We start from the raw sequence: 57671 nt of genomic DNA, 5'->3' as shown, positions 1-57671 counted from the left end.
GCCCAACTGACGTTGTTTGCTTCGTCGAAGCGGGCTTTCAGTTCGACCAATGCCGTGACGTGCTTGCCATTCTCCGCGGCCGCGATCAGGGCCCGGGTCACCGGCGAATCGCCGCTGGTCCGATAAAGCGTTTGCTTAATGGCCAGCACGTTCGGATCGAGCGCCGCGCGGCTGACGAATTCGACCACCGGCTCGAACGAATCGAAGGGGTGGTGGACCAGCATGTCCTGCCGGCGGATCGCCGCGAAAATATCCTCATTACCGCGACGGCCGCGCGGCGGGCGAGGCGTGAACGGCAAATCACGCAAATGCTCATGCCCCGGCACCCGCGCCAGTTCCGTCATGGCGGTCAAATCGAGTGGCCCGGGAATGCGGTATAACTCGCTGTACGAATCGGCCGTGGCGTCCCCTTCCTTGATCTCCTCGGGCTCGACGATCATGCGAATCAGGGCTTCGCTGACGTCGGCCGCCACTTCCAAGCGCACCGCTTGGCCACGCTGCCGTTCGCGCAAGCGTTTCTCGATCAGCCGCAACATGTCGTCCGACTCTTGCTCGAGCAACTCCACGTCGCTGTCGCGCGTGATGCGAAATGTCGTGCTCGACAACACGTCGAAACCGCCGAACAATTCAGGCAGCCGCGCCGAGATCGCATCCTCAAGCAGCGTGAATTGCAGATCATCCCCCTGCCCCAACGCCACCAGCCGCGGCAAGACTTGCGGCAATTGCACCACGGCGAACAGATGCGCCGGCCCCAGTCCGGTCCGCCGGTCCAATAGCGCCGCCAGGTAGAGTGCACGATTGTGGTAGCGCGGGCTGGGATGGGCCGGATCGACCGCCATCGGCGTCAGCACGGGAAAGGCACGTTCGGCGAAAAAGCGGTCGACCACGGCGCGCTGGTCGCCGTTCAGCTCTTCGTTCTTCAGCAGACGAAAACCGTGTTCGGCAAGCGCCGGGCGGACGGATTCGTTCCAGCAACGGTACTGCGCTGCGACCAGCTCTTGCGTACGGACCGCGATCCGCTGCAACTGCGAAATTGGCCGCAAGCCGTCCGGCGAGTAATCCTGCGGCGCCAGGTCGCCAAACGCCTGCTCGCGCAGCCCGGCCACGCGAATCATGAAGAATTCGTCCAAGTTCGAGCTGAAGATCGACAGGAACTTGACCCGTTCAAACAGCGGGTTCGTTTCGTCCTCGGCTTCTTCCAGGACGCGCGCGTTGAACTCCAACCAGCTCAATTCGCGGTTGATGAAATGCTCGGCCAGAAAAGATTGTTCGCTCACATTTTCCTCGGTCGTCTGGCCCTGGCAGGTCCTTCAAGTAATCCTAGTTTTTCTGCCGCCGTCGTCGCGATAATCCGCGACTGCCAAGGCGATCCCGGTGCCAAACTGCCTGCTTAAACGGCACAGTCGGCCTCCCACGGCCCACCTATCTTACCGCCCGCCCCGCGATAGGTATATTGACACTTCCTGCTCTCGCCGCCGCTCAATCGATTCCTGCCGATAATTGAACCGCAACATGCCACTGGACTCTTCCTCGCCTGACGATTGGCCCTCGCGCGTTTCCCTCTGCGCGGGTATGGCCTGCCTGCTGGAAGCGACCGCGCCGAAGCCGGGCAATGTCCATCGCGGCGCCGATTTCGAGGGGCTCACGTATCTGGATTTCGCGACTAGCGCCCTGATGATCGGACCCTCGATTGCGAGCGCGGCCGCTGGGGGACGATTGGGGCGTTCGGTACGTGATTGTATCGCAGCGACCCGCACCGCCGTGGCCACGAATACAAACCTAGGAGCCGTGCTGCTGTTGGTGCCGCTAGCCATGGTGCCACGCGACGCTTCACTCGCCGCGGGCGTGTCACGAGTGCTCGCCGACCTTGACGCCAATGACGCGCAGCTCGTGTACGACGCAATTCGGCTGGCGCAGCCCGGCGGCATGGGGCACGTCGACGAGGCCGACGTCAGCGGCCCAGCCCCGGACAACCTTCGGCACGCGATGCAATTGGCGGCCGACCGCGACCTGATCGCGCGACAATACACGACCGACTTTGCCGACGTCTTCGATCTCGTGGTGCCAGCGCTGCGAGTTGGAGTCGAGGCCCGCTGGCCGCTGGCCGACACGATCGTTCACGCGCACCTGGTCACGATGAGCCGGCATCCCGACAGCCTGATCGCACGAAAGTGCGGCCTATCGACTGCGGAGCAAGCCACGCGCATGGCCCAGCGTATCCTCGAAATTGGCCGCCCTGGCGACCAGGCGTATCACGAGGCGGCTTCCGATTTCGATTTCTGGTTGCGCGCGGACGGGCATCGCCGGAATCCTGGCACCACGGCTGACCTGATCACGGCGGGTTTGTTCGTCGCGCTACGCGAGGCCATAATCGAACTGCCGCTGCGATTTTACGCGGCCTGAACGACTTCCCTCAGAAAACCGGTACCGATCGAGTGGCCGAAAAGTATCACGTGCGGATCGCCAAAGAAGCGCTCGTCTTTAGCGCCGCGCATTTCATCACGTTCGCCGGCAATATCTGCGAGCGTCTGCACGGGCACAACTATAAGGTCGCGGCCGAAGTTCACGGCCCGCTCGACGAAAACCAATACGTCGTCGACTTTATCGCAGTGCGTGATGCGCTGCGTGGAATCGTCGACGAACTCGACCATCACATGCTTTTGCCCATCGATCATCCGCAGATCAGGGTTTCGGCCGGCGAGCGAAACGTCGAGGTGACGTTTGAGGACCGCCGCTGGAGCTTCCCGCGCGAAGATTGCGTCCTACTGCCGGTGGCCAATACGACGGCCGAATTATTGGCGCGCTACATTGGCCACCGTCTGCAAGAGGACCTCGCACGACGGACCGGCGTCCGCCCCGACCGACTGCTAGTGGCGGTCGATGAGTGCGAAGGGCAATGGGGCGTATGGGAATGTGACGGCAAGTAGAAAGCCTGCCAATACTGACCTCTCGACGAAAGATCCATTCAGTACTGTCCTGGCAATCGAGGACCATCAATGCTCGACCGAAGACACTTTCTCGGCGCTGTTGGCACCGGACTGTTAGGTGCATCGCTGGCTCGCGCGACTGAGCCTACTGCGAATGCCGCCGCAAAGAAAAAGCTGGCCATCGTTACGACCGAGTGGCGCTATCATTCGCACGCCTGGCACATGGGCGAGCGGTTTCTGGTGGGCTATCCTCACAACGGCGCCTGGCATCAGCCTCCGTTCGAAGTTGTGTCGGCCTATGTCGACCAATTTCCGGAAAACGACCTCAGCCGGAAACGCGCCGCGGAGTTCGGCTTCAAGATTTATCCCTCGGTGGCCGAAGCATTGCGGGCCGGACGCAAGCAATTGGCCGTTGACGCGGTGCTCGTCATCGGTGAGCACGGCAATTATCCCGATAACGAACTCGGGCAGAAGAAATATCCGCGTTACGAGTTCTTCAAGCAGGCTACCGATGTATTTCGTGCCGACGGCCGCGCGGTGCCGATGTTTAACGACAAGCATCTGTCGTGGAAATGGGAGTGGGCCAAGGAAATGGTCGACACCTCCCGCGCGCTCAATTTCCCCTTCATGGCTGGCTCCTCTCTCCCGGTGACATGGCGCATGCCGTCGATCGATATGCCGTACGGTGCCGAGGTGGAAGAAGTAATGTGCCTGGCGATCGGCGCGGTGGATAGCTACGACTTTCACGCGCTGGAGGTCATTCAGTGCATGGCCGAGCGCCGTCGCGGCGGCGAGACAGGCGTGGTCACCATGCAAGCCCTGCGCGGTGACGCGGTGTGGAAAGCGCTCGACGCAGGCGGTTGGAGCGCCGGCGGTTGGGATCCGGAGCTCTTTGCTGCCTGCCTCACTCGAACACAGACATTGGCCCAGCCCGAGTCGTTTAGCGATCGCTACCCGACCCCGGCCCAGATTCGCGAGTGGGTCAAAGAACCCGTTTGCTACCGATTCGAGTACGCCGATGGGTTGAAGGCGACGATGCTTTTGATGAACGGGCTGGTCAACGATTTCACGTTCGCGGCCCGCTTGAAAGGTCAGTCCGAGCCGCTGTCGACGCTGTTCTACCTGCCCCCGACGCCCAACGTCACATACTCGGCCGAACTGATGTCCAAGGCCGAGCAGACTTTCGTCACCGGCAAACCGCCCTACCCCCTCGAGCGCACGCTGCTCACGTCAGGCTTGGTTGCGGCCGGCATGCTATCGTTGGGTACAGGGCAGAAGCGGATCGAGACGCCACACCTGAATGTCCGCTACCAGACCCCGCGCGAGTCTACCTTCGCGCAAAGTTGACCTAACACACGCCGCGCTCATGACGACCGACTACAACGCCATCTCGCGCGAGTACCAGCTCTCGAAGCTGCAGCCCTGGCGAGCCCACATCGAGGCGTATTCGTTGTTAGGACTGGTCGGCGACCTGACGGGGCAATCCGTTCTGGACGTCGCCTGCGGCGAAGGATTCTACACCCGGCTGTTACATGGCCAGGGGGCGGCGACGGCCGTTGGCGTAGATCTCTCGCAGGGAATGATCGAGCTTGCCCGCGAACAGGAAGCGGCCCGCCCGCTGGGCATCCGGTACGAAGTGGCCGACGCCACGAACATGAATCTCGGCACGCAGTTCGACGTGGTGTCGGCGGCCTACCTGCTGAACTACGCGCACAACCGGACGGATTTGGCCGCGATGTGCCGAGGGATCGCCCACGCACTGCGGCCAGGCGGGCGATTCGTGACGGTCAACTCCAGCCCGCTGCTCGATTTTTGCCAAGCCCCCTCATTCCGAAAATACGGCTTCGAAACAAAAATCGCCGAAGGTCCGACGGAAGGGGCGCCGATCACCTGGACCTTTCATCTGGCGAACGGCTCGTTCTCGATCGAGAACTATTTCCTCGATCGGCAAGCTCACGAAGAGGCACTCTCAGCAGCCGGCTTTCGCGAAATTCGCTGGCACCCGTCACGGCTCGAACCGGCCGGACTCGAACGCTTCGGCTCCGACCTGTGGGAAGACTTCCTGTCGCACCCCCCGATTGCGCTCATCGAGTGCGTCAAGTAGCCGCGTCGGAACATTTCGGCAAACAAGTGCTCATGCTCACAAATTCGCTAATGTATTCCTTTTTTGCTTGCTATCTCTGCCGCACCATCACTAAACTGCCGGTGGAAACAGAAGCACCTAAGGGGTTGGGCGTACGCCCTCTCCGCGGCAAATGAAGTGGCACGCAGGCAATGGCTCACTCGCGCGCTAATACGCTCGCGTCTGTACAGCTGACGCGGCGCCCTCCGAAGACACTTTCGGGCGCCGGCGCGGCTTATTGCTTTCTTTCGCGACCTTTTCTATCGCGACGCTTTCTTCCGCGGCCGTGGTGCCATTCGCACCACACTCGTCCGACGCGTTTCTGCCAAGGCTTCGTCATTCATTCGTCATCTGTCCGTGCCTTGGTAACGATCGTCGTGACGTGCGATCCGCAATATGGGAACAAATGCGGCCCCCATGCAAATTCGCTGCGCTGCATCTCGATCCTGCCAGGGGAACGCTACTGATCCTGAACACGTCTAAGTGCCAAGCACGCATGACGGGTCGATGACAGTAGCTCTCATTCCTCGTTCTTTTCGGCGACCCCTCGTGCGATTCTAGTCGTGGCCCGTCCCCCCTGGACGGCAGCCATCATTGTTCGTCTGTGCATCGCTCTGTGGGCTGGCGTGCTTCATTCATAAAAAGCCACGTCTGCAGAACTTCTTGCGTCGCGTCTAAATTCTCATCCGTTTCATTTTCATTCTGTGGGGTCAAGCTAATGTTTGCTACAAAATCAACCAAGTCGGCGCTAGCGGCGCCTCGTGCCATCGAATTACTTTCCGCGGTTCTGTGCGCCGCGATTTCCGCTGCGGCCGTAATACTCGTCGCCGCCCCGGCGCGGGCCGACTTCATCTTCGACCCAGGGTCGTTCAGCGGGGGGAGTGTTTCAATCACCGGCAGTACGGGGATCATCGGCCGGCCCGGCAATACCATCATCGTGGCCAATGGCGAAACCGGACTGTTCTTTTTCAATGGCCCCAGCCATCCCATCGACGTCGCCATTGCCGCGTTGCAGCGCAATGTGGGCGGCATTCTCGACTTCACGCTCCCGGTATCTCCGGGCGCCGTGACCGTCGTCAATGGAAACACCGACGGCATCCTCGGCGGCTGGGCCACGAATAATCAAACCGACTGGGTTACCGTCAACGGCCCCAGTCCCGGTCTCCTCACTCCCTTGACGAACTACTCAAACGATACCTGGGCTGTCGGCAATCAAACCACGGTGACAACCGCCGACGTCGTGCCCGCCGATGCCACGACAACCACGCTGCGGTTCAATGCGGCCGGAGCAATGCCGGTCACGCTCGCCGATACGGCAGGACAAACCAATACGCTTACCTCGGGCGGAATCCTCATCAGTCCGAACGTTGGCGCCGCCGATACTGCGATCGTCGCAGCGGTCGGCGGGGCGTCCCTTACGTCGGGCAATGGGCAGGACGTGATCGTGCATCAGGGCAATACGCTTGGCAACTTCACGCTCGGGGCCACGATCGTCGACAATGGTGCCACCGCCGTCGGGCTGACCAAGGCCGGTGACGGAACGATGATCTTGCCCCCGACCGTCGCCAACACTTACACCGGTCCCACGAGTATCGTTGCCGGCACGCTGGTCGTCAGTTCGTTGGCGAACGGCGGCAGCCCTAGCGCCATCGGTCAATCGAGCAATGCCGCCAGTAATTTTTGGCTGAATCGTGGCGCGCTCAACTACGTGGGTAGCGGGGCCACGACCGACCGGTTGTTCACCCTAGGCTCGATCGGTACCCTCGCATCGTCAGGCGCCGGGCCGATCGCTTTTACCAACAGTGGCCCGCTGGCTTTCACATTCAACGGCGCCTCGGACGATCTCGTGCTGGCCGGCACCAACACAGGCAACAATGCGTTTGCGCCGCTCTATACCGACTCGGCTTCGAGCGGACCAAATCCGCTCGTCGCCCATAACATGCTGGAAAAGGACGGTGCCGGCACCTGGAGCGTGACCAACGCCAACACTTTCTCAGGCGGTACCACGATCAACGGCGGCACGCTGCTGGCCGAAAATCACACGGGTTCCGCCTTCGGGTCCGGCCCTGTCACGGTCAACGCCGGCGGAACGCTCGGCGGCGACGGCGCCGTCACGGGCGCCATTAGCTTCATCGGTGGCATATTGTCGCCGGGTAATGGCATCGGCACGTTGACGCTCGGCGCAACGACGTTCGACGCTGCCGCGCAGCTAACCTATCAACTCGGCGCGCCGAACATCGTCGGCGGCGGAATCAACGATCTGACCGAGGTGCATGGTAATCTCATGCTCAACGGCCAGTTGATCATTCCTGTCTCCGATGGAATGGGAATCGGCACGTATCGCTTGTTCGACTACACCGGCACGCTCACGAACGATGGCTTCTCGATCGGTCATTTGCCGCTAGGCGTGACGGGCTTTCTGGATTTCTCAGTCCCGCACCAGGTAAATCTGGATATCACGGCCGTGCCCGAGCCATCGACCTGGCTACTCGGCGCGTTGGGCGCGCTTCTTTGCATTATCCCGCGCCGGCCGAGGTGCATGCTGCCCATGCGGTTGCGATTCCTGGTCGGGATCTCGGCGTTGATTACCGTCGCGATTGGGGGCATAGCGAGCGCGGCCCCGGTAAGCATGGCTGTCATGGGAGACAGCATCAACCTGCTCACGCCCACGTACGACACGTCCTGGGTCGTGCAATTGCAAAACGCCGGCGCCATCACGGCTCATGATTACGCCTTCGACGGGGCCACCTCGACCGACGTCGTTAACTCGCAACTAGCACCGGTCGTATCACTCGCCCAGCAAGGCCAGATCACGGATTCGGTCCTAGTCGTGGGAACCAACGACATTGGTCCTTATGGTCCAAACGCCGCCTATCTGTTTCTCGATGGGGGCGATCCGACGCCGATCATCAACACCGCCGTCGCGAATATCGAGCATGCCATCTCGTCAATCGCTGCGGCCAATCCGAACGTTCATCAGGTGATCGCCAATCTGCCTGACATGACCGTCACGCCACTCATCCAAGAGTTAGAGCAGGGCTATAACCTTGGCCCCGCGGTCGTTCAGAAAGCAATCGACATCACAAATTCGATCAACTCGCAAATCGAGCAATTCGCACTGGATCGGCACATTCCCGTGATCGACCTGTTCAAAGCCTCGGAAGTACTCACGCCGCTCTACCCGTGGAACTTCGGCGGACACACATTTGATACGGCTTACGCCGGCAACGGCTTCGACATCCTCACGCAACCAGAAGGCATCATCTCAAATGCGATCTCGATTGCGTTCAACGACGCCTACGGGCAGCACTTGCCCATTTTCAGCGACCAGCAAATCGTGCAAACGGCCGGCTTCACGCCCGACAGTGGAACGACCTACTACGATGCGGCGCAGTTCGTGATCACGCCCGAGCCGTCGGCGCTCGTGCTCTTGGCGATCGGTGCGTTGGCCCTGATGGGCCGAAGGCGCAATAATTGCTAAGACATGACGATTGCCCACCGCTCGGTGAATAATTCCTGAAGCCGGTCTCAATGCCCCGGTATTGAAGCCGGGATGTGCTGCAAAACATGACTCTCGGTGCCGCTAGCTACTCGTCGAAAGCGGCGCCGAGAGTCGCGCAATTTCACAGCGGCGTATCGTCCGAGGCCGCCTCGATCTCATTCAGCGCCCGGTCGATCGTATGCTCGACAGCTTTGTAGTCCGGCACCTCGCGTGCTTCAATCTGATCCTGCAGAGCTTCGAAGCTCTCACGCAGCGCCCGCCGCGCCGTGCTGATCATCTCCCAGTCGGAACGGGGCAGATTGCTGTCGCGGGCGATCTTGCCAATGTGCTCAAGGACGATCTCGGCTTCGTCGAGCGGCCGGCGAGCCTCGTCCGGCTTCCCCTGCTCGATCGCGGACTTGATGCGGCTGTCGTACTCGCGCAATCGCTTCACGACAGCGGCATAGTCGGCCGGTAATTCCATGTCGGCTTCCGTGATTCCGTCATGGGCGTGCGTCTGCTGCCCATGACCGTGCTTGTGGTCGTGCAGGTGCGCCGTCGCCTTGTGCGTCTCAGGTGTTTGGACCGTCTGAGGAGAGTTTCGGTCACATCCACAGATCGTGACAATCAGGCACAGAAAGTACATTCGCATTGTCGAGGTAGCATCCCGGTCAAAGGTGTTCACAACGATGCACCACCAGGTCGCATCATGAAAAGTCCGTCGCGCCACATTGCACATAGGTGAGCCGCCACGCCACGGCTTGGTTCTACACAAAGTATAGACCGCGTTGCCGGGCATTCCACCGATTGATCCACCCGGCGTATTTGTTTGAAATGTGACCGCATCACCGCCTGCTGCGCAGGGGAACTGCAAAGTCTCGAATCTGCGCCTCGTCTTGTGTAGCCCGCCTCTGCGAGGCCGGGACCTGATCGTGGTACTCCTGGGTCGCAGGTCCCGGCTACCGACTTTGGAGTTCTCCTGGTCTGCTGCGGCAGACGTTTGGCGGCGCGCGCCGCGACTGATAGACTGGCAGCCAAAGCGTTTTCGTCCGCCCGCGCACCAGGATTCGCACCACCAGGAAATTCAGCATGCCCAGCCCTGCCCTTGCCCGTTTTGTACTTTTGTCGCTTGCGAGCATCGCCCTGTCGACGCTGTCGGGTGCAATCGCCGGCGCCGCTGATAACGCAAAGGATTCCGAAAAGATGCTTGTATTTGTCGGCACGTACACGAGCGGCCCAGACGAGGGTGTCTTCACCTGCGAACTCGATACCACGACCGGCGCACTCAAGAAGCTCTCCGCCAGCGGAAACGTCAAGGGGGCGTCGTTCGTGGCGCTGCATCCCAATCACAAGTTCTTGTACGCCGTCAGCGAAGTTGCCGACTACAAGGACAGCAACAGCGGCGCAGTCGCCTCGTTCGCGCTCGATCCCACTAACGGCAAGCTCACACCACTGAACCATCAATCGTCGACGAGCGCCGGCCCCTGCCACCTGGTCGTCGATCGACAGGGCAAGAACGTGCTGGTCGCCAACTACGGCGGAGGAACGGCTGCCGCGCTGCCGATCCAGGCGGATGGAAAGCTGGCGCCGGCCTCGAGCACCGTTCGTCACACCGGATCGAGCGTCGATAAGAGCCGGCAAGAAGGACCGCATCCACACTCGATTAACCTCGACGCGGCGAACCGCTTTGCCTTCGTCGCCGACCTGGGAACTGACAAGGTGATGGTTTATCGCTTTGATCCAGCGAAGGGAACGCTCACTCCCAATGATCCGCCGGCCGTTGATTTGCCTCCCGGTTCCGGGCCTAGGCACTTTGCCTTTCACCCTAGTGGCAACTTCGCCTACGTCATTAACGAATTGGCGTCGACGATCACCCCCTTTACCTACGACGGCGAGCGCGGCGTGCTGAAAACCCTGTCCCCGAAGGCCACGGTCAGCACCCTGCCCCCGGAGTTCAAGGGTGAAAACACCACGGCGGAAGTACGCGTCCACCCGTCAGGCAAATTCGTTTACGGTTCAAATCGTGGGCATGACAGCATTGCGATCTTCGCCGTCGATCCCGCCACCGGCGGCCTGTCGCCCGTCGGACATCAAGCCACTGGCGGCAAGACGCCCCGCAATTTCAACATCGATCCTGATGGCCGCTTCCTGCTGGCCGCCAATCAAGACTCGAACACGATCACGGTCTTTCGCATCGATCCGAACACCGGCAAGTTGGAACCAACGCCCCACTCGATCGACATTCCCAAGCCAGTCTGTATCCGCTTCTTGAAGAAAGGATGAATGCAGCTAGATCGACGATGAACTTCCAACATCAGCTTGACTGACATGTTTTGGAATTCATCATTCATCGTTCTGCATTCATCATTTCAGGTGATGCCATGTGCCGCTGGTTGTGCTACACCGGCTCGCCCGTATTCGCGGACACATTGCTATTCAAGCCGCAGTACTCATTGGTCGAGCAGAGCCAGCACGCGCAGCGCTCGATCTACACCATAAACGGCGACGGATTCGGACTCGGCTGGTATGGCAGCCGCCCCTGGCCGGGTGTTTATCATGACACGCAGCCCGCCTGGAACGACGACAACTTTCAGAACCTCGCCGCGCAAATCCGCTCGCACATGATGTTGGCCCACGTGCGCGCCACCAGCGGCAGCGCCATTCAGCGCACGAATTGCCATCCGTTTCGCCATCAGCATTGGTTGTTTCAGCACAATGGCGAGATCGGCGGATTCGAACATTTGAAGCGGGATCTGCAACTGGCGATCGCGCCCGAATTGTTTCCGCAACTTCGCGGCACGACTGATAGCGAAACCATGTTCTACCTGGCCATCACGTTCGGCCTGGCCGAGGATCCGCTTCGAGCCCTGGCCCGCATGGTGGGCACGATCGAACGAACGCGGCGTGCCCATCACATCAAAGACGGCCTGTACATGACCGTGGCCGTCGCCGATGGCAAACGCATCTTCGCCGTGCGATATTCCAGCGACCACGACTCGCCGAGTTTGTACCACAGCAAAAACCTGCACGCCTTGCGTGAAGTCGGCGGCAAGAGCGAAAACGTGCCTGACGATGGGATACTGATCCTCTCCGAACCGCTCGACGCAATGAGCCAGCACTGGGAGAAAGTCCCAGAATCGACGGCAATTGTGGTCGAAAACGGCACTGTCAAGCACGCCCCCTTTAAACCCGAAGAATGACGGACCGCCGAGGTATCAAAGAAAACCCTCTCCACTGAATGAAAAGCCAACAGCCATGAGACCGCTTAAGCATCACAGTGACGAGTCGCTGGCGCCAGCCTACACGTCGCGCAGCTTCGCCCGGCCGATTCCCAAATACGATATCCCGGCCGCAGGCTTGCCAGCGGACGTGGCGCATCAACTGGTGCGCGACGAAATGAACTTGGACGGCAATCCGGCCATGAATCTGGCCAGCTTCGTCACCACGTGGATGGAGCCCGAGGCTGATCGTCTGCTGGCCGATACGGCGAACAAGAATTTGATCGATCAGGACGAATATCCGCAAACCGACGAGATTCACCAGCGTGTCATCTGCATGCTGGCACGTCTGTTCCACGCGCCTCCCGAAGCGAAGCCGATGGGCACCGCCACGGTAGGTTCGAGCGAAGCCATCATGCTCGGCCTGCTGGCGCACAAGTTCTCGTGGCGCAAAGCACGTCAGGCCGCCGGCAAACCGACGGACCGGCCGAACGTCGTCTTCGGCGCCGATGTACACACATGCTGGGAGAAGTTCGCTCTCTACTTCGACGTCGAAGCGCGCATCGTCCCACTCGAACCCGATTGCCACATTCTCACCGCCGACCGCGCGGCGAAGTACATCGACGAAAACACCGTCGCTGTCGGTTGCATCCTGGGAACCACGTTCACAGGCCAGATCGACGAGATCGGCGCCATCAACGCGCTGCTGGCCGCGCTCAAGCAACAGCACGGCTGGGATATTCCCATTCACGTCGACGCGGCCAGCGGCGGTTTCGTCGCACCGTTCGTCTACCCCGAGTTGGCCTGGGACTTCCGCCTCGAACATGTCCGGTCGATCAACACTTCGAATCACAAGTACGGACTGATCTACCCCGGCATGGGCACAGTCGTCTTTCGCGATCAGCACGTCGTGCCACAGGAGCTGATCTACAAGATCACGTACCTCGGCGGCGAGATGTTCAACTACAGTTTGAACTTCTCGAAACCGAGCAGCCAGATCCTGTTGCAGTATTACAGCTTCTTGCGGCTGGGACGGGCCGGATACCGGCAAGTAATGAGCAACATCATGGAGAACTCCCGCTACCTGGAAAAAATGCTGCTGGCGACTGGCCGTTTCGAACTGCTGAATGAATCCAAATATTTGCCCGTGGTAGTCGTCAAGCTCAAAGATCCGCAGGCTCCTTCCGAAACTCTTTACCACCTCTCCGACGTGTTGCGACAGCACGGCTGGATCGTGCCTGCGTATCCACTGCCGGCGAACGCCCAGGAAACGCACGTCTTGCGGGCCGTGGTGAAGGAGAATTTCAGCCGCGACCTGGCCGAAAAATTCGCTGCCGACGTTGCCGCCGGCCTGAAGAAAGTCGACGCGATGCTGGGCGCCGTCGAAAAGACCCTGCCGCAGGAAAAACGGCAGCACGTCTGCTGAACGTGGCAGGTATCCAGCCATCTCTTTCGACATGCGGGGATGCTCAGCCTTTCCCTGCTTTGTCTTCTCGTGATAATATCTGCGGAATCAGAGCGGGGCATTCCTGACCGGGCGGGGGGACTGTTCCCTGAAAGCGCGACGCGATATTTGTCCTACTACAGCCTCCGCATCTAGAGACCAACTCCGCCATGATCGAATACGATCGTAAAAACTGGGTCAAAAGCGTGTTTTCGCTGCGCGGCACGGCCCTGCGCCGCGCCGGCAAGCGGGTCCTGCTCTTCATCCTCTATGCCTGCATCGTGCAGGCCATTTACGAGACGGTGAGCAGCTACACGCAAAAGCCCGTTTTCTTCAATCTGTCCCCCACGGAACATGCTGTGCTCGGCTCGCTGCTGGGCTTCTTGATCGTGTTTCGCATGAACGCGTCTAACGGTCGTTACTGGGAAGGCCGATCCAGTTGGGGACAGATTATCAATGCCAGCCGCAACCTGGTTCGCGTCGGTGTCGCCCACACCGAGGATGGCGCACAATTGGCCGATCTCGTCTCGGGCTATGTGGTCTGCTTGCGCCGATCGCTGCAGGGAAACTTCGACATGCTCGAAACCGAGGATTATCTGCCCGAGGAATTGTGCCGCCGGGCGGAGTTCTTCGGCAATCCCCCCACGGCCGTGGCATTCGCCATCTCGGAATGGATCGAAGAGCAATACCGCCACGGTCGACTCGAATCGCAGTTAGTACGCCACATGGAGGACCAGTTATCGAAGCTGGTCGACGCGCAAGGCGCTTGCGAGAAAATCCGCAAGACCCCCATGCCGTTCGTCTACGTGGTCATGATCAAGCAACTGATCCTCGTCTACCTGATCACGCTCCCCTTTGCCGTTGGCCCGCATTGCGGCTGGTGGGCCCCCGTTGTTATGGCCATCGTCTCGCTGGGCCTGTTCGGCATCGAGGAAGCCAGCGTCGAAATCGAAGACCCGTTCGGACTCGAAGAGAACTGCCTCGACATGGTGACCTACACCGTCACCATCGCCCGCGACACCGGACAAATGGCCTCGCGCAAGCGCAAGCCGGTGCCGGTGGAATAACGCTTCAGGCTAGAGAATGGGCAATTGCGAATTGGCCGGCGGCCGCTGCGCGATCGCAAGCGCCTTTTCGTCGATCGAGGCTGTGTACTCCTGCCAGGCGCTTTTGTCGGCCTCGTCGGTCGTTCGCCACATCGTGAAATGGCACGTCGGCGCGCCGGCCGGGATCGTGCTGTCGAAACGGACGTCGAAATCATGCTCGCGCCCGTACTCGCGCATGGCGTCAATCATTCCCGCGACGAAGTAACGCTGGACCCGGCAATCGAACGCCTGGTAATGGTCCTGGTGCGGGCACCAGAGAATGTCGAAGCTCACCTGGCTGTCGCTGTCGATCTTCGGTGCTTCGAGCGACGCGTACGCAATTCGATTGATGACCGAGGCATAGAAGCTGATGAACTCGGCCTCGCTCATATCGTCAGGCTTTTTCGTGCCTGCCAGAATCTGCCGGCCGATATCCAAACCGACCCGGTGCAAGCCATCGTACACGGCCTGTTGCCCCGCGCGGCCGAACAATCGCTCGCACGATTTCAGCACCTCGATCACGGCCATCGCCTGCATCGTGCCCCACTGCCAGAGCGTGGCCGGATCGAAATCCGTTTTAGCCAGCACGTCCTCTTTCAGCCGCTTCAATCCCTTCGCATACGGCTGATTGAACTCGAACTTTTGCCAGGCCGGCTCCGGACGATGCTCCCAATGCGCCATTGCAGTTCTCCCAATCAAACCGGACGCGAGTGATGCGAGGAATCAGCCCGGGCATTATACCAAGCCGCGAAACGCGATGGTCGACCTTCAGGGCGCGGGCCCCTGCACTGGCGGCTGAGATAACTGCGGCACCATTCCACCTGACAGCCGTTCGAGCAGTTGCGCGGCATTGGTGCGCATCGGCCAGTCAGGTGCGCTATGGCCCAGAACGTTTTGCATATCCTGGATCGCGCCGGCACGATCGCCGAGTTCCGCGCGCACGTAACCGCGCAATAGATATCCAAACGGCGCGGTGGGATCCAAACGCACGGCCTCGTTGGCGTCGACAAGCGCGCCGGCCCGATCTCCTTCGTCCTTACGCATCAGCCCACGCTGTGCGAAGGCCACTGCGTAGCTTCCGTCCAATTCGATCGCCGCGTTCAGCTTCTTGCGCGCGGCGCCTTTGTTGCCAGCGGCCAACAGCGTCTCGGCCTCGGCAATCAGATCCGCCGCGACGAACACCGGAGTCGGCCCGGCTTGCCAGTTCGCCAATTCCGTGGGGAAGTGCTCGAGACGAAATTGCTTGAACCATAACTCGTGGGTGGCCGGCAACAAGAAGTTCGCCACAACCACTGCCGGCAGCAACCAGGCACGGGACGCCGGCCGCGTCGCTTCCCAGAGCCAGACGCCCAATAACAAGAGTGGACAGATCATCGTCGTGCTGCGCGACATATCCGTCGCGATCAGCAAACCGCCGACCACGATCGCGCCGGCGACGAATGCCAGGGCCGCGCCCCAAACCCATCCGGCACGTCGCACGGTTTGCCAGACCGCGACGCCGATCATGATCCAACCCGCGCGATATCCCGACCACAGCCCGGCCACGAAGCGCGTCCATTCGACATCGCGAATGGTCATGATGTGGGCTTGCACATAGGCATTCGCGTCCGGATCGCCGCGCAGCCAGGAAGCCGCGCGAATCGCCAGGTACGGCACGCTAGCCACGACGGCCAGTATTAGGTCAGTGCGCAAATCGCGCCACCGCTTTTGCTCGATGATCCCCAGTGTCACGCCCCGCACGAGCAAAGTCGCGGGCAATGCCAGGATAAACCGCTCGTCGATCCATGGGGTCAACAGGCACGCGGCGACCAGGGCAATGCGCGAAGGCACGAACGCCGTCGCCAGCAGCCCCAGCACATACCAAGAATCGAAATAGCCCAGCCAGCCGCTCGAAACAAAAAACCACGGTAGCGCTGCGAAAAGCAGCGTCGCCAAGACCGTCGGCAGCCAGCGGTTCAGCCGGCGGTGCGTAAGCCAAGCCACGAGCCACAGCACCGCCACGCAACCCACTTGCGGCATCGCCAAAATCCACCGCGGCAGCAAATGTCCGTAATGCCAGACAAATGGAAATAGGACCCGCCATGCCATGACGCGATGCAAAGGATCGAACGATCGCGTCCAGGGATCATTCACCTGAATCAGAACGACGTTGCCACGCGAATATTCAGGCGAGCGGTGAACGACCGAATTCCCCAGGCCGCGCCATAGCGAGAAGCGGGGAGTGTAATCGAGAAATGTCACAACCGCCGCGACGAGCGCGATCGCCAAGCAAACAACCATCGAACCCCATCGCGGCGTTCCCCCGGTCATCGAGCGGTCGTGAGTTGTGGAAGGCGTTACGGTTGGTTCCACTGACCGCCGCCCCCTCCGAGATAAGGATATCGATCGAACTCATCGCCACCCCCCACCACGCGCGGGTCCGCGGTCGCGCGTAGCTCATCGAGGAGTCGTTTCGCCAAATCAGCCTTCTCGGACGCGAAGCGCGGGTCGTCGGCCACGTTGTGCATTTCGTCCGGATCGTTTTGCAAGTCGTAAAGCTCCTCGGCGGGCCGCTTGCCGAAGCATAGTACATACTTCTCGCGCACCGCAGGATCATCGCGATGGTCCCACAGGTATTTCTTCGTCGGGCCGTTATCGCAATCGGCCAGCCACGCTTGCGTGAAAAATGCCTTCGCATGGTCCGGGGTGCCTGACGGCCAACGTTCGGGCTTGAAATTGCGAATGTAAAGGAAGCGGTCCGTGCGCAGGGCCCGCATCGGATAGCCACCGCTCTCAGGCGCCTCTTGGGCTGGCACGTGCCGCTCGCGGCCAAAATAAACGTGATCGCGCGACGCCTCGACGCGGTGTGACTTGTCGCTCTGCAACAGCGCCAGCAAACTACGCCCGGTCATCTCCGGCGGCGCCGATAGGCCAACAGCCGTAAGAAATGTCGGAGCCAGATCGGTCAACGAAACCAGGTCCGTCACTGTCCGCCCGGCCGGCACGCGTCCCGACCAGCGAATCGCCAGCGGCACATGCACACCGCAATCATAAAGATTCGTCTTCCCGCGCGGAAATGGCATGCCATGATCGCTGGTCATGACGACCAGCGTGTTTTCCAATTCGCCAAGTTCTTTTAATTTGGCTAGCAGTTCGCCCACCTCGCGATCGAATCGTTGAATCTCGAAATAATAGTCCGCCACGTCGCCACGCACCTCGGGCGCGTCGGGAAAGTGCGGATACAGATGCACCTGCGAAAGATCCATGCCTGACCGCTCACCGGTTCCCAATTCATAAGGGCGGTGCGGGTCGGGCGAGCCAAACCAGAAGCAGAACGGCTGACCGGCCGGACGAGCCTTGAAAAAAGCATCCACCGATTTGTACGGCTGGCCACCCGGGCTGCCGCGCCCCGGCCCCCATGCTTTGCGATACGTGCCGACGTGATAGCCGGCCCTGCTGAGCATCTGCGGATACTCAGGAAACTTCCCCTCGGGCCAGACCGAGTGTAGGTTGCCTCCCTCTTTAAGCCGCCAGAATTGCTGCCCCGTAATCAACGCTCCACGACTAGGAGTACACGATGGCGACGACACGAACGCGTTGGCAAATAGTACCCCCTCGTGAGCCAAGCGATCGAATGTCGGCGTCTTCACGACACGATCCCCGTAGGCGCTCGCATGCGGCCAGCCCCAATCGTCCGCAATCGCCAGCACGATATTCGGCCGTGATTCCGCGGCGCGCAATTCTGTGATCAGCGGCATCAACACTAACGCCGCACAGAGAGCTACTCCGTATTTCCGGACGAACGTCATGGACTCTTTTCCTCGCAGGGATCAAACGAAATGCCCAATACGCTGTAGAGCTTCTTAAGCGGGGCAAACTCACGGCGCATTCGATTGTCGGCGGCGAGGAACGTTACCCGCCGCGGCGGGATCAGTGCCGCGATCGACGAAACGTCGAATTCCGCCATCAACCCAAAGGCGAACAACTCAGGCAGTTCTTCGACCGTCTTATCTTGCTCGATTAATTGGGTCAGGCTTGCAAAGCTCTCGGTCAACTCCACGTCGTTGATTGCATCGACTTCGAGCGCCGTTGCGACCAATGCCGCCATGCCTGACCTCGGTCCCGTGGCGATAATCGTCACCGCGGAGTCCGGCCAGGTATGACGCGCGAAACGGGCGATGCCCATCAACTGCGCCGCCTGGATTCCCAAGGGGCGTTCGCCCACGGCTGATAAAAACAACGGGTATAGGTAGCTCGGATCCTGGGCTTCGACCTTGGACTCGCCCAGCCCGAGCGGATCGAGCGCCAAGACGCGACATCCCTGATCCAACAGGCGCTGCGACGTTTCAGCGACGCTCGCCTTGCCAAGATCCGCCATCACGATTGCGGTTCGACGCGGGGCGATTCCTGGGACGTCGAACTCGACGCAGGGCACGGTCCAACTCCCGCCACATTCGAGCAAGCGCGACGTGACGCGATAACCAGCCGCGACGTGCGGAGTTGCAGCGGCGCTTTCGACCTCGTACACGGGAACCCTCAGGAACTTCCTTAACCGGTCACGCCGCTCACCTTGCCAGACGGCTAGCTTGTCACGAGTGTCTGGTATCTCGTCCGCGGTGGGCAACTCGGCCAACAAGTTCAGGGCCAGTTGATGCAAATCAAGATTTTCCGCCGTCAGCGGCACGTTCAGTTCGTCCGCGGCCTTCAGATTTTCTCGGGAAGGAATTTCCGAACGAACAAAGCGTTCGTCGCCCGGATAAAAATAGTTACCAAGCAACGCATAAAACTGCTCGCGATTCTCTTGCTCGAAATTGTGCGTCCCTGGCACATGATTCACGTGGAATCGCAATTTGTCCGCCGCCCCCACAAGTCCAAACGCCGATTGTGCGGCAGCCAACAACGGCGCCAGCGCATGCCCCGATTTGAAGCAGCAGTCATCCCCAGCGTTATACGTCAGCAGCGTTGGACGGCCAGCCCGCATCGCCGTCAGGTGCGTATAGTCGATGATCGCGGCCATGTCGGTTGGCGCTTGCTCGGAATCCCCCATATCGTCGTTAAGAAGATTCGTGCGAAAGCCGCCGTAGCCGGCCACGGGATTGGCCAGCGTCACGCGCCGATCGAGTGCCGAGAGCAGAATCGTCTGCCAGCTGCCCCCCGACAATCCCATCGCCGCGACGCGCTCGTGATCGGCGTTCGGTAGCGCCAGCCCCAAGTCCAACAGGCGCGACATCGCCAGGTAAAACGGCGCCAGTCCACTCGTACCGCACAGATCGAGCTGATTCATGCGGTAGTGCGAAAAGCCGGGCGTCGCGAGCTGTCCCATCCCGAGCCACTCGGGATCGAGCACCAGCATGCCGCGTTTGGCAAGATTGATGCTCAGCAGTTGTTTGTACTCCACCGCCTTGCCCAGGCGCTCATGGCCGTTGAAATGCAGGACTAACGGAACTTTGCCGGTGATCTTTTCCGGCTCGTACAACAGTGCTGGAATCCACAAGCCGGGCAATGCCTCGTAGCGCAGTTTGCGAATCCTATAGCCGGGGCCGCCCTCTATCGTATCCAGCCACTCGACGTGACAAGCAGCGTCACGCCACGCACGGGCGCCGCCACGAAACACAACATCTTCAAGCATTTGCTTGCGCAATCGACTAGCTTCGTCTTCCCACGCACGACGTTCATTGAACTGCGGCGTCGCAACGATTTTCGGTTCGGCAAACGTACGTATCTCGGCCAGCGGTGTGTCCGATGGCAAGAGTGACGTTTCCAATGCGGATTGAAGGTCAGCCAGGCTTGCTTGCGTCGTCGGTTTCGCACGCGCAATTTGCTGCTTCCGGTCGACAAGGATTTCTCGCGAGCGACGGAAATAATCCACGACGGCCTGCTTCGCCGGCACAGTACGCGCTTGATGATCGGCAATCTGCTCGTCGACGCGAGCCAGCAACCAGTCGAGGTCCGCCACGCCGCGCGGCGGCTGACCGTCGAAGTACACAAAAACCGGATTCGTATGCGCTTCGGCATCTGCTGAACCCAGGGGCGACGTCGAAAATGCTCGCGCCGCGAGCCAACTCGAACTCGTCAATTCAATCGGCTCGTCTAGCGTCAGCCATTGCGCCGTGCCTGCTTCACGCGATACGACCAGCTCGCGTGCGACCTGACCATTCACGATCAATTGTAGATTCGTGACCGGCGCCGTTTCGCTGCGCACGCGGACTTTGGCGCGGACCTGTTTCGCCTGTCCGGCTGCAACGTTGATCACGTCCCCGGGATTTTTGTCGTTCACCTCGAAAAATAATAGTGGTCCACTGGTGATAAAGCTGCGTCCTTCGGCGGCCCCTTGCAGCCAGGCCGGGAAAGTTGCCGCGCCGTCCATATGCACATACGTCCGGCAGTCTCCCAGCTTGCGACAGGCCGGGTAATCGCTTGCCCCGATCGCCGGAAAGCGAAAGCCCGCGTTCAGCACGTGATACCAACCATCCAGGCCGATTCCGCGGTAAATGCCGAACTGCAACAGCTCGACACCGGTCGTCGCACCTTGCACAAGGTCCGCCCAAATCTCGAGACCGTAGCCGCCATGCGCGTGAAAAGCATATCCCCCCTGCCGTCGCGTCTCTTCTCCAACCGCGGCGAACAGAGGCCCGACATTCGGATCGAGCTGGCTCCCCTCGAGATAGAGCCGATCGCGCAGAAAAAGATTCAAATGCCCCAGCACGCCGTTGCGATATTCCTGCCCGGAAATGATCGAATAGGGGCCTCGCTCACGGACCGACGGCATTCCCAACCCGCGCAGTTGCGGCGTCGCCTGAGCCGGCATGGCCCCTTGATAGGCGGAAGTGTCCTCGTTGTAACACAGGATCATGCCACGGCGGATGTCTTCGGCTTCAAGCAAATCAAAGATCGTCGTGTCGTCGGCATCGTTGGTGCGAAGGAAGTGCAAATGGGGATCGGCTGAGTACCAACCCTGTTCGGCCATCGGCACGGCGCGCGACAGCTCGATCCGCACGTCCCGCTGTTGCTTGCTGTCGATACGCGTCGAAAACGTCTCGACCCGATATTCGAAACCCTTCCAGACCTCGATCCGCACCGCGCCGGCCGGCACCGCCACGGAGAACTCGCCGGGCGTGTAAAAGAAATGCCCGAAATAGCGGATCGGTGCTTTGCCCGGCCGATTGCCGGCCAAACCGTCGGGCCAGTTTTGATTCAAGCTATACGCCGCCAGCGGATTATCCTGCGGCTGATAGAAATTGCCGTCGCTCCCCACGACATTCACTCGGCACGGCGTGGGCTTACCCGTTGCGCGATCAACGATCGTCACCTGCAGTCGCCCAGCATTCGCGGCGTCGGCGGTCGCCATCTTTCCTGCGCTAACAAATCCTGCCGGCGTGAAAATGTAAGCTTCTTCGCGCGCGTCGGGCGTGGTCCGATCAAACCGACCATGTTCGGCCCGTGCGGCGCCGGCCAACACCACCGTGACCACGACTGCCGAGGCCAGGTAACGCTGAATGCTCAAACAATCTCTCCGCACGGCCATCACACTCATTGCGGAAAGCCCGTCAAGCCTTCGTCCAGTTGCACACCAAAGCTGTTCAATGCCATCGACACCAGGTTGTACTGGCCGACCGTGAATACCAGGTCCATCATCTGCTGCGTGGAATAGTCCTTGGCAAGTTGGCTCCAGGTTTCATCGCTCAAGCAGGCATCATCGCGCAGTTCGCCGGTCGCCTGCAGCAGCAGGCGATCATGATCGGAAAGGCCCGCGGCGTCAGGCCCCTCGGCAATGCGCCGCACATCGTCCTCCGATAGACCGGTCCCCTTCCCGATGCGCACATGCTGGGCCCATTCGTACTCGGCCTTGCAAAGCCAGCCGATGCGCAGGATCAGAATCTCACGATCGCGCGGCGGTAACGAATTACTTCCCAAAATATGCGTGGCAAACGTCAGCCAGTCCTCGGCCAGGTCGGGGTGGTTCGCCATCGTCGTGAATACATTGAATAAGCGGCCAGTCCGTTCGAAGGGAGCCAGCAGCTCTTGTTGCTTCGGCGACCAGTCCTCTTTTTTTACCGGCGGGATGCGTGGCTTCGTAGGGCGTGCCCGGGCACTTCGTCCGGCCGCATCGTGGCTTGGCGTCTCGGGTTTATTCGTCACTTGCCGGTCTCCGTTATCTTTGATCAATGCCTGCGCGTCGTCGCCGGTGGCGGTCCGTTCCGCATCCGTCTGCTCGCCCGCGTCATTGCACTTCGTACACTCGCAGGAAGCGCAGACGACTAACATAGCAAGCAGGAACGACGACCACGACGCGCGATGTGCGACCTTGAATTGCATCGATTTTAACCTCGCTGGGCTGTGCTCACACCCGAAACCGCGAACTTCCCTCACCTGCTGCCGCCGAACGCGGCGTCGCGAAAGAACCGTCGAAGTATGCTCGCACACGCGTTACCCCATGTCCAATCGGGCAACGGTCGAAATCGCATCGCCGGGCGGCTATGATCGGGCCTGAATCTGTCGCCCTAAATTCCCATTTCGCACGTTCGCCCCAGGTTTGATCATGCGCAAAACATCATTGCTTTTCGCGTTCGCCTTCTTGCTTGGATTCGGTGCCCCACGGACCAGCGCCGAAGAGACGGGCCAACGCCCTGCCCAACTCGAGACGCAGGTGCCGGTGAAGCTCGACTACCTGCTGTACCTGCCCAAGGATTACGACAATCAGAAATCGTGGCCGCTGGTCATCTTCCTGCACGGCGCCGGCGAGCGTGGCGCCGACTTGGACCTGGTCAAGAAGCATGGGCCCCCGAAGTTGATCGACGCGGGCAAGGACTTCCCATTTATCGTGGCCAGTCCGCAATGCACCAAGGACAGTTGGTGGAGCTGGCAGCTGCGCGAATTGTCGGCACTGGTCGATGATCTTTCCTCGCGCTACAAGGTCGATCAGGATCGTATCTATTTAACGGGCCTCAGCATGGGTGGCTTCGGCACTTGGGCACTGGCCGCCTACCAGCCTGATCGGTTCGCCGCGATCGTTCCGATATGCGGTGGCGGCGAGATGCTTTCCGCGCGTCGTTTGACGAAGATGCCGATTTGGGCGTTCCACGGCGCAAAGGATCCTGTCGTGCCGCTGCGTCGTTCGGAAGAATTGGTCGAGGCTCTGCAGAAGGCCAAGGGGAACGTAAAGCTAACCGTCTATCCCGACGCCCTGCACGACTCCTGGACGGCCACTTACGAGAATCCTGAACTCTACGAGTGGCTGCTAGCGCAGAAGCGCGAAGCGCCGGCAAAGACGACGCCGTAAGGCGTGGTTCCTGTGCTCGGGCTCGGCGCACGCGCATAAAAAGAGCCGCGCGGAGGGCAAAGGAAACCCCGGCGGCTTGTGGCAGCGGCAATCGACGCAGTCGCGGCCAGCACGTAAGCATGCGCGACAGTTAATGAAAGTCAAATACGATGCTCGCAGTCGCAGGCCATCGCGTCCGGCTTATTTATCGCCTACTGCCGGGATCGACACGAAGTTGCCACGGCTGACATAACACGCGTCGCCGCAGGGCCGGCACGACGTGATCAACGTGCGCACTTTGACGTAATAACCACGGCCAGTCGCGATGCGGATCTCGACCTCTTCCAGCGGCAGCGAAACCGGGTGCATAAGTCCAATGCCATGCGGTGAGAGGTCGCGGCTGAAGGCCGACACGCGAGAATTTTCGTCGAGCACGATCGTAACGGGGCGGAAAAAAGGATAGCGCACGCCGACCGGAACTTCGCGCGCATCATCTTCTCGCGCCTCGATCAGAATCGGCCGCAAGGCACTTCGCAACGCCCGCTTTTCTTCCAATTCAATGGCCATGGCTCACTACCCTGGTGATTGCCGCGAAAAGTCCAAGGTTATATAGCTTGCTACCGAAATTGACGGAACAGCGAGGCCAAAAAGTCGCGGTCGCCACCGTGATCGGCCGGTCTTTGCCCCTCACCGTCGGTACAAATGGAACACAGTCCCCAGGCTCTGGCGGCATTATTCCGAGAGTATGGGCTGCGACAGGAATTGTCACAAATTGCCTGGAGATTCGCTGCTGCCGCCGTGGCTCGCTACACTAACTTTTAGCAGCACGTCCGGCGTTCTTTTTCAAGGAGCGCGATCATGGCGAGTCCCCCAACGACTTCGCAGTTCAAAGCGGTTCACGAATTCAACACGCACGAATCGCGCAGCGACGGCGCTCGCGTCGTCGCCAGCTTGCTGGCCGGCATGGATACGCTCTCGGACCTGATGGTCGACCGCGTGGCGATCGAGCCGGGCACGATGTATGGCGTCGATTCGATGATCATGCCGACGTCGTTCGTGCAGGGGCACGCGATCGCAACGCTGGAAATCGAGCTACTGCAAATCGTGCAAGTGGCCGAGGCCGCGCACGCGCACAAGTATCTGCACACCGCGGACGACTGGTTCACACGGTGGCTCGTCGCGGTGCGCCTGCCCGAGCGGCGGAACGAGCCGGCCGTTATTTCGCGGCTCGCGGTTTACAAGGCGCAGCCTGCGGATGCCCGCCGGCTTTCTTTCGAGACGGCATTACAGCGGGCCCTGCCCCAGGCGGCCCAAGCTCCGCTGGCACTATTTCGCCTGTTTCCTTTGGCGGTCGAAATTGCCACCGCGATCGCCTTCGGCGGCGCGAGCGATGCTGCCGCAGGCCGGAAGCAACAGCGCGACGTGCTGCCCAACCTGGCAGACTGCACCGAATGCCGCGGCGCCCTGCTCGAAAACGGCGAAGAATGCCGACAATGCGGCAATCCCCTGTGGAAGTTCAGCTGGCTGACGGCCGAGTAGCTACGTCGCGATGATTGCTTTGGCGCCGTACGCGGCTTAACCTCATGCGCAGACGAGTCGCGCATCAGGACTCGACAGGTCAATTCGGCCACGCCGGCGGAGCACATGCCATGCGCCAACGCATTCACCTCATATGCGTGGTTTCTGGGATCACAATTCTTTGCCTACGAGCGCCTGCGGCCGCTTCCGCGGGCGTTACGCTTGGCGTGATGGGGGACAGTCTCAGCGACGAATACCAGTACAACGGCCGCCCCTACGCGCAGAACTGGGTCGAGCAATTTGCCACGAGCAATTACGTCAACGTCGGCGTAAATACGGTCAACGCGGCCCCTCGCAACCAGGGCTTCAACCAGAATTGGGCCCTGGCCGGCGCCACCACCGGCACGGTGCTCTCCGGCGGACAAGCGACTGGTCTGGCCGCGCAGATTCCCAACGCCGGCGGTTACGGTATCGACTACGCCGTGCTGATGATCGGAGCCAACGATTTCGCCCCCGGCAGCACGGCCTACAACAATATCTACAACGGCACCTGGACCACGACGCAGATCAACAATTACGTCAGTTCGGTCGTCAGCAATACTGGCACGGCCCTCTCGGATATCCTGCCGACCGGCGTGAAGGCGGTTGTCGCCACAGTGCCGGACTATGGCATTACACCCTATGTGCAATCCGTTTATCCCGACGCCAGCAAGCGGGAACTGGTCGCCAGCGTGCTGACGCGCGTCAACGCCGGCATCAAGGCCACGGCGCACGGCGACGGAATCGTGGTGGCCGACTTGTCGGGCCTGATCAACGCCACGTTCGGTCAGGAAGGGGCGTTCCATACGTCGGTCTCGATCGGCGGCGTGCCGATCAATCTCACGCAAACCACCAGCAGTTCGTCATCGCAGGCCGGGTTTTGCGCCGATGGCATTCACGCCTACACCACCTTGCAAGGCGTGCTGGGGAACGTGCTGATGCAAGCGCTCGATACCGGCTATAACGCCGGCATACCGCTATTCAGCGAAGCCCAGATCTTGCAACACGCCGGGCTGACCTACGCAGGGTCCGACACGCTGGCCGCCACGATCGGCCCCTACTCGAATTACGTGATCAGCTACGCCCCCACCCCCTCGATCGCCGGCGACACGAACAACGACAACATCGTGAACGGCCAAGATCTGGCGCTCGCTTCGAGCAATTGGCTGCACTTCGGCAGCAACATCTCGGGAGACGTTAACGGCGATGGGCTGGTCAACGCGCAGGATCTGGCCCTGATTTCGTCGAACTGGTTGCAAAGCCGTGCGTCGGCCAGCAGTACGACATCCGTACCCGAACCGGCAACGCTGGCCCTGGCATTGTCGGCGGGAGTGATGCTCATCGCTGCGGGCAGCCGCTCGTTGCGGTATGGCAAGATCCGGCACTGTCATTCGATCATCCGCACAAAAGGTCCTTAACCTTGACCGACGAAAGTGAGCCTCGCGCAATCGAGTCGCCGTCAACTCGCCCATGGAATTTTGGCACGGGCACACTCTTCGTGGGTCTCGTCATCGTGGCGCTCTTGCTGGCGACTTTCCAGCAGCGGCGAGAATTACGTCAGATCAAATCAATCGCCACTGCCCACGGGCTGGCCGCCAGCATCGCCCCGCTCACCGCCAACGAGTGCCGAATTCTCGTACGAGAGCTGTCGCGCGATGGTCCTGCGGTGTACGAGATCGTGATCGAAACCTTGGGCAATGCTCAGTTGAACGTTACCAGCGGGCACAACAACAGCATTGTCCAAAGTTCGAGTACGCTGGATCGCGGCGGCCTGACGCGATCCAGTGTACTGATCGCCGTCGACGCCGTTGCTGCGAAAAGCGATGCCGAAACGAAATGCCGCTACCTGATCAAAGTAAACGGAGCCAATGGCAGCTCCGCGGGCGGCCCAGCGCTTTATTTCCTGCCCCCAGGCAAGACAATTGCCGACGTGTTCAAGCCGCAAATCACTTCCGGCATCTACCAGCGCGGCCAAACCATTCCCCTCTGCACGTTCGACGGGGATGAATCAAAGCTGACCGTAAACTAACGGGTCCGCGCTACGCCAACAGTTCCGGAATTACATGGGCCAGCTCGACCGTCGTCAGTCGCTGATCCAGCCCCTGAAAATGGTACGTGAACCGCTCGTGGTCGAAGCCCAATAGCTTCAGCACCGTGGCGTGGAAGTCGCGTACGTGAACCGGATCACGCACGATGTTGTACGAGAACTCGTCCGTCTCGCCGTAAACCGTGCCTCCCTTGGCACCGCCGCCCGCCATCCACATGGTGAAGCAGCGAGGATGATGATCGCGGCCGTAGTTGTCTTTGCTCAGACCTCCCTGCGAATAGATCGTGCGGCCGAATTCGCCACCCCAGATGATCAACGTATCGTCGAACAACCCGCGCGCTTTCAAATCCTGGATCAAACCATAACACGGTTGGTCGATATCGCGGCACTGATCCGGCAATCGTCCGGCCACGTTGCCGTGCGTATCCCAGTTGTTGAGATACACCTGCACGAACCGTGTGCCGCGCTCGACCATGCGCCGCGCAAGCAGCACGGTATGGCCGAAGCTGCCCGGCTTGCGCGCCGTGTCGCCGTACAGCTTGAACGTCGACTCCGGCTCGTCATTGATGTTCGTCAGCTCCGGCACACTCGATTGCATGCGGAACGCCAGCTCGTACTGCTGGATGCGCGTGTGCGTTTCCGGATCGCCCACCTGGCTGTAATTCAGCTCGTTCAATGCCCGCAGTCCGTCGAGCGTATCGCGTCGCACGGTCGAAGGAACGCCCGGCGGGTTATTGATGTACAGAATCGGGTCGCCGCCGGCACGGAACGAAACGCCCGCATGCTCGCCCGGCAGGTAACCGGCCGACCACAGCCGGGCTGAGATCGCCTGCACTTGCTCGGTATTGGTTGGCTTGGCCACCAGCACCACGAACGTCGGCAAGTCCTGGTTCATCGATCCTAGACCGTACGACACCCACGATCCCAGGCAGGGACGCCCGGTGATCTGATTGCCGGTCTGCATATAGCTGATCGCCGGCTCGTGATTGATTGCGTCGGTCCGCATGCTGCGGATGAAGCAGATGTCGTCGACGCACTTCGCCAGGTTCGGCAACAGCTCGCTAACCCACATCCCGCTGCGACCGTATTGCGCAAACTTGAATTTCGACGGCGCAATCGGAAACCGCTTTTGGCCCGAGGTCATCGTCGTCAGGCGCTGCCCCATCCGGATCGATTCCGGCAGGTCCTTATCGAACCATTCCTGCATCGTGGGCTTATAGTCAAACAGGTCCATCTGCGCAGGACCGCCAACCATATGCAGATAGATCACCCGCTTCGCCTTGGGGGCAAAGTGCGGACCGAGAGGAATGTGCCCGTCGCCCGCGACAGACGCAGTGTTCGCCGCGGCGCGCGACAGCCCGCCCCCCAGCAACGACGCCAGCGCCGCCGACCCGAGCGCATTAGCACCACGCCGAAAGAACTGGCGACGCGTCTCGCTACGAACCCATTCTTCAAAAAGCGGATGCATAGGAACCTCGGGAATTAGTAACTAGTAGTCGGTTGCTAGAAGTTGGTAGCCCGCTTCGAACGCTGACTACCAACTACTGGCTACCAGCGACTACTTGTTCAATACTTCATCCAAATTCAACAACTCGTTCGATAACATCGTCCAGCCGGCCAGCGTGCGGACGTCGAGTCCGGCGTCCGGCTTCGACTCGCCGAACGTGACCAATTGCTGAGCGTCGTCAGCGTGGTCTCGATAATAGGCCGTTAGCGATGCCAGCGACTTCTCGACCAGCGGACGTTCTTCGGCCGTGAACGTACGGCCCAGGATCCGTCGCGACATATAGTCGATGCGGGTCACGTCGCTGTCCCCACCGTCACGCAAAGTCTGTTCAGCCAGACGCCGCCCAGCCTCGACGCATTGCGGATCGTTAAGCGTGGCCAACGCTTGCAGCGGTGTGTTTGTTCGCTCGCGGCGCACGGTGCATTGTTCGCGGCTGGGGGCGTTGAAAATATCCATCGAAGCCGGCGGGGCCGCCCGCTTCCAGAACGTGTACATGCTGCGGCGATACAAATTGTCGCCCGAGTCTTGCTTGTAGTCGCGCGTGTTGCTGCCGATCATGGCCACCGCCTCCCACACCCCCTCAGGCTGATACGGGCGTACGCTTGGGCCTCCCAGCTTGCGCACCAGCAGGCCGCTCGCGGCCAAGCCATAATCGCGCACCATCTCGCCATCCATGCGGAAGCGTGGACCGTGCGCCAGCAACTTGTTCTGCGGATCTTTCTCGAGTTTCTCGGGCGTCGTCGCGGCCGACTGCCGATACGTGGCCGACAAGACTAGTTCGCGGAAGAAGCGCTTCATGTCCCAGCCGTGGTCGCGGAACTCGAGTGCCATCCAATCCAGCAATTCCGGATGCGATGGCAATTCGCCGGCCACGCCGAACTCGCCGGTTGTTTTCACCAGGCCCGCGCCGAAAACCTCTTGCCAGAAACGATTGACCGTCACGCGCGCCGTAAGCGGATGCTCGGGCCGCAGCAGCCATTGGGCGTAGCCCAGGCGGTTCTTCGGCAGTTCGGCCGGAAATGGCGGGAGTATGTCCGGCGTGTCGGCCTTTACCTCATCGCGACGTTTGTCATAGTCGCCGCGGTACAGAATGTATGCCGTCGGGGCAGCGTCCCCCTTCTCTTGCGCGACGTGGGCGATCGTGGCCCGCGTCTTGATGGCCGCCTCGGTGGCCGATAACTCGCGCTTTCGCGCGACCAGTTGTTGATGGCTCGCATCGACGCCGTCCAGCCACCAAGCGTATAACTCTTCGACCTCGCTCGGGCTTCGTCCTTCGGCCGGCTTGGCTACCAGGTACGCGGCACGCGTGGCGGTCGCCAGTTGCGCCACCTCGCCCGGCTGCAGAGCACGATTGTAGAGCCGCAGATCTTGCAGCGATAAATCGTCAACGCGTGAGCCTGTGTTCCGCTGCGCCAGCTTCAAAGGAACAGTGGTGCGAATCGAATTGGCCAGCTTGTTCGTGACGATTTCGACTTCCTGGGCAGCGCCGTCGATATAGATCTTCACCCCTTCGGCCTTGCCGGTGCCATCGTAAACCAGACTGACATACTGCCACTTGTCAGCTTTCAGCGCGGTCTTGCTGGCAACCTTCAGGGCGTCGTCCGGCCAGTTGTGAACGATATGCATTCCCGGCCGGCCACCGTCCAGCCACATGTCCCAGCCGCGATGACCGTTGGCTTCGTCCATGCGCGCCACCATCGCGCCGCTAACATTGTCCTTCGGAACCTTGACCCAGGCGCTGCAGGTAAACGGCTGATCGCGCTCGAAGTCGCCGACGCCGGCTACTTCCATCACAATGTCTGGCTTACTCTTAAAAGCCTTAGCCGCGGTCACGCCCGTATCCCAGGCCGGCTCGCTCCCCAGCGACACCGGACGCGGCTGCCCGCCGATCGAGACGGCCAGCACGTTGCCGGCACTCTCGCCGAGTGGTGCGTAGAACGACATGCCGGCACTCACGAGCCGAGCTTCGACCGTGGCCGGAGCGGCTTGCGCCAACCAGGTGTCGAACTCGCCACGTGCCGCGGCCCGGCGCGCGTCGATCTGCTGCTGCGCGACGGCCAACTCGCCTGGCAGCTTCTCCCACGCCTGGCGATCCTCGGCCGTCGGCACAACGACTGTCGGAGGCGTGTCCTTGATGTTGCCGTCCATCGCCTGTTGCGTGGTGTTATTAAAGAACGCCGCCATCTCGTAGAACTCGCGCTGCGAGACCGGATCGAACTTGTGATCGTGGCACACCGCGCAACCGGTCGTCATTCCCAGCCACACCTGCGAGACCGTTTCCGTCCGGTCACGGGTGTACAGCACCAAATACTCTTCAGGGATCACGCCCCCTTCGTTGGTCGTCATGTTGCAACGATTGAAACCAGACGCCACGAGTTGATCGAGCGATCGGTTCGCCAACAGGTCGCCGGCCAGTTGCTCGATCGTGAATTGATCGAACGGCAGGTTTCGATTGAACGCGTTGATCACCCAATCGCGATAGGCCCAGCCTTCGCGATAATTGTCGAAGTGAATTCCGTGCGTGTCGGCATAGCGGGCTGCATCCAGCCAGTACCGCGCGCGATGTTCACCCCACGCAGACGAGGCGAGCAAACGATCGACGTAGCGCTCGTACGCGTCGGGCGCCGGATCGGCCACGAACGCCTCGACGTCGGCCGGCTCGGGAGGCAAACCTGTTATGTCCAGACACGCGCGACGTGCCAACGTGCGCCGATCCGCCTCAGGGGCCGGCTTCAACCCGAGCGATTCGAGCCGCGCCAAAATAAAGTTGTCGATGCCGCTACGCGGCCAAGCCTTATCCTGGACTTCGGGGGGCGCGGTTCGCACCGGCGCGATAAACGACCAGTGCGGTTGGTATTCGGCGCCGGCTGCCACCCAATCGGTCAGCAACTTCTTCTGTTCGGCCGTCAGCTTCTTATGCGAGGCTGCCGGCGGCATCATCGTGTCTTCGTCGGCACTGATGATTCGCTTCACCAACTCGCTCTCGTCCGGCTTGCCCGGAACGATGGCCCCCATCTCGATCGCGGCCTCGCGACGATCGAGCCGCAGGTCCGCCTTGCGCGAGGCGCTGTCCGGCCCATGGCAGGCAAAGCAGTTCTCGGCCAGGATCGGACGAATGTCGATGTTGTAGCCGATCGGATCGGCGGCCTTCGCCGCGTCAGAAAACAAAAACAGGCCCAACATGGTGAGCATAAGCAATGCCACGGGCAGGGGCGCGCGTCGCGTCATGGCCGATTCCTTCGAGGAGCAATGTCAGGCGGGGAGGCAGGCAAGCTGGTGACGTCGACCGACACCAATTCCCGCAAATCGAGGAATCAGGCCGCCGGTCAAAACGCCGCGCCGCAAAAATAGGCAGGATTTTGGCAGTCCGGCACGGTTCGCCACCTGCCCTCGATTGTAAACAATCCACCGGCCAAGGGAAACAATTTCGTCCGGTTGCAGGAACGGTGGTTCCGGCGGCTTCCAGGTGTTTCAGGCCCGTAGGCAGTTCCGGTCGAACCTTGGGAAACGGGATTGCCCCGAATTAAAATTTCGCGATACCCTGAGTTGGTCGAAAAGCCACCACACCCGGTCACGGGCTTACCGCGAGGCCTCGATCACCGATGTCCGGATGCTGCCACAGAATGCGATCCCTCGGCGCGATCGCCCGTATTATGCGGCGCGACATCGGCAGCAGCCTGCGTCTGCATGTGTGGACCGAATCGCGCGGCGATGGACGTCGGGTCCTCGTGACCAGCGAAGACGAAGCCGCGGCGATCGTTCTCGCCGGAATCTTCGAGAGGCGAACCACCTCACACCTCGGCGATCAGCGACGGCCGTCGTTGCTGACATACCGCGACGTTTTCCGCGCAATACTGCGCCGCGGGCGGATCGCCGCGTTGTATCGTGGCCTGGCCTCGGGCGAGCCAGAACTCGTGCAGTTGTCGTTGTGGCTTATAGGACGCATGCGACGCCGTAGCGCGATCCGAGAAATCATTCCGTTTATCGCCGGTCACGACACGCGAACCCTTCGCGAAGCAGCTCGCGCGCTGCGCCGATTAGGCGCATGGGCCGAATTACGCACGATTCAAGAATTCGACCTGGATGCCAAGGTGCGGTGCTTCGCCACGCCTCGCACGGCTCGTTCGTTCGACGAACGCTTCAGCCGTTTCGCCGGAGCATCTTCCAGAGATGCATCCGAGGCTCTGCCGTCTCAGCGACCTTTTCAGATCAATACTGGCCTACCGCGCTCTGCGCAACGGTCGCTGCGAACGCCCGAGCTGATTCGGGCCGTGCTTGAGAACATTCGCCGGCTAGTGCGCGGCGGCTGAGCCAGCGTCCCGGCACGAATCCAGCAATCGCGATCGTGAATTAATGTATCCGGCGAAACACGGTCTTCCCTTTTTCGGGGAACAGCTTGTCCGCGCCGCCGCCGCTGAGATACACCATCAGGTGCTCGCTCGAATCGGTGAATTGCACGCTCTTTAACTCGCTCCCCTCGCGAACCACCGTTCCACCGAGTTCACCTCGATCGATCGCGGCTGCTGCGGCTGCGAAATCAATGCCCCACACGTTCAGCTCGTCCCCGACGATCTTGTACTTCATGAAGTAGTACTTCGCCGCTCCCGCCGCGGGTACGCCTGGCGTCTCCTCGATAGGCAGCACCGCATTGGCGAATTGATTCTCGCGGCACTTCGAGACGAAGAAGCGCATCGAGAATGGCTTTTCGACGCCGGTCCGGCCGTCGGACGTGCGGTGCGTCACCAGCCAGAACCGCATCAGCCCCTCTTCGGCCTCGTCCTCGGTGATCCCCTTCTCCAGCTCGGCGCCAATGTGTAGGTAACGGACCGACTCTTCGTCTTCGGACGTCCACAAGCCAGTCAGCTCTTTATCCTGCTCAGCGCTATAGAGCGGCGTGATCGGGTGTTCGGATTCCGGAATGCAGCCTGTCAGCGCGACGAGGAATAGCAAGCCGCTTGTCGTTCTACGTAGCCTTTGCATCGCGAAGCCCCTTGAGAAAGATAAGCCGAGAGTGAAACGCGCCCGGTTGATTTTGCAGGCGAAACGCGCCTTCCAAATTATAACCCTACGAATTCTGTAAGACAGTGAACCATCGGGACGCCATTTCCGTGCCTTTAGGGCGATTTCATCATTGCAAGCTCGTGGACGCGATTGTTCGCGCAGGAGTCGAGGATCCGCTCTGCCATTCCGGCCGCCGCCTGTCGACAAGGCTACGGACCAAATGTCGGATCAGGAGTATCGCAGCTGTTACACTTCGATCGCGATTTTCGCGACTTTCGCCGCACCTTTCTTGCATATCTGTAAGCATCGAAAACTACTCGTGACTTCGGAGCTGTTTTATGTTGAAACTAAACGCTCCTCTGGTTTCTAATAGCGAAAACGGGGCTTGCAGTTCGGGAGCGCCGGTTATGTGGTACACCATCCACGGTTTCGCGGTCGGTTGTGTTCTTGCCATTATCTCCCTGCTGCCCCATCAAGTCAGGGCAGCCGTGGCGCCTGCGGAAAAACCCGCCCGACTGGATGTCGGCGGCCAGGATGATGATCCTTGCTTTGCCTTGCATCTTGCGCCGTCGGTTGCGCGTCCGCGCTCGCGTCCTCGTGACGTTGTCATTCTGTTCGACACGTCGGCGAGTCAAGCCGGCGATTATCGCACGAAGGCATTGATCGCACTGAACGCGACACTGGCGGCGTTGAGATCCGTCGATCGGGTTCGCCTCTTCGCTGTCGATCTAAACGCCGTGTCGTTGATGGACCGATTCGCCACGATCGACGACCCCGGCACACGGCAGGCGATCGATGCGTTGAACGAGCGCGTTCCATTGGGAGCCACGGACATGGCGGCAGCCCTGTCAGCCGCCAGTGAAGCGTTCCCGCAGGCAAACGACCGCTCGCGCGCTCGGGCCGCCTTATATATTGGCGACGGCATGAGCACCGCAAATTTCATTGCTCACAAACAGGCATTGCCGTTGGTCGAGCGGTTACGCGAGGGGCAAGTGCCCGTTATCGCTTATGCCATCGGCCCGCGTGTCGACGTTCCGCTACTGGCCTGCCTGGCTCGCCAAACCGGCGGCGTATTGGCTGTCGACGGCGACAACTTCACCGGCGCCGCCGTCGGAAATTGGCTGGCCGCGGCCGTCCAGGCTCCGGTTGTTTGGCCCAGCTCCGTCGAAATGCCAGGTACCCTGCGCAATCTCTCCGGCGATCGAGGTCTTCCCTTGCGTTTCGATCGAAACACGATTTTTCTCGGCGATGGAATGCTGTCGACGCCCCAACAGATCAAGATGCGAGCCGACGTCGGCGGACAAATCCAAGAACTAATATGGACCGTCACACCATCGGCACCGAATGCCGATCATGCCTACCTGGAATCACTCGTCAAAGCAGGTCGGCACGATCGAGGCATCGGTCTACCAGCGCTGGGGAGCGAAGGCCTGGCCGAGCTGCGGCGTCTCTCGCTGCTTGGCGCAAATTCGTTGAAGCGATTAGGGCAAGTTGCCTTGGCATCCGGCGATCCGCAACAGGCACGCCGGCTCGCCGGCGAGGCACTCGTGATGGATGCCGCGGATGCGGAGGCGGAATCGCTCATGCGCTCGGCCAAACGTGCCAGCCAGCCCGGAGCAGCGGCGCCAAAGATGGAATTCGAGCTACCGGCCGATGCCGCAGCCCCGGCCGACAATGAAGACCACGCCCTGCTGGATGCCGTTGATCGGAACCGGCGGGTCCTGCAACAAGCCGTCCAAACTGAGGTTCGGAATGTCATCAAAGAGGGGCGAGCGCGAATGGCCGACGTCCCCGAGCTGGTGATCGACAATCTGAAGCTCGAGTTAGAGAGAGTCCGCAAGATGCCGGAACTTGACGCCGCGCAGCGCCAGCGGCTGGACGCCCAGTTGGAAATGGCCCTGCAAGAAGCCTCGCGCCGCGCGTCGGAAAAGATCGAACGGGATTTGCGTACGCAAGAAGTTCAGGCAGAGGCCGACGCCCGCAAACAGATTAATCGCGAGTTAGTGATCAATCAGCAAAAGGCCGATCAGTTGCTGGCCCGCTTTGAGTCGTTGCTGGACGAGCGGCAATTCCGCGCGGCTGAAGAAGAAGCGGATCGCGCTCACGACATTCCGCCGGCATTGCGCAACACGCCTGAGCCAGGCGAGGCCGTGGCCACGGCCATGTCACCGACCGTCGCGCGCACGATGGGCTATGTGTACGACATGAAGGACTTGGTCCGCCGCCGTCATAAGGGGGTGGTCGAGTCGCTCTATGCAACGGAAGTCGCGCACATCCCACAATCGGACGAACCGCCGATCATCTATCCCTCGGCCGAAGAGTGGATGCTGAAGACCGAGCGGCGCAAGAAGTACGCCGAGGCGGTCAGCTTATACCAGCCCGGTTCGTCCGAAGAAAAGATCTATCGCGAGTTAGGCAACACGACCGACCTCGAATTCGCTGACACGCCGCTGACAGACGTAATTGATTACATCAAGAGCAAGCACGAGATCGAAATTCAGCTCGATGCCAAAGGCTTGACGGATGCGGCGGTCGACCCCTCGGCGCCGGTCAGCAGGAGCGTCAAAGGAATCAGTCTGCGCAGCGCCCTGCGCCTGATTCTGGAAGAGTTCGATCTGACGTACGTAGTCCAGGACGAGGTGCTGAAGATCACGTCGAAGGAAAAGGCCGACGAAATTCTGACCACGCGTGTCTATCCTGTCGCCGACCTAGTCATTCCGGTCAGGACCATGATGGGCGGCATGCGCGGAGGGATGGGTGGTGGTATGGGTGGAGGCATGGGTGGTGGCATGGGCGGTGGCATGGGTGGTGGCATGGGTGGTGGCATGGGTGGTGGCATGTTTAACGTTCCATCGCCGAACTCCTCAGCTAATAACTTCAGCAGGCGGAACGACATGTAACACCGCTAGGGATTATGCCCGCAGAGAGCCGTGGACTTTCCGCGCGGCATATCCAAAGCCGTTGTCCCGTCATTTCACGCGAGTTAGATTCAGGTTGATTCCGCCTTCTTGCTTTACCGGTGCGAGGCGGCCCATAAGATCGCGCCTTCTACGCAAAGGAGCTGAGCCATGAGCCAGCATTCGCGGCGATCGTTTCTGGCGGACGTGGGTCAAGGCATGATCGTAGCCACGATCGGCTACGGTGCGGCACTCGAGTTGGGGCTAACCCGGGCAGTCGCGGATGATACACCGGCGCGCATCACGTTCGGCCCACGCGAATCGCTCGTGGCGCTGATGCAAGAGACGCCGATCGATCGCCTGCTGCCGGCGCTCGTCGATCAGCTTCGCCAGGGCGTGGCGCTCAAGGAACTCGTGGCCGCGGCCACGCTGGCTAACGCTCGCGCGTTCGGCGGCGAAGACTACATCGGCTTCCACACATTCATGGCGCTCGCGCCGGCCTTGAACATGAGCGAGCAGCTTCCCGAGCCCATGCGCGCTTTGCCGGTGCTGAAGGTGCTGTATCGCAACACCGATCGCATCCACGCGCGCGGCGGAAACGGCGAAGATGCGTTGCATCCGGTGGAGGTCAGCAGCGCCTTCGATACAAGCGACGCCGGCGCCCGCATTCGCGAGGCAGTACGCAACAAAAATCTGCGCCTCGCCGAGGAATTGCTCGCGGCCGCCGCCGGTCGCTCGCCGACCGAGGCTTATAACGATCTGTTGCCGGCCGTGGCCGACGCCGTGGAAGTCCATCGCACGGTACTGGCCTATCGCGCCTGGGATTTGCTCGACCTTGTCGGTCCCGAGCATGCGTTTACGACGTTGCGACAGTCACTTCACTACTGTGTCGACAACTGCAAGCCCTCCTACAACGATCGCTTTGCCAGCCTGCGCGATCTTTTGCCTCGCTTGCTGGATCAGTATCGCCTTGTCGAGCGCGAGCCGGGCACGCGCGTCGCCGATGACGGCTGGCTCGACTCGATGTGCAACACCTTGTTGACCAGCACCGCCGATCAGGCGGCGGATGCCGTGGCCGCGGCGCTGGCCGACGGTATATCCGCAGAATCAGTGGCCGATGCCGTGGCGCTGGTCGCCAATCAGTTCGTCCTGCGCGACAAGGGACGAATCGCCCGTAATGCTCAGCCGAACAAGCCGATCGGCAGCGTGCATGGCGATTCGATCGGCGTCCATGCCTCGGATTCGGTCAACGCCTGGCGGCATATCGCGCGAGTCAGCAATCGGCGCAACAGTGTGGTGAGCCTGATTCTGTCCGCCTGGCAGGTCGGCAGCGATCGCAGCTTCGCGCCCGAACTCGCGACGGGAGCGCCGCAGCCGGCACCCGAGCAAGTCGAGAAGATCAAGTCGCGAGATCAGGCCTCTCTCGTGGCCGATCTCAATGATGCCATCCGACACCAGGATCAAGCACGTGCCTGTGCCCTGGTACACGTCTATGGCGAGCAAGATTATCCGGCCGCCGACATTCAAAGTCTGCTGCTGGGTTACGCCATTAGTGAGGACGGAGCCCTGCACGCTGAGAAATACTTCAACACGACGACCGAGGAGTTCGCCCGGGCGCGTCCGAAGTTCCGCTGGCGACAACTGACAGCTCTGGCCCGCGTCACAGCCAGCGAATACGGTCAGCCGGCCCCCGGCATGGCAGAAGCGCGCTGTCTGCTTAATATATGAGGCTGCGGCGCGCTAGCAGCTCCACGGCCGCGACCGAATCCATCAATCTCGGGAGGGCGCGGCTGCGGCCGGGCCGTGACATGAAAACAGCTCGATGCGCCGTTCGTGCGAAGCTTCCTACACCTTTTGTTGTCCGCACCATCTGGCAGCGAGAGCTAATCGCCGGATGCCTCGCCCTGCTGATCGCGCTATCGGCAAATTTTGCGGCGGCGGCCGCGGAACCTGATCCGCGCGCCTCGGCCCGGCTGTTCTTCACCTCTCAAGGAAAAACGGCCGTCATCCGCGCCGACGGCAGCGACCTGAAGTGGCTGGAATTTGAGGTGCCGAATCAGGCTACCTGGCAACCTGGCTCGAGTTTTCCGGACGGCCGGCGCACGGTGATGCTCAGCATGGAGCCGCGTCGTGACGGGCCTGGACGCCCGTTCGAGGAATACTACACGCAGACGCCGACCCACATCTGGATCTACAACCTGGATACCGGCTCGCTCGATGAGATCTGCAATCGCGATCGCCTGGCCCCCTTCGAAACGCCGGCGCTGTTGGTCAGCGATAACCGGATTTTGGTGCAAGTCGTTAAGAACAAGGTCGGGCAGATCGTCAGCATGAATCTCGACGGCACCGATGCCCGCGACTTTACGCATGGCGGCGAGGGACTGCCGTACGGGCTAAGCCTCAGCCCCGATGGTCGTCGCGTTGCGTTCCATCTGGCCGGCCCGCAAGGCTATCAAGTCTGGACTAGCGACACCGACGGCACGAACCGCGTGCAGATCGCGGGCCATCCCGATCATCTTTACTTCGGCACCAGTTGGTCGCCCGACGGTAAATGGATCTTGTACGTCGATTGTCATTACAAGAACGAGCCGGGGCACGATTGGGCTGATGTCTGCATCGGCAGCGCCACAGGCGGCGAACATCGCGTGCTGACCGAGGGGCAACCGATGTGGTTCGCTGCGACCTACGGCGACACCACCAGCCGCGGCAGCGGGTCGAATCTGCCGGCCTGGACACACGATGGTTGCATTCTTTATCCGCGCCGCACCGAAGGGGCACGCATCGCGTGGCCCTATCGCGTCGGTCAGCCGGACCTGGACCACTTCAATCGTGACTACAAGTCCGAGGACGCTCGCGGCGGCACCGAGATATTCCGGCTCGATCCTCGTAATGGTCAGTCAACGGCTCTCACGCATAGCGATCCGGCCGTATGGGACTTTCGCGCGAGCGAATCTTCCGACGGTCGCTACATCATTTTCTGCCGCGCAGCCACGGGCGCTGCGCCCACTTTGTGGGTTATGGACGCCGAGGGCCACAACGCCAAAGAGATCTCGAAGGGACGCGACGATCGCGGACTCGATCATCCGCGCTGGCTGCCGCAGCCGGTGGCGGGAGAATAGTGGTCGTCCGCCCTGGCGCTTTGCGAGCTAACACATTCCTAACAATTACGGCTTGATCGTGCGGTCCTAGGCAATCCCAAGTGCCCTGATATGCTGACAGAGCGCATGTATCGTGCGGTCTCTCGCGCAGGTCGCGCTTGCGATTGGTCCGAGATCGCGTCGCATGCGCATCGGGGCGCAACGTGGTTTCTCATCGACTGACAGGAGGTCCCGTGGCACGGCGCGCATTTACGCTGGTCGAAGTTCTGGTCGTCGTGGCGATCATCGGACTGTTGATCGCTATCTTATTGCCGGCCGTGCAGGCGGCGCGAGAAAGTGCTCGCCGAGCGGAATGTTTCAATAATTTGAAGCAGATCGGCCTGGCGCTCACGAGCTATCACGATGCCTATGGGAGGCTGCCTGCAGGTTACGTGGCAGGGTTCGACAGCCAAGGTAACGATACAGGGCCGGGCTGGGCGTGGGGGGCAAGCATTCTGCCACAACTCGAACAATCTCCCATCTTTGGCGTCATTCATTTCAACCTGCCGATCGAAGACGCCACGAACGGCGTACGCGTCGCAAAGATCCCCACCTATCTTTGCCCCTCGGATGAAGTCGCTCCCTCGTGGACGGCTTGGACTCGCGACAATCTCGGCAATCCGATTTCAAAGATCTGCGAAGTTGCCCCTTCGAATTACGTGGCGATGTATGGTTCGACGGAGCCGGGCGTTGATGGCGACGGATTGTTCTTCCGCAATAGCGCCGTGCGATTCGCTGACATTACCGACGGACTGACGCAAACGATCGCCGCCGGAGAGCGGTCGCACTTCCTAGGATTAGCGACCTGGTCAGGCGCGGTGACTGGTGCCAAGCTGTTCGACGATGATGGCGATGAAGTGGGTCGGGCGCACGTAGAGAACGCCACCGGCATGGTCCTGGGACATGCGGGAGAAAAGGCCACTCCGGGCGCGGCGGCGAGCGACGTCAATCAGTTCTACAGCTTTCATGGCCAGGGCGCGAATTTTTTGTTCATGGACGGACATTGCACCTTTATTCCCACGAGCATCGACTATCTCACCTATCAGGCGATGTCGACCCGCGCCACGGGAGAAACGATCTCAGGAGCCTACTAATGCAACGATTGCTGTGTGTCGTGATGCTCGTGGCGCTGACCGGTTGCGGTCACAAGGGAAAGCAATCCGACAAGCCGATCACGATCGAGCAAGTGCCCGAGGCAGCGATGAAAGCCGCCCAGGCTGCCGCCAAGAAAGCGTTTCCCGACCTGAAATTTGAAACAGCCACGCTGCGCGGCGAGAATGTCTACGAAATCACTGGTAAAACGAAAAATGGCAAAGTGCATGACGTCGAAGTGACTGCCACCGGTGAAATCCTGGAAGTCGAATAGCTGCACGCAGGCCGCCCGTGAAGTATTTTCTTGTCAACTGTGCGGACCTCTTGTTGGGACTCACCTCGTCATGCACCGCGGCCGATGCGGATCCGGCAAACCGAACAACCTCGAACGTCGCCTTCTATTCTGGCCGATGATAAGTGGACGTACGATGCAGCGAGTAGCATCGCAACGGAACATCTGCCGCAGCCATCGGCCTGAGCCTCCTCGCAAAGAAAGCTGCTTCTACGCGTCCGTGGTCGAAGCACGACAAGAACTCGTGCGATACGGTCGCCGTAGTTGGTGTCTCTGAGCGACCGGATCTATTTCTGCCCCTCGTGATGCATCCCCCAAAAGCTTCACCAGGCGGTCCATCCGCCGTCGACAATTAGATTTTGTCCGGTGACGTAGCTACTTGCGTCGCTGGCAAGAAAGAGCACGGCACCCTTGAGCTCGTGTGGCTCGCCCATTCGACGCATGGGAGATTTTTCGGACAACCGCGCTTTGAGTTCTGAGGACACGCCCGGCGCCGGAAATGGCCCTGGACTGAGAGCGTTGACGCGCACCCGATCCTGAGCCCAGTAGACCGCCAGGTGCCGCGTCATCTGCAAGATGCCCCCCTTCAGAGCGTGATAGGCGACCGGACTCGCCGAGCCGGGCACGTATACTTCGGGGTAAGAAGCCACGAGTCCGTACATCGAGCCAAGCATGATGATGCTCGCGGGCACGCCGCGCTCGACGGCCTGATCACGCACCATCCGCGCCAGCAGAAAATAGCCCGTCGCATTTGCCAATTGCCGCGTGAATTCCTCTCCGCTGCAGGTGGTAAGGTCGGCTTTCACCTGTTCATGTCCGTTATTCACCAGCACGCCAATCGGCCCGCACTGGGCGGTGATTCCCGCGAACTCATCAGCCAGACGATCCACCGACTGGTGATCGAGGCACACACCATGATGGCAGGCCGCGCCCATCACGGGTAGTTGGCTGGCGAACGACGCCGCGCGCCCAGCGTCACGACTGGAAACGACGACGCTCGCGCCGGCCTCGGCCAGCGCGCGAGCCGAGGATCTGCCCAGGTGCCCTGTTCCACCGGTCACCAATGCAGTACGACCGGTCAAGTCGAACAGTTGTTGAATCGTTGGTTCTGCGGTCATCATGCTTCGCGATCAATCAGCGGAAGTGGATACCCAACTGGCCGTCTCGAGAGATTTAAGTATGGCAAGATTCACACGCAAGGTTTGCATTCCCTCTTCTAAGGAGCAGAGCGGTGGCTCCTGTTTCTCAATGGCTTCGAAAAAAGTGCGCAGTTGCGCCACGAAGAAGTCGTCACGTTCGACCAGCGCTCCGGGCTCGTCGTGCCAGGCGTTGCCCGGCTCGACCATCCATCGCCAGCGATTCTCATGCAGCTCGAAACGCAACGTGCCGCGCTCGCAGATAACGGTGATCGTAAACTCGTTAGGCGCCTGGTGCTGGTTCAAGCTATACGAGGCGGGAATTCCTCCATGATTCGCCAGCACATGCACCGTATCCTCGACATCGACGCCGGGAACAACGGCATGTTTCGCATCGGCCACGACTCGATCGATGGGGCCGACAAGCCATTCCCCTGCGTTGATCAAATGCGTAAGTGCATCTTGAATCGCGCCCCCTCCGGTTGACCTGTCGCGGTAGTAGGTGTCGCGATAGGCAGGGCGATAGAAGGGGAAATCCTGTCCGGCCACGGCAACGAGTTCCACCGGTCGCCCGAATCGCTCTGAGAGGAGTGCTTCGCGCATGGCGGCGAGAACAGGATTCGCCCGCTGAACGTATCCAACAGCGGCTACGATGCGGCGCTGCTCGACGAGCAACCGCAATTCGTCAACGCCTGCGAGGCTGGTGCTCAAAGGCTTTTCGATTAGGAGATGCACACCTCGCTCGGCTAGTTGGTTGGCGATCGTGATGTGCAGATGCGCGGGCACGCAAATGACGGCCGCCGTCGGCGCCACCGCGATCGCGTCCTCGAGATTATCGTAGGCGTTGGCAACGCCATATCGTTGTGCGACCGAATCTCGCAGCGAAGCGTTAATGTCAAAGCAAGTTACTTCGGCCCGGCCCAGCCGCTGCGCGCAGCGTAAATGCCGCTCGCCAATCGACCCGACTCCGATGATGAGCAATCGCTGAGTGTTCAAGCCAAGCCCCTTGCTTTGCCAAGGCGAGTTTAAGTAGTGCTCGGTTTCAGGCGATTCTCGAAGCGGAAGCCCAGCGAGGCGAACTGGGACTGAATATTTTCCAGGCCGCGCTTGAGCATCACGATGTCAGCATTGTGAAACAAGAGGCGCGCTCCCATTTCGAGGGCCTGTCCTGCTTGCTCGGGCGTGCCGACCGTGCGCGCCCAATGCTTACCGGTATTGCGCGCGGCGACGGCGACCTTTTCCACGGCCTTGGTAAGTTTAGGGTGGTCGAACTGCAGCGGAAATCCTCCCAGAATCGAAAAGTCGGCAGGTCCGAGCAGCAAGGCATCGACCCCCGGCGTGGCCGCGATTTCCTCGGCGCGGTCGACGGCACAATCTTCTTCCAGTTGGATCAGAATGAAGGTTTCGCGGTTGGCGTGCGCTAGATACTCCAAGAGGGGCGCGGCGGTGTAGATCGCGTCGGCGTTGCCGCCGTCGAAGCCGCGTCGACCCAGGGGAGCAAATTTCGCCCAACGGACGACTTCCGCAGCCTCTTCGGCGTCCTCGCAACGCGGATACATGATCGCCTGAGCTCCCATCTCCAGCAGGCGCCCCATCCGCATGAATTCGCCCTTGGCCGGACGCGCCACGATGTCCGCACTTCCCACGCGCGCCGCGCGCATCAATTGTCCGGCAGTTTCCACGCTGTAGCCATGATGCTCCAGGTCCATCCACAACCCGTCGAAACCCATCAAGCTTGCCAGCTCGAACACCGAAGGGTCGGTCAAATGCAATTGCGTACAGAGCGCGGGCTCGTTATTCGCCAACTTAGCCTTGATCTTGCTGCATCTCATGTTTCGTGCGGCGCCTTTAAGCTAGAGGAAAGCAAACGCGGCCACGGCTTGGGCTTTAACTATCTGCAATCGACACAGGGACCAGTGCTTTGCAAATCTCTGCGGACGTTCAGGCAACAGCATACGGAATATTGCGCAAGGTGAACTCTCCGGTCCTGGCTAATATCTGCAACACCGCGGTTGACGCCGCAACCTGAACGTCAGCATCCGCATCGTGCAGGAGCGGAACCAGTATGTCCAGGTCCCCAGCGGCGCCGCGAATTCCCAGAGCTGTTGCCGATTCGTATTTCTCATCGTTCGTGCCATGGGACAGATAATCCAGAATAGCTTGCTTGAGATTTGCGAAATCCGCGTTTTCTGATGCAGTGATGAATGCGGCGCTGATGCAGTACTTGCGACTCGATGGATCCGTCTCGGCCATCGCGACTGCGAGAATCCGCTCTAAGGTCGCGGTTGGAAGCGTGTCGCGAATATGACGTAGCGCGTACGCGGCGATGCCTCGGATGATCGGGTCGGGATCGCCGAGCAGGTCGGTTAATCGCTCCAGATCGTGTGCATTGCCAGAAACTGCAAGCAGCCAGCGGCCGTGAGGTATCGCGCTGCCGGGCAGGCGTTCGATGGCGTGCTCGAACTGCGTACGATGTGCGGCATCGACTCGATACTTCAGCTTGGCAAGCGACTCCGCGGCGCTCGCCGCGTCTGGGCTGCCAGGGCTTAGACAAACCGCACATATCTGATCGACGTGCCGTGTGCGTTCGGTCGCAGTTCGCTTCGCTCGGGCCAGCACGCGCCAAACACAGATTCGCTGGCCAGGGAGATTGCCTTCTCGCTCGAGAGCCAGCTCGAAGATTGGCAATACCGCTTCGGCGTAGCCAAAGGCGACCAGGGACTCTGCGGCGTGCAATCGAACGTAAGGCGACGGGTTCACGAGCGATTTCCGGAGCACGGTCAGCGCGCTTGCGCGTATCACATCGATTCGGCTCGCCGACCGATCCGCGGGCCCGGAAACGAGGTTTTCGTTCATGCGTTTCTGCCGAATCCTTGATGGCCGTCGTGGCTGCGTAGGCTCTAGAAATTGCCGGATTTCCTGGGGAGAGAGGGCCCCTCAGGACAGGGTATTTTGGCGTCGTACGCTGAAAAACGCATCTGTTACAACCTCTTGTCGATTCAAATCGGACCACCAGTTGACTTGGATAGCCGTCCGATGGCCTGCCAATTTGAGCAACCAATTAGCAGAGTTCGTCGAATCTAGACGATATTTGTCGAGTGTCCAGCAATCTTCTCGAACAATTTTGTTGACAAGCTCCTTTCCTAACATTAGCTTAACGTCAACCTATTTCGTATCTCTCTGCAGATGTCTTTAGAACGTCTGTCAAAGTAGAGTGGGAGGTCGGTCGTGACCAGCCCTGAGATCATCAAATCGAGCGGAGGGCTTGCAGCCGTGGAGCCCATTCGGCGGACTCAGCAAAAGCACGAGCGTCTGCGTTCCCAGCTCTTAGGCGACATTGCCGTTGGGCGATTGCGCCCCGGTGACGCGTTGCCCAGCGAGAAAAAGCTGGCCGAAACCCTCCGGGTTTCGCGCCATACGGTTCGCCAGGCTTTGTGTGAGCTTGAGCGCGAAGGAGCGGTGGAGCGGGTTCATGGCAAGGGGACGTTCGTCGTCGACCGAGCCTCGGACAGCGCCGCTACCCGTGCTCCTTCGTTTGCCGTCGTGGTCAATGAAGTCTCGACGGGCTATTACCCAAGTTTGCTGGCGGCCTTTGAGCATGCGGCGAAAGTTGCCGGCCGGCCCACCGTCATTTGCAACAGCAACAATGACGTGGCCCAGCAGGGTGATCACTTATTGCATTTGCTGCACAACCGAGTGTCAGGGATCGCGCTGAATCCATGTTCCGCGACGGCTACTCCGAGCTACCAGGTTCAGGTCATGCAGGAGGCGGGGATCCCCGTTGTGCTATTGCATCGGTCTGTCGCTGATGTCAAGGCGCCGGTGCTGCGCGTACCCGAACAGAGGTTGGGTTATCAGGCGGCCCGATTGATGCTCGAGAAGGGGCATCGTCGCGCAGCTTTCATGTCGGGTCCGCAAGGGGCCACCGTGGCAGCGTCGGAGGTCGGGTTTCGCGAGGCCCTGGCCGAGGCGGGCTGTGACCTTCCGCCGGAGTTGGTCCACTACAGCAAATTGAAGACGTTTTCCAGCGTCGAGGACATGCATAGCATCGAGGAGCAGACGAAACGCTGGTTAGGCCAGATGTTCTCGTTGCCGCAGCCCCCCACCGCACTGTTTGCCACATTCGATTCACTGGCGGAGCTCGTCTATCTTTTCGCCGGAGACGTGGGCTTGCAGGTACCAAACGACCTGTCGATTGTCAGCTATGGCGGAGTGCGTCGCGAGACTGGGGTCCTTAGTCGTCTCACCGCGATCACTATTGACGAAGCCGAAGAAGCCCGGCTGGCGGTAAAACTATTGATCGAGATGTCCGATCAGCGGCGGCCTATCTGCTCGGACGAAGAAATTATGTTGTCGTTGAGCGTTAGCCCTGGCCAGACTCTGGCGGACCGAAGCGGAAATAGCGGGAAATAGAACCGAGACGGCAGCCAAGCGCGCCGGCGATTGCGAGGTCGCAGCGCGAGATGGGAAACGGAGGTTACTACCAAAGCAAGGCATGCCGGCCGGAGCGAACTCTCGCAAAGGACGGGGACCAATCCACGGCAATCGTGCGCAGCGGATCGTGCTGGACGCTGGCGAGACTGCCCGTACAAGGATCGTTGAAGTGGTCTGGATAAAGGTAAAGCTCGGATCGACGAAGGGGAGCGCGTGGGAGATGTCGATTCTCATCAGCGGTGGCAAGACCGCGAATCCTTTCCTCTGTTAACAGGTACACCTCATGACCAACCACAAATCTGCGAGCGTGTTCGCGCTTTTTGCCGTGTTGGCCGTTGCTACGGCCGTGCCGGGACAATCCATTCAGGACGTGACTACCGGCCAGTATCTCTTCTACGACAACTATGAAGAGTACAACACCGTCAGCACGGTCCCCGCGCCTGATACCAGTGGCAACTATAGACCGGGCCCCGGTGCCATCATTGGATCTTGGGTTCCGAATTCGGGTGACGCCGCCGTCAGCACGCAGGTCACTAACTCGCATACCGGCGGTGATCCGGGGGCGTTCCAGGGCACGCAATACCTGCGTATGTACCGAGATACCAGCAACGAAGGTGGAAACGCCCTCGCCAAGGACTCGGCAACAGTTGCGGCCGGAGACACGGTCGAGATGCGGGCAATGGTATACCTGCCGGCTGGTTCGGATGTAAATGCCCGCGCCCAAATCATGATGGTGACAACCACTAAGGGAGATGGCTCCGATTTCATATCTGCGCCAGCGTGGGTTCGTGGCGATGGCGCGGGAAATGTGGACGCCGTCATTGGCGATGGCGCCGGCGGCGGCCTCACGGTGGTTCCGACCGGGTTGCAGTATCTGACCAATACCTGGCAGGAGTGGGACCTCACGTACACGAATGGCGCTTCGACGTTCAGCGTTACGGTAGGAGGACAGACCGTTAGCGGGATACCGTCGGTACAGATCGGCAGCGTGTCCGGCTTTCAACTTCTCAATGGCGCTGATACGCCCTCGGGATCGGCATACTTCGACTCGATAAACGGTATCAATTTCCTACCCGGCGACTTGAATCAGGACGGAAAGGTCAATCAGGCCGATTACGCGATTCTGACCAGCCATTGGTTGCAGACCGGCGTCACGGGCGCCAATGGCGATCTCAGCGGTGATGGAACGGTGAACATCACGGATTTCAGCATTTTCAAGCAAGATTACATTTCCGCCAACGGTGCCGCGAGCGCCAGCGTGTTGGCGGTGCCTGAACCGGGCAGTCTGGTGTTGTTTTCGGCGGCACTACTTGCGGTGTTGGCGCTACCCCGCCGCAAGAAGTGAGAAGTCGGCGTATCGATACGAATTACGACTGCTTTTGACTACACGAGAACAACACCAATCGAGCGACCGACGAGAGGGAACCGCCAACGATACTCCCGCTCACTCGGTTCGCGACGCGAATAGGTTCAGGAGATACTGATGTTAAGGCTACCTAACAGAACGATAGTGGCCTGCGGCGTCGCATGCGTGACGTTGATCGCTTCGCTCAGCGAAGTGCGGGCCCAAAATCTGGCACTTTCCATCGATCCTTATTCCGGTGCGGCATCGATCTCGAATCCGGCCGGTACGCCCGTCAATCTCGATGGCTATCAGCTCACTTCGGCCTCGGGGCAGTTGAGCACCACGGGTTGGAACAGCTTCACCCAACGCGGATTAACTGGCTGGCAACAGGTGAGCCCGACGGCAAATGGGCTCAGTGAACTGAATCTGACGTCCTATACGTCGATCCCTTCGGGAGGCAGCATCACGCTGGGTGACCCGTTCAAGGTGAATGGCACCGAAGATGTGCATTGGGGTTATTCCTCGCCCACGGGTACAGGAACCGAGACATCCATTAACCCTGCGCCCTTGGTGTATGCAGGCGGTTTGCAGGTTCAAGCGATCACGGTCGTCGACAAGACGAACACCGTCGTGGGCACTCATCTGGTTCTCTTGAACCAAGAGACGTCGCCGACGTTCAACGTCGATGCCTACGTGATTACTTCAACAAGCGGCACCCTGAAGCCAACTGGCTTCACCGGTTATGCCAGCCATGGCGTGCCTGGTTGGCAATCGGTGGCGCCATCGACCAATGCCCTGTCCGAGCTAAATCTGACCAGCTCGTCGACCTTGGCGCCACACCAGGATCTAATCCTGGGCTCCGCATTTACGGCCGGAGGAGCCCATGACTTGTCGCTGCAGTTTCATTTAGTCGGGACAAGCACCGCGGCCTCGAACGGCACGGTTCATTACCAAACCGTGCTATCCGGTGACGCCAACGGAGATGGCATCGTCAATGGGCAGGACTTGGCGCTTATATCGTCGAACTGGCTGCATACAAACACGCTCTCCGGCGACGTCAACTTCGACAGCATCGTCAATGGGCAAGACCTAGCCCTCATTTCATCCAATTGGCTGCAAACCCTCAGCGGCGGCGGCGCCATGGCAAGCAGCATTCAATCGGCACCCGTGCCCGAGCCCAGCAGCCTAGCGCTTTTGGCCGTAGGGCTGTCGGCGGTGGGGTTGCTGCGTTACGGACGTAAAGGAAGGGGCGAACGCTTTTCGAAGGAGGCCGTTTGACTTTAGCACCAGCACCACCGGTCAGCGCCCCTCGGTGAGGCCATGCCAGCCTTGCCGAGGGGACTGGCTGGGTTTTTACGACGAAGCAGAGATCGAGGAACAGAGATCAAGGAACAGTGAAGTGCCGCGGTAGTGCCTGAGCTACCGCACGTTTTCCAGGGGGTGTTGAGAACCAGAGGAAGCGGAGTTGGCTGGAAGGAATGGTCATGAACCGATCTCGTCCCATGTCGCTCCGCGGTAAGAGCCGCGGATTTACACTCGTTGAACTATTGGTGGTCATCGCAATCATCGGGATTCTCATTTCCTTGCTGCTTCCCGCGGTGCAGGCGGCGCGCGAGGCGGCCAGGCGATCGCAATGTAGCAATAATCTTAAGCAGATCGGCCTGGCCATCCATGAGTACCAGGACAGCATGCAGGCGCTGCCGATAGGACTCTCTCAGCCGCCGACGGTTCCCGCTAATTGGTCGACTTGCGGTAGTGGTCCTTACAATACCTGGCCGGCGCGGTTGTTTCCCTATCTTGAACAGCAGAATCTGGCCTGGGACTTCAACTACGGCTACGCCACCTGCGGCTATGACCCGATCAACGGGCCAGCGATGTCGACGTGGATTTCCAGTTACCTTTGTCCTTCAGATACCCCTGATGGGTTTCAGGGAACAACCCGTCTTGCCTCGCGATCGAATTACGTAGCTTGCTTCAGCCCGGACGGCACGATGGTCGAGCCCGGCGCGCCTTGGAAAATAGATGGCTGCAACAACCTGGCGTTCCTGAACCCTGCCAAGCAGCGTGCGTTGTTCAACGTCAATCTCTCGCGGCGCCTGGTCGAATGCACCGATGGACTTTCCAACACGGTGATGATTTCCGAAGCGATCGCAGGTCAGCAGGGAGACATCCGAGGTATGTGGTGGTACCCCTGGGGCATGCAATACGAGCACCATCGCGGTCCCAACTCTCCGATCCCCGACGCAGTCGGAGGAGGACCCGCGTATTGCTATTCCACAACGGATGCGCCCTGCAGCGTGAGCGCCGCCTGCCAAAGCACGATCGACTTCGCGGCGCGGAGTAAGCATCCGCTGGGAGTCCAAGTCTTGCGTGCCGATGGTTCAGCGCAATTCGTGGCCAACGCGATCGATCTCGCAACCTGGCAGGCTTTCGCCAGCATTTCGGGCAGCGAGGCTGTTACCGTTCCCTAACTCCTGGCTAGGCTGCTCCGCATCATGATCGCGACCGACCGAAGGCCGTTCGGGGGCTGGCCAAGCGTGTTTGCGTACTGGGCAATTGTGTTAGGCGCGCCATCCATATTCGCCGATGAATTGGTGTATTCCACGCTGGTGTGGAACGGCGACGCCGCGACGCCGCGCCAGTCGACGATCCGCACGGTAAGCGACACGGGCTACAACGATTCGCTGCTGTTGAATTTGGGTGGTGATACCACGTATCCGCATTTCAGCGGGGACGGTCAGTGGCTCTACTTTCAATCCAACTTTTCCGGTGATTACGAGGTCTATCGCAGTCTGCCCGATGGGAGTCAGGTCACCCAAGTGGGCGCCCCGGCTGAATTTGGCTCGCAATACTTCAGGTCCTACGGATATTCGCTTTCCGGCGATTCGAGCAAGATGGTGTACACCATCTTCGACGGCAACGAAGCGAAGGCCGTCTACGCGAATGCCGACGGCAGCGATGCGCAACTCGTGGCGCCGCAACTGGGCTACACGTACATGGCCAGCCTGAATCAGACGGGCAGCCAGGTTGTGTTCTCGGGGCCTGCCCAGAATTACGAATTGCTGACGGCCACCATGCCTAACGGCCAACCGCAGACCCTCACGCCGAATCTTCCGCAATCGTACGTTCCACAGTTTACTCCAGATGGCAAAACCGTGGTTTTCAATCGTATTGATGGAAACATCTACTCCGAAGACCTCGCGACTTTACAAATACATCAACTGACGCAGAACAACGGTTACGACGAGCTGCATTGGAATGCCACGGACCAGCATGGCTCGACCGATGGTCCTTCGATTTCTTCCGATGGCCAGCACATTGCCTACATTGGCCGTGTCAACGGCGTGGCGCAAGTCTTCACCATGAATCTCGATGGTACGGATCAACGGCAGTTAACCTTCGGTGCCACGGATAGCGGAAGAGTGGTGTGGAGTCCCGACGGGAAAGAGCTGGCATTCGTCACGTTCGTCAACGGATACCCCCAGTTGTTCGATATGTCTTCCTCGGGCGGATTGCCGCTCCAACTGACGAATGTCCCGGGCGGCGGCGTGTACTGGGTGCAATGGGAGCCGACGACCGTGCCCGGCGATTTGAATCGGGACGGCACCGTTGATCTCACCGACTACTCGATACTGACAAACCATTGGCTGCAGTCCAATGTCGATTCGAATGACGGAAATCTCAGCGGCGCGGGTTCCGTCGGGATTTCTGACTTTGCGTTATTCAAAAACGACTACCTCGCCGGAGGTTCCGCTGTTGCATCTACGGCCGTGCCTGAGCCGAATTCGTGTGAGATGATTCTGGCTGCCTTGATTGGCGTTCGGCTGTGGCGCATACGTGATCGCACCGCGGGTCGATACGGTACGGGCGGATGAAGGGATCTCTGATGCAACGCGAGAAACTTTGTACGCTTGCAAACCTTTGGTGGTCAGCTATGAATGCCGCCATTGAGAGGCTTCAAAGGCGATCGCTGAGAAGTCCGTGCTTTGCCTGTTTGCTACTAACGATCATCGTCGGCTGCGGGCGGAGCGACACGGTTTCGATGTCGGGTACCGTTAGCTTGGACGGTCAGCCAGTGAAGGTTGGCGTGATCACCCTTGAGCCATTCGAGGCCAGACAAGCTCCCTCGACAGGAGCAGCCATTGAAAACGGCGCGTTCTCGATCGTTCGTGACAAGGGACCAAAGCGCGGCGTCAGCTATCGCGTCGAGATTTCGGCAATTGACCGCACGAATCTCGAAGTCTGGCAGGTCGCCAAAGAGCAGATTCCGGACAAATACAACCGATTCACCGAGCTTTCCGTGTCCGTGCCACCGGAGGCCGGAAATTTCACGCAGGACTTTGTTCTAACCAGAGATAAACCCAAGAAGCGTTAGCGGCGAATTGTCTGAATTCGCCGCGCGGAGAACGAAATGCAACGAGTTATCTTTTCCATCGCCTGGCTGGCAGGATTAGCGATCATATCCGCGCCAGTGAACGCTACGGACGCCCTGGGGACGCTGGTATTCGCCGAATTACGATTCGACGGAGAATATGCCAGCGAGCTTTACAACGGCAAAGTAACGAAACCGACGACTGGCGCGATCTTTTCGATCAAGGAGGATGGTTCCGAGCTGCAACCGCTGGCTGACGTCGGTGGCGTAACGACTTATCCGCGTTTCAGTTCGCGCGGTGATTGGTTGTACTTTCAATCCAATGCAAGCGGTCAGTCGCAAGTTTATCGGTGTCGAGCAGACGGTACCGACGTTGTTAATCTTTCAGCTCTCCGCGACCTTGGACCGGAATGGAATACGGCCTTCGGAAGCGCGCTTTCGGCCAACGGCGAGCGCCTCGTTTATTCCGTACAAGGGGGCGATCCCACGCCGCGCATCGTCGAGTGCCAGGCCGATGGTCGAAATGCTGTCTGGGTAGCGCCCGATCTGGGTTACATCTATATGGCCACGCCCGATGCCACCGGGGCGCGGATTGCCTTCTCCGGGCCGGCACGCGACTATCGACTATCAATCAGCGAACGGCCGTTCGCCGAGGCGCGCCTGCTGACGCCCGATCATCCCGACTCCTACGTTCCGCAATTCACGCATGACGGAAACTCGCTCTTATTTCTGCGAAAGGACGGCGACCTGTACTCAGTGGATATCGCCAGCTCCAAGGTTCGCCGCCTCACGCAAGGGAACGACTACGTCGAGTTCCATTTATCGCCCAAGGATTTGCACGGCTCAACCGACGGCCCGCATCTATCACCTGACGGCAAGCGGGTCGCGTACATCGCGCGGCGCGATGGCGTGCCACAAGTTTGCACAATGAATCTCGACAGTACCAATCAGCGGCAGATTACGCATCGAAACTCCCCCTGCGGACGCGTGCGCTGGAGTCCCGATGGTCAACGCTTGGCCTTCGTCTCTTTCGAGCCAACGCGTCCGCAGTTGTTTATCGTTAGCGCCGAAGGCGGCGAGGCGAAGCAGGTGACCAAGGTCGAGGGGGCCGTACACTGGATCGATTGGCGTCCGGGCGCCTAATCAGCAGGCCACTGAATAACGCATCCAAAATGGCCACGCAGGGTGTTGTAGCTGCACATTCAGAGAAATTGACAGACCGATCCCGAGGACGTTCTCCGCCATGGAAGTAGCCCGCGAATGCAAACAGTTCAAGGCGGAATTCGATCGCAACGGATTTGTCGTGATTCCCAGTCTGCTGCCACCGAACGACTTCGCTGAATTGCGTCAGAATCTTGACCGCTATATCCGTGAAGTCGTACCTGGACTACCTGATGTCGATGCCTTTTACGAGCGCCGGGATCAGCCGGACACTCTCAAGCAGTTGCAGAGGATGAACTGCGATCCGTACTTCGCCAGTTATTGTCGCCATCCCCGCTGGGTCGCCTTGGCTGAGGCGTTACTGGGCGAACGGGCGAGCGCAGAGCCACCGGAATGGTTCAATAAGCCACCTCGAACGAACCACGTTACTCCTCCGCATCAGGACAACTACTACTTTTGCCTGACGCCCCCTAGTGTCCTAACGGTCTGGCTGGCCCTTGACGATGTCGATACCGAAAACGGCTGCCTGCGATTTGTCACGGGCTCGCACCTGCGCGGCTATCGATCGCACTGCAAATCAAGGATCTTGGGATTCTCACAAGGAATCAACGACTACGCCGCCGAGGATTTTGTGCAAGAGGTTGCCGTGCCAGTGCGCGCCGGAGACGCCCTCGTTCATGCCGGCATGACAATCCACCGCGCAGATGCCAACATTTCAACGACTCGTCAGCGCCGTTCGTTTGCGATGGTTTTCAAGGGAGTTTCCTGCCAGCGGGATGAAGCCGCCTATGGGCGGTATCGAGCGGCAGCTCACCATCAGCGTCAGGAGCTTGGCCTGAAAACCTAGTGGAGAATTTGTGCGTCAATGTTGGTGTACTGGATGAATAGGTGCCCAGGAGTCATAGTTGAGGCGGAAGCTTACTGAGAAAGGGCATACACCTTTGCAGAACGGGAACAGAAACGACATGGTCGAGCGACATTTGCTGGAACAATTATCCGGTTTTGATACGGCTCTCTTGGCCAATACGATTGGGTACATCGACGAAACGCCTGCCGCCGAATTCTATCTGAGCGCTGCGATTCAATCCGTGACGCCCACGCTCGCTCCCAGCGTCGGTATCGCGTTTACGTGCGAATTGGATAGCAGCACTCCCGACAATATGGCGGATGTCGACCTGTATTGGCAGCAGTTGGAGGAAATGTCTAAGTGCTCCCTGCCTATCGTCTGGGTTGTTAAAGCGGTGGGATCACGGCCGGAGCACGAGTGCATCCTCGGAGACGGCATGGCCAAGACCCTTCATTCGGTCGGCTGTGGCGCCATGGTCTCCGATGGTTATGTGCGCGACGTCCAAGGTCTTTTGCAGGTGCCGTTCGCCGCATATTGCCGGGGCAAGGCCATTCATCACTGTGCCCTGCGCTTTACGGCCCTGAACCGACCCGTCGAGATTGGCGGAGTCCTCATTCGGCCGGGGGACGTGATCCACGCGAATGACGAAGGCGTGATCCGCATTCCACCTTCCTGCCTGCTCTCCTTGACCGAAGGTGCCACGCGCATGCAAGCTTTCGAGCGAGATGCTCACCGCATGCTCGTACGTACTGATCTGTCTCTCGTTCAGAAGCGGGAGGCCGTTCAAGAGCTCATTGCCGAATACGGATTTGCCGACTGCGTTGCCGGCAAAAGCGCTCGGTCGACTTCCTAGATAACCGGATCCTCGGGGGCCAGGCAACTCGCTTCGTCCGTTTGGTAGACGCACCGGCGCGTTCAGGTATCCATGAACAGAAACCATTCCACTTCTGGCGCATGGCTGATCGTTGCGCTGTTGTGGGTTGTAGCCTGCCTGAACTATCTCGACCGCATGATGATCACCACCATGCGTCTGTCATTGATCGAGGCGGTGCCCATGACGGACACGCAATTCGGACTCCTTACCAGCGCGTTCTTGTGGGTGTACGGCGCGATTAGCCCGCTCGCCGGATTCTTGGCCGATAGAATTGGTCGTGGGCGCGTGATTGTCCTGAGCTTGTTCGTATGGTCTGCCGTTACCTGGCTGACCGGGCGGGCCGAGACATTCGAACAATTGTTGGCCGCTCGTGCCATGATGGGCGTGAGCGAGGCCTGCTATATTCCCGCGGCACTGGCGCTAATTGCCGACGCACACTCGAGTAGCACTCGTTCCTTGGCCACCGGAATCCACATGACTGGTATTTTCGTGGGCTCGGCGCTCGGCGGGCTCGGCGGAATACTCGCCGAACGATATGGTTGGAGTTCGCCATTTTTATATTTTGGCGAATTCGGCATGTTATACGCGATTGTGCTGGCGTTGCTATTTCGCTTTCGAACTCTACCTGTCACAGTCCACTCGGCAACGGGCCGTTCATCGATGGCCTTTGGCGAGGCAATCAAAAGCCTCACCCGCGGCGGTTCGTTTTGGCTGCTCGCCATCTACTGGGGACTGTTGGGCGTAGCGGGCTGGGTCATCGGTGCTTGGATGCCGACGTACCTAAACGAAGAATTTCACTTGGGACAGGGCGCAGCGGGCCTTTCGGCCACAGGCTATCTGCAGGTGGCAGCCTTGGTCGGCGTCCTCGTCGGTGGCGTTTGGGCAGATCGCTGGAGTCGCACGAATCGACGCGGACCGATTCTGGTTCCCGCGTTGGGCCTTTGTCTGGCGGCGCCCGCCATGCTATTGGCGGCCAGTTCAAGCTGGCTGTTCTTCGCCATATTGGGACTGTGCATTTACGGTTTTACCCGTGCCTTCGCGGATGCCAACATGATGCCGATTTTGTGTCTCGTTACCAACGAGCGCTATCGTGCGACGGGTTATGGTGTGCTGAACCTGGTTGCCAGCCTGGCCGGTGGTGTGGGCGTCTTCGCCAGTGGGGCGCTGCGCGATCGGCATGTGGGCCTGACGCCGATCTTCGTGTGCATTGGATTTCTGCTGGCAGGCTGCATCGTTCTTTTGCTCCGTGTCCGGCCCGCCGGAGTTGAGACGCAACATGACGCCGCGCTGGTCGCGTCAACCACGCACTAAGGGAAACGCATGACCAAGGTGGAACTAGGCGTGACGAAAGAGGGAGTCCGCTTCGGCACCTGGAGCCTTCAGCCCGCGCGCCCCGCGCCCACGCTGCTCGTCCTTGCCAATTCCGTCGAGGGCACCTTGGGCGATCCGTACTTTCGTCAGGGCGGAAACCAACTCGCGTCGCAGGGCTTTCTATGCGTCTCGCTCGACTTGCCTTGCCATGGAAAAGATCGTCACATGGATGAGCCTGAGGGGCTCGATGGGTGGCGACAGAGATTCGACGCTGCCGAGGATTTTATCGGGCACTTTGTCCAGCGCGCGAAATCTGTGCTCGATCATATTATCCGCGAAGAGATGGCTGATCCTTTGAGCATTGCGCTAACCGGCACGTCCCGTGGCGGTTTTGCGGCGGCGCATTTCATGGCTGCTGACCTACGTGTTAAATGTGCCGCGCTCATCGGACCGGTAACCGATCTCGATGCGCTGGTGGAATTTCATTCCCTCGAGAAACAGGCGGCGGTGAATGCCCTCTCCCTCATGGCCTTGGTCCCGCAATTGGCCGGCCGGCCAATCTGGATTGTTATTGGCGATCAGGATGCCCGCGTCGGCACCGATCGCGCCATCGCCTTTGCTCGCAAATTGACGGTTGCCGCGTGCTCGCAGCATAAGTCATCGCAGGTTGAGCTGCATGTCTTGCCTGAGCCGCGTGGTCATACGACGCCTGCGGGTGCGGCCGAGGCTAGCGCCGCATGGATCTCTCGGCAATTGCAGCGTTAGACCTTCTCCGAAACTCATCTCGCAAGACTTTCCATGCTTCCGAGCTCTTTGACTTGCTGGTTGGGGCGTCGGTTACTACTCAGATTCGCCACACTGATAATTGCCTGGATCAGCGCCAGTACTACTGGTGGGCGCTCCAAAAAGGTCTCTCGTCATGAACTGTTGCGTCTTTCCTTACGGCGATTGATACTAACTGGCGAATTCCTGCGACTTCTCCGATACTTATCTCGCGAGACTGTCTATGCTTCCGAGTTTTCTGACTGGCTGGTCGGGGCGCCGGTTACTACTCAGATTCGCTACACTGACTATTGCCTGGATCAGCGCAAGTACGTCGATCGTCGCAGAGATTCGAGCGCATTCTGCAGAATCACCATGCAGACC

Annotated in this window: 45 protein-coding genes (1 of these 45 running past the window's edge); 30 read left to right on the top strand and 15 right to left on the bottom strand. The window is 60.0% G+C overall.

Translation table 11 applies throughout. The annotated features are described in order from the left end of the window. Positions 1 to 1277 carry the 5' portion of a polyphosphate kinase 1 gene (ppk1, locus tag VGN12_07170; protein ID HEY4309218.1) on the bottom strand. 910 nt of this gene lie to the left of the window's left edge, so 1277 of the gene's 2187 nt are visible here — the first part of the coding sequence; its start codon is at positions 1275 to 1277; its stop codon lies off the left edge, out of view. A 235-nt stretch (positions 1278 to 1512) separates the two neighbouring features. On the opposite strand from ppk1, the gene VGN12_07165 reads away from it, so the two are divergent. From VGN12_07165 to VGN12_07145, 5 genes are all read left to right on the top strand, one after another. After that, on the top strand, positions 1513 to 2403 hold the full coding sequence (locus VGN12_07165; GenBank protein HEY4309217.1) for a triphosphoribosyl-dephospho-CoA synthase: 891 nt from the start codon (positions 1513 to 1515) through the stop codon (positions 2401 to 2403). A 32-nt stretch (positions 2404 to 2435) separates the two neighbouring features. Next, positions 2436 to 2927 carry a 6-pyruvoyl tetrahydropterin synthase family protein gene (locus VGN12_07160; GenBank protein HEY4309216.1) on the top strand — a complete coding sequence of 164 codons (492 nt, stop codon included), beginning with the start codon at positions 2436 to 2438 and terminating at the stop codon, positions 2925 to 2927. Positions 2928 to 2996: 69 nt separating this feature from the next. Then, positions 2997 to 4274 carry a hypothetical protein gene (locus VGN12_07155; GenBank protein ID HEY4309215.1) on the top strand — a complete coding sequence of 426 codons (1278 nt, stop codon included), beginning with the start codon at positions 2997 to 2999 and terminating at the stop codon, positions 4272 to 4274. 19 nt (positions 4275 to 4293) lie between these two features. Further along, positions 4294 to 5031: a methyltransferase domain-containing protein gene (locus VGN12_07150; protein ID HEY4309214.1), complete on the top strand. Its 738-nt coding sequence runs from the start codon at positions 4294 to 4296 to the stop codon at positions 5029 to 5031. A 736-nt stretch (positions 5032 to 5767) separates the two neighbouring features. Beyond that, the gene (locus tag VGN12_07145) at positions 5768 to 8530 is read left to right on the top strand and encodes an autotransporter-associated beta strand repeat-containing protein (protein ID HEY4309213.1); all 2763 of its coding nucleotides are present in this window, start codon (positions 5768 to 5770) and stop codon (positions 8528 to 8530) included. Between the two features lie 142 nt (positions 8531 to 8672). Here VGN12_07145 and VGN12_07140 read toward each other — a convergent pair whose 3' ends face one another. Beyond that, entirely contained in the window at positions 8673 to 9182 is a 510-nt protein-coding gene (locus tag VGN12_07140; GenBank protein ID HEY4309212.1) for a hypothetical protein, read from the bottom strand. Positions 9183 to 9619: 437 nt separating this feature from the next. Here VGN12_07140 and VGN12_07135 point away from each other — a divergent pair, with 437 nt between their 5' ends. The 4 genes from VGN12_07135 (at position 9620) to VGN12_07120 (ending at position 14259) form a co-directional block, all read left to right on the top strand. Beyond that, positions 9620 to 10813: a lactonase family protein gene (locus VGN12_07135; GenBank protein HEY4309211.1), complete on the top strand. Its 1194-nt coding sequence runs from the start codon at positions 9620 to 9622 to the stop codon at positions 10811 to 10813. Positions 10814 to 10911: 98 nt separating this feature from the next. Further along, entirely contained in the window at positions 10912 to 11730 is an 819-nt protein-coding gene (locus VGN12_07130; GenBank protein HEY4309210.1) for a class II glutamine amidotransferase, read from the top strand. Positions 11731 to 11785: 55 nt separating this feature from the next. Beyond that, positions 11786 to 13174, top strand: a complete 1389-nt coding sequence (locus VGN12_07125) for a glutamate decarboxylase (GenBank protein ID HEY4309209.1) — start codon at positions 11786 to 11788, stop codon at positions 13172 to 13174. Positions 13175 to 13362: 188 nt separating this feature from the next. Continuing rightward, complete coding sequence (locus VGN12_07120; GenBank protein ID HEY4309208.1) at positions 13363 to 14259, top strand: bestrophin family ion channel; 897 nt, start codon at positions 13363 to 13365, stop codon at positions 14257 to 14259. Positions 14260 to 14268: 9 nt separating this feature from the next. Here the strand turns inward: VGN12_07120 and VGN12_07115 are convergent, their stop codons facing one another. The 5 genes from VGN12_07115 to VGN12_07095 form a co-directional block, all read right to left on the bottom strand. Next, complete coding sequence (locus VGN12_07115; protein HEY4309207.1) at positions 14269 to 14958, bottom strand: hypothetical protein; 690 nt, start codon at positions 14956 to 14958, stop codon at positions 14269 to 14271. An 87-nt stretch (positions 14959 to 15045) separates the two neighbouring features. Beyond that, positions 15046 to 16557: a hypothetical protein gene (locus VGN12_07110; GenBank protein HEY4309206.1), complete on the bottom strand. Its 1512-nt coding sequence runs from the start codon at positions 16555 to 16557 to the stop codon at positions 15046 to 15048. A 56-nt stretch (positions 16558 to 16613) separates the two neighbouring features. Next, entirely contained in the window at positions 16614 to 18065 is a 1452-nt protein-coding gene (locus VGN12_07105; GenBank protein HEY4309205.1) for a sulfatase, read from the bottom strand. After that, positions 18062 to 21760: a CehA/McbA family metallohydrolase gene (locus VGN12_07100; protein ID HEY4309204.1), complete on the bottom strand. Its 3699-nt coding sequence runs from the start codon at positions 21758 to 21760 to the stop codon at positions 18062 to 18064. Before VGN12_07100 ends, VGN12_07105 begins: the two co-directional genes overlap by 4 nt. 26 nt (positions 21761 to 21786) lie before the next feature. After that, complete coding sequence (locus VGN12_07095) at positions 21787 to 22572, bottom strand: carboxymuconolactone decarboxylase family protein (protein ID HEY4309203.1); 786 nt, start codon at positions 22570 to 22572, stop codon at positions 21787 to 21789. A 223-nt stretch (positions 22573 to 22795) separates the two neighbouring features. Here VGN12_07095 and VGN12_07090 point away from each other — a divergent pair, with 223 nt between their 5' ends. Then, complete coding sequence (locus VGN12_07090) at positions 22796 to 23536, top strand: prolyl oligopeptidase family serine peptidase (protein HEY4309202.1); 741 nt, start codon at positions 22796 to 22798, stop codon at positions 23534 to 23536. Between the two features lie 180 nt (positions 23537 to 23716). On the opposite strand, the gene VGN12_07085 is transcribed toward VGN12_07090, so the two are convergent. Beyond that, positions 23717 to 24082: a hypothetical protein gene (locus VGN12_07085; GenBank protein HEY4309201.1), complete on the bottom strand. Its 366-nt coding sequence runs from the start codon at positions 24080 to 24082 to the stop codon at positions 23717 to 23719. A 291-nt stretch (positions 24083 to 24373) separates the two neighbouring features. On the opposite strand from VGN12_07085, the gene VGN12_07080 reads away from it, so the two are divergent. From VGN12_07080 to VGN12_07070, 3 genes are all read left to right on the top strand, one after another. Next, entirely contained in the window at positions 24374 to 25054 is a 681-nt protein-coding gene (locus tag VGN12_07080) for a hypothetical protein (GenBank protein HEY4309200.1), read from the top strand. A gap of 110 nt (positions 25055 to 25164) precedes the next feature. After that, positions 25165 to 26490 carry an SGNH/GDSL hydrolase family protein gene (locus VGN12_07075; GenBank protein HEY4309199.1) on the top strand — a complete coding sequence of 442 codons (1326 nt, stop codon included), beginning with the start codon at positions 25165 to 25167 and terminating at the stop codon, positions 26488 to 26490. 80 nt (positions 26491 to 26570) lie between these two features. Next, positions 26571 to 27101 (top strand): hypothetical protein, encoded by a 531-nt coding sequence (locus VGN12_07070; GenBank protein HEY4309198.1) that lies wholly within the window; start codon positions 26571 to 26573, stop codon positions 27099 to 27101. A 10-nt stretch (positions 27102 to 27111) separates the two neighbouring features. Here the strand turns inward: VGN12_07070 and VGN12_07065 are convergent, their stop codons facing one another. Continuing rightward, the gene (locus VGN12_07065) at positions 27112 to 28587 is read right to left on the bottom strand and encodes a DUF1501 domain-containing protein (GenBank protein ID HEY4309197.1); all 1476 of its coding nucleotides are present in this window, start codon (positions 28585 to 28587) and stop codon (positions 27112 to 27114) included. A gap of 90 nt (positions 28588 to 28677) precedes the next feature. Continuing rightward, a complete protein-coding gene (locus tag VGN12_07060) occupies positions 28678 to 31854 on the bottom strand; it encodes a DUF1553 domain-containing protein (protein ID HEY4309196.1) in 3177 nt (1058 codons plus the stop codon). Between the two features lie 395 nt (positions 31855 to 32249). On the opposite strand from VGN12_07060, the gene VGN12_07055 reads away from it, so the two are divergent. Further along, on the top strand, positions 32250 to 32936 hold the full coding sequence (locus VGN12_07055; GenBank protein ID HEY4309195.1) for a hypothetical protein: 687 nt from the start codon (positions 32250 to 32252) through the stop codon (positions 32934 to 32936). 40 nt (positions 32937 to 32976) lie between these two features. Here VGN12_07055 and VGN12_07050 read toward each other — a convergent pair whose 3' ends face one another. Continuing rightward, entirely contained in the window at positions 32977 to 33576 is a 600-nt protein-coding gene (locus tag VGN12_07050) for a hypothetical protein (protein ID HEY4309194.1), read from the bottom strand. 458 nt (positions 33577 to 34034) lie between these two features. Between VGN12_07050 and VGN12_07045 the strand changes: the two genes are divergently transcribed. The 5 genes from VGN12_07045 (at position 34035) to VGN12_07025 (ending at position 41027) form a co-directional block, all read left to right on the top strand. Continuing rightward, complete coding sequence (locus tag VGN12_07045; GenBank protein ID HEY4309193.1) at positions 34035 to 36527, top strand: hypothetical protein; 2493 nt, start codon at positions 34035 to 34037, stop codon at positions 36525 to 36527. A 168-nt stretch (positions 36528 to 36695) separates the two neighbouring features. Next, complete coding sequence (locus tag VGN12_07040) at positions 36696 to 38252, top strand: hypothetical protein (protein HEY4309192.1); 1557 nt, start codon at positions 36696 to 36698, stop codon at positions 38250 to 38252. Between the two features lie 80 nt (positions 38253 to 38332). Beyond that, a complete protein-coding gene (locus VGN12_07035) occupies positions 38333 to 39643 on the top strand; it encodes a hypothetical protein (GenBank protein HEY4309191.1) in 1311 nt (436 codons plus the stop codon). Between the two features lie 212 nt (positions 39644 to 39855). Next, entirely contained in the window at positions 39856 to 40755 is a 900-nt protein-coding gene (locus VGN12_07030; GenBank protein ID HEY4309190.1) for a DUF1559 domain-containing protein, read from the top strand. Next, a complete protein-coding gene (locus VGN12_07025; GenBank protein HEY4309189.1) occupies positions 40755 to 41027 on the top strand; it encodes a PepSY domain-containing protein in 273 nt (90 codons plus the stop codon). Before VGN12_07030 ends, VGN12_07025 begins: the two co-directional genes overlap by 1 nt. Before the next feature lie 341 nt (positions 41028 to 41368). Here the strand turns inward: VGN12_07025 and VGN12_07020 are convergent, their stop codons facing one another. The 4 genes from VGN12_07020 to VGN12_07005 form a co-directional block, all read right to left on the bottom strand. Next, positions 41369 to 42166, bottom strand: a complete 798-nt coding sequence (locus tag VGN12_07020) for an SDR family oxidoreductase (GenBank protein ID HEY4309188.1) — start codon at positions 42164 to 42166, stop codon at positions 41369 to 41371. A gap of 9 nt (positions 42167 to 42175) precedes the next feature. Continuing rightward, positions 42176 to 43177, bottom strand: a complete 1002-nt coding sequence (locus tag VGN12_07015) for a Gfo/Idh/MocA family oxidoreductase (GenBank protein ID HEY4309187.1) — start codon at positions 43175 to 43177, stop codon at positions 42176 to 42178. A 29-nt stretch (positions 43178 to 43206) separates the two neighbouring features. Further along, positions 43207 to 44013, bottom strand: a complete 807-nt coding sequence (locus VGN12_07010; protein ID HEY4309186.1) for an aldolase/citrate lyase family protein — start codon at positions 44011 to 44013, stop codon at positions 43207 to 43209. A gap of 109 nt (positions 44014 to 44122) precedes the next feature. Next, the gene (locus tag VGN12_07005) at positions 44123 to 44941 is read right to left on the bottom strand and encodes a hypothetical protein (protein HEY4309185.1); all 819 of its coding nucleotides are present in this window, start codon (positions 44939 to 44941) and stop codon (positions 44123 to 44125) included. A gap of 468 nt (positions 44942 to 45409) precedes the next feature. Between VGN12_07005 and VGN12_07000 the strand changes: the two genes are divergently transcribed. The 11 genes from VGN12_07000 to VGN12_06950 all read left to right on the top strand — a co-directional run bounded on the left by VGN12_07000 (position 45410) and on the right by VGN12_06950 (position 57290). Then, a complete protein-coding gene (locus tag VGN12_07000) occupies positions 45410 to 46594 on the top strand; it encodes a GntR family transcriptional regulator (GenBank protein ID HEY4309184.1) in 1185 nt (394 codons plus the stop codon). A 304-nt stretch (positions 46595 to 46898) separates the two neighbouring features. Continuing rightward, positions 46899 to 47960: a dockerin type I repeat-containing protein gene (locus tag VGN12_06995; protein ID HEY4309183.1), complete on the top strand. Its 1062-nt coding sequence runs from the start codon at positions 46899 to 46901 to the stop codon at positions 47958 to 47960. Positions 47961 to 48146: 186 nt separating this feature from the next. Beyond that, the gene (locus VGN12_06990; protein ID HEY4309182.1) at positions 48147 to 49238 is read left to right on the top strand and encodes a dockerin type I domain-containing protein; all 1092 of its coding nucleotides are present in this window, start codon (positions 48147 to 48149) and stop codon (positions 49236 to 49238) included. Between the two features lie 206 nt (positions 49239 to 49444). Then, a complete protein-coding gene (locus tag VGN12_06985) occupies positions 49445 to 50431 on the top strand; it encodes a DUF1559 domain-containing protein (protein HEY4309181.1) in 987 nt (328 codons plus the stop codon). A 66-nt stretch (positions 50432 to 50497) separates the two neighbouring features. Then, positions 50498 to 51835 (top strand): dockerin type I domain-containing protein, encoded by a 1338-nt coding sequence (locus VGN12_06980; protein HEY4309180.1) that lies wholly within the window; start codon positions 50498 to 50500, stop codon positions 51833 to 51835. Positions 51836 to 51894: 59 nt separating this feature from the next. After that, positions 51895 to 52335, top strand: coding sequence for a hypothetical protein (locus VGN12_06975; protein HEY4309179.1), 441 nt, complete (start codon positions 51895 to 51897; stop codon positions 52333 to 52335). 36 nt (positions 52336 to 52371) lie between these two features. Next, positions 52372 to 53475, top strand: coding sequence for a hypothetical protein (locus VGN12_06970; GenBank protein HEY4309178.1), 1104 nt, complete (start codon positions 52372 to 52374; stop codon positions 53473 to 53475). Positions 53476 to 53575: 100 nt separating this feature from the next. Further along, positions 53576 to 54340, top strand: a complete 765-nt coding sequence (locus VGN12_06965) for a phytanoyl-CoA dioxygenase family protein (protein HEY4309177.1) — start codon at positions 53576 to 53578, stop codon at positions 54338 to 54340. Positions 54341 to 54458: 118 nt separating this feature from the next. After that, positions 54459 to 55193: an RraA family protein gene (locus VGN12_06960; protein HEY4309176.1), complete on the top strand. Its 735-nt coding sequence runs from the start codon at positions 54459 to 54461 to the stop codon at positions 55191 to 55193. 72 nt (positions 55194 to 55265) lie between these two features. Next, positions 55266 to 56525 (top strand): MFS transporter, encoded by a 1260-nt coding sequence (locus VGN12_06955; GenBank protein HEY4309175.1) that lies wholly within the window; start codon positions 55266 to 55268, stop codon positions 56523 to 56525. 9 nt (positions 56526 to 56534) lie between these two features. Beyond that, the gene (locus VGN12_06950) at positions 56535 to 57290 is read left to right on the top strand and encodes a prolyl oligopeptidase family serine peptidase (protein HEY4309174.1); all 756 of its coding nucleotides are present in this window, start codon (positions 56535 to 56537) and stop codon (positions 57288 to 57290) included. Positions 57291 to 57671 lie beyond the last annotated feature (381 nt).

The sequence above is a fragment of the Pirellulales bacterium genome, assembly GCA_036499395.1.
GTDB lineage: Bacteria > Planctomycetota > Planctomycetia > Pirellulales > JACPPG01 > JACPPG01.
The sequence above is the reverse complement of the archived record's forward strand: the minus strand, read 5'-3'. Positions and strand labels throughout refer to the sequence as shown.

What these genes read in the sequence shown, in the direction of transcription:
- VGN12_07045 (HEY4309193.1), top strand. Translation starts at nt 34,035, where the DNA reads ATGTGGTACACCATCCACGGTTTCGCGGTCGGTTGTGTTCTTGCCATT.
- VGN12_07080 (HEY4309200.1), top strand. Translation starts at nt 24,374, where the DNA reads ATGGCGAGTCCCCCAACGACTTCGCAGTTCAAAGCGGTTCACGAATTC.
- VGN12_07090 (HEY4309202.1), top strand. Translation starts at nt 22,796, where the DNA reads ATGCGCAAAACATCATTGCTTTTCGCGTTCGCCTTCTTGCTTGGATTC.
- VGN12_07115 (HEY4309207.1), bottom strand. Translation starts at nt 14,958, where the DNA reads ATGGCGCATTGGGAGCATCGTCCGGAGCCGGCCTGGCAAAAGTTCGAG.
- VGN12_07040 (HEY4309192.1), top strand. Translation starts at nt 36,696, where the DNA reads ATGAGCCAGCATTCGCGGCGATCGTTTCTGGCGGACGTGGGTCAAGGC.
- VGN12_07035 (HEY4309191.1), top strand. Translation starts at nt 38,333, where the DNA reads ATGAAAACAGCTCGATGCGCCGTTCGTGCGAAGCTTCCTACACCTTTT.
- VGN12_07110 (HEY4309206.1), bottom strand. Translation starts at nt 16,557, where the DNA reads ATGGTTGTTTGCTTGGCGATCGCGCTCGTCGCGGCGGTTGTGACATTT.
- VGN12_06975 (HEY4309179.1), top strand. Translation starts at nt 51,895, where the DNA reads ATGAATGCCGCCATTGAGAGGCTTCAAAGGCGATCGCTGAGAAGTCCG.
- VGN12_06955 (HEY4309175.1), top strand. Translation starts at nt 55,266, where the DNA reads ATGAACAGAAACCATTCCACTTCTGGCGCATGGCTGATCGTTGCGCTG.
- VGN12_07150 (HEY4309214.1), top strand. Translation starts at nt 4,294, where the DNA reads ATGACGACCGACTACAACGCCATCTCGCGCGAGTACCAGCTCTCGAAG.
- VGN12_07025 (HEY4309189.1), top strand. Translation starts at nt 40,755, where the DNA reads ATGCAACGATTGCTGTGTGTCGTGATGCTCGTGGCGCTGACCGGTTGC.
- VGN12_07065 (HEY4309197.1), bottom strand. Translation starts at nt 28,587, where the DNA reads ATGCATCCGCTTTTTGAAGAATGGGTTCGTAGCGAGACGCGTCGCCAG.
- VGN12_07130 (HEY4309210.1), top strand. Translation starts at nt 10,912, where the DNA reads ATGTGCCGCTGGTTGTGCTACACCGGCTCGCCCGTATTCGCGGACACA.
- VGN12_07145 (HEY4309213.1), top strand. Translation starts at nt 5,768, where the DNA reads ATGTTTGCTACAAAATCAACCAAGTCGGCGCTAGCGGCGCCTCGTGCC.
- VGN12_06965 (HEY4309177.1), top strand. Translation starts at nt 53,576, where the DNA reads ATGGAAGTAGCCCGCGAATGCAAACAGTTCAAGGCGGAATTCGATCGC.
- VGN12_07140 (HEY4309212.1), bottom strand. Translation starts at nt 9,182, where the DNA reads ATGCGAATGTACTTTCTGTGCCTGATTGTCACGATCTGTGGATGTGAC.
- VGN12_06970 (HEY4309178.1), top strand. Translation starts at nt 52,372, where the DNA reads ATGCAACGAGTTATCTTTTCCATCGCCTGGCTGGCAGGATTAGCGATC.
- VGN12_06950 (HEY4309174.1), top strand. Translation starts at nt 56,535, where the DNA reads ATGACCAAGGTGGAACTAGGCGTGACGAAAGAGGGAGTCCGCTTCGGC.
- VGN12_07095 (HEY4309203.1), bottom strand. Translation starts at nt 22,572, where the DNA reads ATGCAATTCAAGGTCGCACATCGCGCGTCGTGGTCGTCGTTCCTGCTT.
- VGN12_06960 (HEY4309176.1), top strand. Translation starts at nt 54,459, where the DNA reads ATGGTCGAGCGACATTTGCTGGAACAATTATCCGGTTTTGATACGGCT.
- VGN12_07135 (HEY4309211.1), top strand. Translation starts at nt 9,620, where the DNA reads ATGCCCAGCCCTGCCCTTGCCCGTTTTGTACTTTTGTCGCTTGCGAGC.
- VGN12_07060 (HEY4309196.1), bottom strand. Translation starts at nt 31,854, where the DNA reads ATGACGCGACGCGCGCCCCTGCCCGTGGCATTGCTTATGCTCACCATG.
- VGN12_07165 (HEY4309217.1), top strand. Translation starts at nt 1,513, where the DNA reads ATGCCACTGGACTCTTCCTCGCCTGACGATTGGCCCTCGCGCGTTTCC.
- VGN12_07120 (HEY4309208.1), top strand. Translation starts at nt 13,363, where the DNA reads ATGATCGAATACGATCGTAAAAACTGGGTCAAAAGCGTGTTTTCGCTG.
- VGN12_06995 (HEY4309183.1), top strand. Translation starts at nt 46,899, where the DNA reads ATGACCAACCACAAATCTGCGAGCGTGTTCGCGCTTTTTGCCGTGTTG.
- VGN12_07010 (HEY4309186.1), bottom strand. Translation starts at nt 44,013, where the DNA reads ATGAGATGCAGCAAGATCAAGGCTAAGTTGGCGAATAACGAGCCCGCG.
- VGN12_07125 (HEY4309209.1), top strand. Translation starts at nt 11,786, where the DNA reads ATGAGACCGCTTAAGCATCACAGTGACGAGTCGCTGGCGCCAGCCTAC.
- VGN12_07085 (HEY4309201.1), bottom strand. Translation starts at nt 24,082, where the DNA reads ATGGCCATTGAATTGGAAGAAAAGCGGGCGTTGCGAAGTGCCTTGCGG.
- VGN12_07105 (HEY4309205.1), bottom strand. Translation starts at nt 18,065, where the DNA reads ATGACGTTCGTCCGGAAATACGGAGTAGCTCTCTGTGCGGCGTTAGTG.
- VGN12_06985 (HEY4309181.1), top strand. Translation starts at nt 49,445, where the DNA reads ATGAACCGATCTCGTCCCATGTCGCTCCGCGGTAAGAGCCGCGGATTT.
- VGN12_07020 (HEY4309188.1), bottom strand. Translation starts at nt 42,166, where the DNA reads ATGATGACCGCAGAACCAACGATTCAACAACTGTTCGACTTGACCGGT.
- VGN12_07155 (HEY4309215.1), top strand. Translation starts at nt 2,997, where the DNA reads ATGCTCGACCGAAGACACTTTCTCGGCGCTGTTGGCACCGGACTGTTA.
- VGN12_07075 (HEY4309199.1), top strand. Translation starts at nt 25,165, where the DNA reads ATGCGCCAACGCATTCACCTCATATGCGTGGTTTCTGGGATCACAATT.
- VGN12_07055 (HEY4309195.1), top strand. Translation starts at nt 32,250, where the DNA reads ATGCGATCCCTCGGCGCGATCGCCCGTATTATGCGGCGCGACATCGGC.